Origin of the sequence: Arthrobacter sp. Leaf337, assembly GCF_001423745.1 — a bacterium.
Taxonomy (GTDB): Bacteria; Actinomycetota; Actinomycetes; order Actinomycetales; family Micrococcaceae; genus Arthrobacter.
On sequence record NZ_LMPC01000007.1, the window covers coordinates 56,430 to 112,559 of the forward strand.

General features: G+C 66.5%; 52 protein-coding genes, 1 tRNA gene and 1 pseudogene (1 of these 54 cut by a window edge). 22 read left to right on the forward strand and 32 right to left on the reverse strand.

Annotated elements, in window-relative coordinates:
- Positions 1–156, reverse strand: partial view of a response regulator gene (locus ASF98_RS07400; protein WP_055799635.1) — the 5' portion only. The gene continues 519 nt to the left of window position 1, outside the view; 156 of the gene's 675 nt are visible here — the first part of the coding sequence; the start codon lies at positions 154–156; its stop codon lies off the left edge, out of view.
- Complete coding sequence (locus ASF98_RS07405; protein ID WP_055799639.1) at positions 153–1,811, reverse strand: sensor histidine kinase; 1,659 nt, start codon at positions 1,809–1,811, stop codon at positions 153–155. The genes ASF98_RS07400 and ASF98_RS07405 overlap by 4 nt, the downstream gene beginning before the upstream one ends.
- A 174-nt stretch (positions 1,812–1,985) precedes the next feature.
- On the opposite strand from ASF98_RS07405, the gene ASF98_RS07410 reads away from it, so the two are divergent.
- The 4 genes from ASF98_RS07410 to ASF98_RS07425 are packed head-to-tail and all read left to right on the forward strand — an operon-like array spanning position 1,986 to position 6,754.
- Positions 1,986–2,801, forward strand: a complete 816-nt coding sequence (locus ASF98_RS07410; protein ID WP_156372330.1) for a Tat pathway signal protein — start codon at positions 1,986–1,988, stop codon at positions 2,799–2,801.
- Between the two features lie 2 nt (positions 2,802–2,803).
- A complete protein-coding gene (locus tag ASF98_RS07415; RefSeq protein WP_055799642.1) occupies positions 2,804–4,024 on the forward strand; it encodes a glutathionylspermidine synthase family protein in 1,221 nt (406 codons plus the stop codon).
- The gene (locus ASF98_RS07420; protein ID WP_055799645.1) at positions 4,021–5,505 is read left to right on the forward strand and encodes an APC family permease; all 1,485 of its coding nucleotides are present in this window, start codon (positions 4,021–4,023) and stop codon (positions 5,503–5,505) included. Before ASF98_RS07415 ends, ASF98_RS07420 begins: the two co-directional genes overlap by 4 nt.
- 49 nt (positions 5,506–5,554) lie before the next feature.
- On the forward strand, positions 5,555–6,754 hold the full coding sequence (locus ASF98_RS07425; protein ID WP_055799648.1) for an acyl-CoA dehydrogenase family protein: 1,200 nt from the start codon (positions 5,555–5,557) through the stop codon (positions 6,752–6,754).
- 86 nt (positions 6,755–6,840) lie between these two features.
- Here the strand turns inward: ASF98_RS07425 and ASF98_RS07430 are convergent, their stop codons facing one another.
- From ASF98_RS07430 to ASF98_RS07460, 7 genes are all read right to left on the reverse strand, one after another.
- Positions 6,841–7,587 carry an SDR family oxidoreductase gene (locus ASF98_RS07430; protein ID WP_055799650.1) on the reverse strand — a complete coding sequence of 249 codons (747 nt, stop codon included), beginning with the start codon at positions 7,585–7,587 and terminating at the stop codon, positions 6,841–6,843.
- Positions 7,584–8,969: a glycosyltransferase 87 family protein gene (locus tag ASF98_RS07435; protein ID WP_235505682.1), complete on the reverse strand. Its 1,386-nt coding sequence runs from the start codon at positions 8,967–8,969 to the stop codon at positions 7,584–7,586. Before ASF98_RS07435 ends, ASF98_RS07430 begins: the two co-directional genes overlap by 4 nt.
- A gap of 218 nt (positions 8,970–9,187) precedes the next feature.
- A complete protein-coding gene (locus ASF98_RS07440; protein ID WP_055799654.1) occupies positions 9,188–10,552 on the reverse strand; it encodes an MFS transporter in 1,365 nt (454 codons plus the stop codon).
- Positions 10,549–11,079, reverse strand: a complete 531-nt coding sequence (locus ASF98_RS07445; RefSeq protein ID WP_055799657.1) for a winged helix-turn-helix transcriptional regulator — start codon at positions 11,077–11,079, stop codon at positions 10,549–10,551. Before ASF98_RS07445 ends, ASF98_RS07440 begins: the two co-directional genes overlap by 4 nt.
- Positions 11,080–11,145: 66 nt before the next feature.
- Positions 11,146–12,417: a glycosyltransferase 87 family protein gene (locus tag ASF98_RS07450; protein WP_055799659.1), complete on the reverse strand. Its 1,272-nt coding sequence runs from the start codon at positions 12,415–12,417 to the stop codon at positions 11,146–11,148.
- A 6-nt stretch (positions 12,418–12,423) separates the two neighbouring features.
- On the reverse strand, positions 12,424–13,611 hold the full coding sequence (locus ASF98_RS07455) for a cystathionine gamma-synthase (RefSeq protein WP_055799662.1): 1,188 nt from the start codon (positions 13,609–13,611) through the stop codon (positions 12,424–12,426).
- A gap of 85 nt (positions 13,612–13,696) precedes the next feature.
- Complete coding sequence (locus ASF98_RS07460; protein ID WP_055799667.1) at positions 13,697–15,082, reverse strand: cystathionine beta-synthase; 1,386 nt, start codon at positions 15,080–15,082, stop codon at positions 13,697–13,699.
- A gap of 75 nt (positions 15,083–15,157) precedes the next feature.
- Here ASF98_RS07460 and ASF98_RS07465 point away from each other — a divergent pair.
- Positions 15,158–15,457: pseudogene (locus ASF98_RS07465) on the forward strand (ArsB/NhaD family transporter); the annotation flags it as partial.
- Positions 15,458–15,489: 32 nt separating this feature from the next.
- On the opposite strand, the gene ASF98_RS07470 reads toward ASF98_RS07465, so the two are convergent.
- The gene (locus ASF98_RS07470) at positions 15,490–15,921 is read right to left on the reverse strand and encodes a VOC family protein (RefSeq protein WP_055799673.1); all 432 of its coding nucleotides are present in this window, start codon (positions 15,919–15,921) and stop codon (positions 15,490–15,492) included.
- A 185-nt stretch (positions 15,922–16,106) separates the two neighbouring features.
- Between ASF98_RS07470 and ASF98_RS07475 the strand changes: the two genes are divergently transcribed.
- Positions 16,107–17,087 (forward strand): DNA-3-methyladenine glycosylase family protein, encoded by a 981-nt coding sequence (locus ASF98_RS07475; RefSeq protein WP_055799674.1) that lies wholly within the window; start codon positions 16,107–16,109, stop codon positions 17,085–17,087.
- Positions 17,088–17,134: 47 nt separating this feature from the next.
- Here ASF98_RS07475 and ASF98_RS07480 read toward each other — a convergent pair whose 3' ends face one another.
- Positions 17,135–18,811 (reverse strand): AMP-binding protein, encoded by a 1,677-nt coding sequence (locus ASF98_RS07480; RefSeq protein ID WP_055799677.1) that lies wholly within the window; start codon positions 18,809–18,811, stop codon positions 17,135–17,137.
- Positions 18,812–18,924: 113 nt separating this feature from the next.
- On the opposite strand from ASF98_RS07480, the gene ASF98_RS07485 reads away from it, so the two are divergent.
- Complete coding sequence (locus ASF98_RS07485; protein ID WP_055799680.1) at positions 18,925–19,203, forward strand: putative quinol monooxygenase; 279 nt, start codon at positions 18,925–18,927, stop codon at positions 19,201–19,203.
- 136 nt (positions 19,204–19,339) lie between these two features.
- Here the strand turns inward: ASF98_RS07485 and trxA are convergent, their stop codons facing one another.
- Positions 19,340–19,753, reverse strand: coding sequence for a thioredoxin (gene trxA / locus ASF98_RS07490; protein ID WP_055799683.1), 414 nt, complete (start codon positions 19,751–19,753; stop codon positions 19,340–19,342).
- A gap of 94 nt (positions 19,754–19,847) precedes the next feature.
- The gene (locus ASF98_RS07495; RefSeq protein ID WP_055799686.1) at positions 19,848–20,393 is read right to left on the reverse strand and encodes an acyl-CoA thioesterase; all 546 of its coding nucleotides are present in this window, start codon (positions 20,391–20,393) and stop codon (positions 19,848–19,850) included.
- A gap of 60 nt (positions 20,394–20,453) precedes the next feature.
- Here ASF98_RS07495 and ASF98_RS07500 point away from each other — a divergent pair, with 60 nt between their 5' ends.
- On the forward strand, positions 20,454–21,194 hold the full coding sequence (locus ASF98_RS07500) for a potassium channel family protein (protein WP_055799689.1): 741 nt from the start codon (positions 20,454–20,456) through the stop codon (positions 21,192–21,194).
- 592 nt (positions 21,195–21,786) lie between these two features.
- Positions 21,787–22,758 carry a LysM peptidoglycan-binding domain-containing protein gene (locus ASF98_RS07505; RefSeq protein ID WP_055799692.1) on the forward strand — a complete coding sequence of 324 codons (972 nt, stop codon included), beginning with the start codon at positions 21,787–21,789 and terminating at the stop codon, positions 22,756–22,758.
- A gap of 146 nt (positions 22,759–22,904) precedes the next feature.
- Here ASF98_RS07505 and ASF98_RS07510 read toward each other — a convergent pair.
- Positions 22,905–22,986 (reverse strand) — tRNA-Tyr (locus tag ASF98_RS07510).
- Between the two features lie 162 nt (positions 22,987–23,148).
- A complete protein-coding gene (locus tag ASF98_RS07515; RefSeq protein ID WP_028269674.1) occupies positions 23,149–23,403 on the reverse strand; it encodes a hypothetical protein in 255 nt (84 codons plus the stop codon).
- A gap of 201 nt (positions 23,404–23,604) precedes the next feature.
- Here ASF98_RS07515 and ASF98_RS07520 point away from each other — a divergent pair, with 201 nt between their 5' ends.
- Positions 23,605–24,096, forward strand: a complete 492-nt coding sequence (locus tag ASF98_RS07520; RefSeq protein WP_003804256.1) for a YajQ family cyclic di-GMP-binding protein — start codon at positions 23,605–23,607, stop codon at positions 24,094–24,096.
- Positions 24,097–24,296: 200 nt separating this feature from the next.
- Here ASF98_RS07520 and htpX read toward each other — a convergent pair whose 3' ends face one another.
- On the reverse strand, positions 24,297–25,166 hold the full coding sequence (gene htpX / locus ASF98_RS07525; RefSeq protein ID WP_055799696.1) for a zinc metalloprotease HtpX: 870 nt from the start codon (positions 25,164–25,166) through the stop codon (positions 24,297–24,299).
- Positions 25,167–25,238: 72 nt separating this feature from the next.
- Entirely contained in the window at positions 25,239–26,510 is a 1,272-nt protein-coding gene (locus tag ASF98_RS07530) for an MFS transporter (protein WP_055799698.1), read from the reverse strand.
- 185 nt (positions 26,511–26,695) lie between these two features.
- On the opposite strand from ASF98_RS07530, the gene ASF98_RS07535 reads away from it, so the two are divergent.
- The 4 genes from ASF98_RS07535 to ASF98_RS07550 all read left to right on the forward strand — a co-directional run bounded on the left by ASF98_RS07535 (position 26,696) and on the right by ASF98_RS07550 (position 30,332).
- Complete coding sequence (locus ASF98_RS07535) at positions 26,696–27,463, forward strand: hypothetical protein (protein ID WP_055799701.1); 768 nt, start codon at positions 26,696–26,698, stop codon at positions 27,461–27,463.
- Positions 27,464–27,493: 30 nt separating this feature from the next.
- A complete protein-coding gene (locus ASF98_RS07540) occupies positions 27,494–27,961 on the forward strand; it encodes a Fur family transcriptional regulator (RefSeq protein WP_028269678.1) in 468 nt (155 codons plus the stop codon).
- Positions 27,962–27,987: 26 nt separating this feature from the next.
- Entirely contained in the window at positions 27,988–29,487 is a 1,500-nt protein-coding gene (locus ASF98_RS07545) for a catalase (protein WP_055799704.1), read from the forward strand.
- A gap of 209 nt (positions 29,488–29,696) precedes the next feature.
- Positions 29,697–30,332: a DUF2461 domain-containing protein gene (locus ASF98_RS07550; protein WP_055799707.1), complete on the forward strand. Its 636-nt coding sequence runs from the start codon at positions 29,697–29,699 to the stop codon at positions 30,330–30,332.
- Positions 30,333–30,347: 15 nt separating this feature from the next.
- Here the strand turns inward: ASF98_RS07550 and ASF98_RS07555 are convergent, their stop codons facing one another.
- The 8 genes from ASF98_RS07555 to ASF98_RS07590 all read right to left on the reverse strand — a co-directional run bounded on the left by ASF98_RS07555 (position 30,348) and on the right by ASF98_RS07590 (position 40,046).
- The gene (locus ASF98_RS07555) at positions 30,348–30,953 is read right to left on the reverse strand and encodes a TetR/AcrR family transcriptional regulator (protein ID WP_055799710.1); all 606 of its coding nucleotides are present in this window, start codon (positions 30,951–30,953) and stop codon (positions 30,348–30,350) included.
- Between the two features lie 64 nt (positions 30,954–31,017).
- A complete protein-coding gene (locus ASF98_RS07560; protein WP_055799712.1) occupies positions 31,018–32,586 on the reverse strand; it encodes an amino acid permease in 1,569 nt (522 codons plus the stop codon).
- A gap of 188 nt (positions 32,587–32,774) precedes the next feature.
- The gene (locus tag ASF98_RS07565) at positions 32,775–33,182 is read right to left on the reverse strand and encodes a DUF779 domain-containing protein (RefSeq protein ID WP_055799714.1); all 408 of its coding nucleotides are present in this window, start codon (positions 33,180–33,182) and stop codon (positions 32,775–32,777) included.
- A complete protein-coding gene (gene adhP, locus ASF98_RS07570; RefSeq protein WP_200939323.1) occupies positions 33,182–34,204 on the reverse strand; it encodes an alcohol dehydrogenase AdhP in 1,023 nt (340 codons plus the stop codon). The genes ASF98_RS07565 and adhP overlap by 1 nt, the downstream gene beginning before the upstream one ends.
- 136 nt (positions 34,205–34,340) lie before the next feature.
- On the reverse strand, positions 34,341–35,864 hold the full coding sequence (gene exaC, locus ASF98_RS07575; protein ID WP_055799718.1) for an acetaldehyde dehydrogenase ExaC: 1,524 nt from the start codon (positions 35,862–35,864) through the stop codon (positions 34,341–34,343).
- Positions 35,865–35,987: 123 nt separating this feature from the next.
- Positions 35,988–37,391 (reverse strand): helix-turn-helix domain-containing protein, encoded by a 1,404-nt coding sequence (locus ASF98_RS07580; RefSeq protein WP_055799720.1) that lies wholly within the window; start codon positions 37,389–37,391, stop codon positions 35,988–35,990.
- Between the two features lie 121 nt (positions 37,392–37,512).
- Entirely contained in the window at positions 37,513–38,967 is a 1,455-nt protein-coding gene (locus tag ASF98_RS07585) for an FAD-dependent oxidoreductase (protein WP_055799722.1), read from the reverse strand.
- A 68-nt stretch (positions 38,968–39,035) separates the two neighbouring features.
- The gene (locus ASF98_RS07590) at positions 39,036–40,046 is read right to left on the reverse strand and encodes a DNA topoisomerase IB (RefSeq protein ID WP_055799724.1); all 1,011 of its coding nucleotides are present in this window, start codon (positions 40,044–40,046) and stop codon (positions 39,036–39,038) included.
- Between the two features lie 258 nt (positions 40,047–40,304).
- Between ASF98_RS07590 and rarD the strand changes: the two genes are divergently transcribed.
- On the forward strand, positions 40,305–41,237 hold the full coding sequence (gene rarD / locus ASF98_RS07595; protein WP_200939324.1) for an EamA family transporter RarD: 933 nt from the start codon (positions 40,305–40,307) through the stop codon (positions 41,235–41,237).
- 69 nt (positions 41,238–41,306) lie between these two features.
- Here rarD and ASF98_RS07600 read toward each other — a convergent pair whose 3' ends face one another.
- The 3 genes from ASF98_RS07600 to ASF98_RS07610 all read right to left on the reverse strand — a co-directional run bounded on the left by ASF98_RS07600 (position 41,307) and on the right by ASF98_RS07610 (position 45,235).
- A complete protein-coding gene (locus ASF98_RS07600; protein ID WP_055799729.1) occupies positions 41,307–42,176 on the reverse strand; it encodes a universal stress protein in 870 nt (289 codons plus the stop codon).
- 199 nt (positions 42,177–42,375) lie between these two features.
- Positions 42,376–43,746: a 4-aminobutyrate--2-oxoglutarate transaminase gene (gabT, locus tag ASF98_RS07605; protein WP_055799730.1), complete on the reverse strand. Its 1,371-nt coding sequence runs from the start codon at positions 43,744–43,746 to the stop codon at positions 42,376–42,378.
- 58 nt (positions 43,747–43,804) lie between these two features.
- Positions 43,805–45,235: a gamma-aminobutyraldehyde dehydrogenase gene (locus ASF98_RS07610; RefSeq protein WP_055799785.1), complete on the reverse strand. Its 1,431-nt coding sequence runs from the start codon at positions 45,233–45,235 to the stop codon at positions 43,805–43,807.
- Between the two features lie 167 nt (positions 45,236–45,402).
- Here ASF98_RS07610 and ASF98_RS07615 point away from each other — a divergent pair, with 167 nt between their 5' ends.
- The 6 genes from ASF98_RS07615 (at position 45,403) to ASF98_RS07640 (ending at position 51,297) form a co-directional block, all read left to right on the forward strand.
- A complete protein-coding gene (locus ASF98_RS07615) occupies positions 45,403–46,845 on the forward strand; it encodes a PucR family transcriptional regulator (protein ID WP_055799733.1) in 1,443 nt (480 codons plus the stop codon).
- Positions 46,846–46,924: 79 nt separating this feature from the next.
- Positions 46,925–48,157 carry an MFS transporter gene (locus ASF98_RS07620; protein WP_055799736.1) on the forward strand — a complete coding sequence of 411 codons (1,233 nt, stop codon included), beginning with the start codon at positions 46,925–46,927 and terminating at the stop codon, positions 48,155–48,157.
- The gene (locus tag ASF98_RS07625; protein WP_055799740.1) at positions 48,154–48,834 is read left to right on the forward strand and encodes a FadR/GntR family transcriptional regulator; all 681 of its coding nucleotides are present in this window, start codon (positions 48,154–48,156) and stop codon (positions 48,832–48,834) included. The genes ASF98_RS07620 and ASF98_RS07625 overlap by 4 nt, the downstream gene beginning before the upstream one ends.
- A 103-nt stretch (positions 48,835–48,937) precedes the next feature.
- Positions 48,938–50,104, forward strand: a complete 1,167-nt coding sequence (locus ASF98_RS07630) for an AI-2E family transporter (RefSeq protein WP_055799743.1) — start codon at positions 48,938–48,940, stop codon at positions 50,102–50,104.
- A 54-nt stretch (positions 50,105–50,158) separates the two neighbouring features.
- Positions 50,159–50,467, forward strand: a complete 309-nt coding sequence (locus ASF98_RS07635; protein ID WP_156372331.1) for a hypothetical protein — start codon at positions 50,159–50,161, stop codon at positions 50,465–50,467.
- Between the two features lie 2 nt (positions 50,468–50,469).
- Positions 50,470–51,297 (forward strand): DUF1206 domain-containing protein, encoded by an 828-nt coding sequence (locus tag ASF98_RS07640; RefSeq protein ID WP_055799746.1) that lies wholly within the window; start codon positions 50,470–50,472, stop codon positions 51,295–51,297.
- Between the two features lie 92 nt (positions 51,298–51,389).
- On the opposite strand, the gene ASF98_RS07645 is transcribed toward ASF98_RS07640, so the two are convergent.
- The 3 genes from ASF98_RS07645 to ASF98_RS07655 all read right to left on the reverse strand — a co-directional run bounded on the left by ASF98_RS07645 (position 51,390) and on the right by ASF98_RS07655 (position 54,942).
- Positions 51,390–52,853, reverse strand: coding sequence for an FAD-dependent oxidoreductase (locus tag ASF98_RS07645; RefSeq protein ID WP_055799747.1), 1,464 nt, complete (start codon positions 52,851–52,853; stop codon positions 51,390–51,392).
- A gap of 104 nt (positions 52,854–52,957) precedes the next feature.
- Positions 52,958–54,214, reverse strand: a complete 1,257-nt coding sequence (gene cobA / locus ASF98_RS07650; RefSeq protein ID WP_055799750.1) for a uroporphyrinogen-III C-methyltransferase — start codon at positions 54,212–54,214, stop codon at positions 52,958–52,960.
- Between the two features lie 113 nt (positions 54,215–54,327).
- Positions 54,328–54,942, reverse strand: coding sequence for a TetR/AcrR family transcriptional regulator (locus ASF98_RS07655; protein ID WP_055799754.1), 615 nt, complete (start codon positions 54,940–54,942; stop codon positions 54,328–54,330).
- A gap of 75 nt (positions 54,943–55,017) precedes the next feature.
- Between ASF98_RS07655 and ASF98_RS07660 the strand changes: the two genes are divergently transcribed.
- Positions 55,018–55,515, forward strand: a complete 498-nt coding sequence (locus ASF98_RS07660) for a cupin domain-containing protein (RefSeq protein WP_055799757.1) — start codon at positions 55,018–55,020, stop codon at positions 55,513–55,515.
- A gap of 18 nt (positions 55,516–55,533) precedes the next feature.
- On the opposite strand, the gene ASF98_RS07665 is transcribed toward ASF98_RS07660, so the two are convergent.
- Positions 55,534–55,992, reverse strand: coding sequence for an SRPBCC family protein (locus ASF98_RS07665; RefSeq protein WP_055799790.1), 459 nt, complete (start codon positions 55,990–55,992; stop codon positions 55,534–55,536).
- Between the last annotated feature and the right edge of the window lie 138 nt (positions 55,993–56,130).

Sequence of the window (56,130 nt, forward strand, 5' to 3'; positions counted from 1 at the left end):
GTCCAGGACCACGATGTCCACCGGGTGCTGGGCGGCCAGTTTCAGTCCGTCCGCGCCGAGGCCCGCGGTGATGGCCTGGTAGCCGTGGGCGCGGAGGTTGATCTGCATGGCCCGGGCCAGCTGGGCTTCGTCTTCGATGATCAGTACCAGGGTCACGGCATCGGACCTTCCCACAGCGGCAGGGTGACCACCATGGTCAGCCCGCCGCCCGGCGTCGGCTCCGCTGCCAGGGTTCCTCCCATGGCTTCGCTGAAGCCGTTGGCAACAGCAAGGCCCAGTCCGATCCCCACGGTGCGGCCACTGCCGGTGCGCTGGTAATCGTTGAGCCGCTGGAACGGCTGGAACATGTCCATGACTGCCGCCGGGGCCACCCCTGAGCCGTGGTCCACCACGCGGAACTCGCTGGCCGGCCTGCCGCCCAGCGCGATCCCCTCCCCCGCACGGGCTGTCAGCACCACATCGGCCTCCGGCGCGTATTTGAGCGCGTTCTCCACCAGGTTCGCCACCACGCGCTCCAACATCCCGGCGTCGGCCTCCACACGAGGGAGGTTGGGCGGCAGTTCCACCCGGATCCGTGCCGCGGGCAGCCCCCTCAGCGCATCCGGCAGGACGTCCGCCCAGCCCAGTCCGCGCAGGAGCGGGTTGACCGAATCAGCCGTAATCCTGGACATGTCCAGCAGGTTGCCGATCAGGTGGTCCAGACGGTCGGCCGAGTCCTCGATGGTGGCGAGCAGCTCGCGTTCGTCTTCCGGGGAAAACTTCACATCCTCTTGGCGGAGGCTGCTGACCGCCAGCTTGATTCCGGCCAGCGGGGTGCGGAGGTCGTGGCTGACGGCCCGAAGGATGGACGTGCGCATCTTGTTGCCCTCGGACAGCCGCTGGTTGTCCTCCATGCTCGCCACGAGCTGCCGCCGTTCCAGGATGGCCACCAGAAACGCCCCGAAGGCGGCCAGCATCCGCTGGTGCTGGCCGGTAAAGGGGTGACCGGCCGGCGGCCCGCCGTTGATCAGCAGCGTGTAACGGGAATCGACGACGACGGCGTGGTGGGCGGCCGCGCGGGTCACCGGCGGGGTGGTCCCGGCGCTGGCAAGCACTGTCCCGCCGGCGTTGCTGTCCGTCCCTCGTCCAGGACCGCGGCCGACGGCGGATTCCGCTCCGCGGGCGCCGCCCGGGGTACGGGAGCCACCCGGGGTGCTTCCCGCCACGAGGGTGACGGCATCCACTCCCAACCGGCTGCGGACCTTCTCGAGGAACGTCTCCAGGCTGCCGTCGGAACTGAGGATCCGCAGCGAGAGCTCGCTCAGTGCCGTGGCTTCGGCCCCGGAACGCGCGGCTTCCTGCGCCCGGCGGCTCGCCAGTCCCACGGCAAGGGCCACACTGCAGGCCACCGCCAGGAACACCAGGAGGGTGAACAGGGTGGAGGGATCGGCAATGGACAGCGAACCCACCGGATCGGCGGAGAAGTAATTGAGGAGCGTTGTGCCCAGGACCGCCGCCACGACGGCGGGCCAGAATCCCCCGATCGCAGCCACCGCCACGGCGGCCGCAAGGTGGAGCAGCATGATGATGGCGAAGTTCCGATATCCCGCGAGCGTCACCAGGACTTCCACGGCAGGCGGCAGCACCGCCGCAAGCACCATGCCGACGAGGAAACGGCTCCGCCCGATTCCCTGGAGCGCTGAGCGCGCCCTCCCGGAACCTGCCGTCCCCGAACGTACTGTCCGCGCACGTGCTGTCCGCGCACCTGGCGTCCCGGACCCGCCAGGGCCGGATCGGGCGGCGCCACCGCGGGCGGATTCAACTGCTGCCATGGCTCCATCTTGGCATGGGCAGCTCTCCCCCGTTTTCCGTTAACAGCGCCTCGGTCCAGGCACTAGGCTGACTTCAGGATTTACACAGCTGTGTCTTGCCGGGACGGCCTTCCCGCACGTGTTTCTACGCCCGTGGCCGGTCACAGATTCAGCATGGACAACCGAGGGGGACCCATGGAACCGCAGGACCCGAACCAGGATCCTTCAAAGGATCCAAAGAAGGATCCGAAGAACACCCGTTCCGGTCAACAGGGCGGCACGCCGGAAGGGACCCCCGGTCCGGAAGGCTCCACGCCAGGCTGGATGACCGCGCCCGGGGATTTCACGCCGCGGCCGCACGATCCCGCCATCGGGCAACTACCGCCCTGGCAGGTGCCAAAACCAGAGCTTCGGCCGGAACTGCTCAACGATTCCGCGGCGGGCGGCCGGACTGCCGAAGCCGGGACGCCGGACGCCGGGAAAAAGGCCGGGCGGCGGCAAAAGGGCGCGGCTGCAGGGCAGGGTCCCGTGTCAGGACCGGGTATGCCCGGAGCGCCGGGCACCGGTCCGGGCCCTGTGATCGACCCCTTCGAACACGAACGCGAGCGGGAAGCAGCGGCACGTAAGAAGCGCTCGCAACGCCGTACCGTCGTCGTCGGCCTCGGCGTCACTGCCCTGCTGGCAGGCACCATCACCGCCATTGTGGCCAGCAACGAGGCGGAGGCCGACTACGCGCAGGTCTGCTTCAACGACGAAACCGGCGAGCGCGTGGATGACGCCCAGTGCGACAACAGCAGCAGCGCCGGCCGGAGCTCCGCCATCTACGCCTGGTACTTCTACTCCCGGGGCTCCAGCGTCCCGGCCGTCGGGCAGAACCGCTCGCAGTACCCCAGCTTCACGAAGACCGCTCCGCAGGGGGCGAAAACGTCCAAGGGCTACAGCACCAAGGGCGGCACGGTCAGCAGGGGCGGCTTCGGCAGCAGCTCCAAGGGCGGAAGTACGGGAGGCTAGGCATGAAGAGACTGAGTGCAACCCCCAGGCCCGACTGGAAACAGAAGATCGAGGAACAGGGGCTCGTCTTTTCCACCACCACCATGCCGGACGGCAAGAAGATCGAGTACTGGAACGAATCGGCCTACTACGAATTCACCATGGACGAGGTGGAAACCCTCGAAAAGACGGCCGAGGATATGCACCTGATGTGCCTTGAGGCGGCCAAGTACCTTGCCACCGGAGCCATGGGCAACATCGGGATCGGACCGCAGGCGCTGGAGCTGGCCGCTGAATCCCTGCAGGCCGGGGACATGGACATCTACGGCCGGTTCGATTTCGTCTACGACGGTCACGGCGGCCCGGCCAAGATGCTGGAGTACAACGCGGACACCCCCACCGGGCTGATCGAGGCTTCGGTGGCGCAGTGGTTCTGGCTGCAGGACGTGTTCCCGGAGAAGGACCAGTGGAACGGCATCCATGAAGCCCTGATCCGGCAGTGGAAGAAGCTGCAGTACCGCACCGGCATGAGCACCCTGCACATCGCCCATTCCGAAGCGGAGCAGTCCGGCGAGGACTGGATGACGGCGGCCTACATGCGCGACGTCGCGGGCCAGGGCGGCTGGACCACCATCGGCATCAACATGTCCGACATCGGCTGGGACCCCAACCTGAACCGCTTTGTGGACCTGGACAACTTCATGATCAGCACCATCTTCAAGCTGTATCCGTGGGAGCTGATGATGAAGGAGCCCTTCGGCCAGCGGCTGCTCCAGCGTGCCCACAATCCGCGCTGGGTGGAGCCGGCGTGGAAGATGCTGCTGTCCAACAAGGCGCTCCTGGCAGCGCTGTGGCACCTGTACCCGGAGCACCCGAACCTCCTCCCGGCGTATCTGAACGAGCCCGGACCGCTGAAGGAATGGGTGGCGAAGCCCCTGCACGGCCGCGAGGGGGACAACATCAAGATCCACGCGGCCGGCATCAACTTGGAGCAGCCGGGCGGCTACGGGCGCGAAGGCTGGTGCTACCAGCAGTTCCACTCGCTGCCCGATTTCGACGGCAACCACCCCGTCCTGGGGCTGTGGGTGGTGGATGGCGAGTCCGTGGGCTGCGGCATCCGCGAATCCGACGGCCCCATCACCGATTACTTCTGCCGGTTCGTCCCCAACACGATCGACGCCCCGGCCCCTCTTTCAGTCCAGGCCGCCTCGGCCTCCTCCAGCAAAGCAGGTATCGCACTATGAGCACAGGGAACTCGACGGCGGGAGTTCCGTCCAAGGGGCTGCGTGCCGGCATCTTGGACCTGGGCGACTCCGTCATGCTGGGCCTGGCTTCCACCGCTCCTGTCTATTCGCTGGCGGCCACGCTGGGCCTGATCGTCGCAGTGAACGGCAATTACACGCCGCTGATCCTGCTCCTGGGCTTTGTGCCGGTGCTCTTCATCGCCTACGCCTTCCGGGAACTGAACAGCGCCATGCCGGACTGCGGCACCACGTTCATCTGGGCCCGCCGGACGTTCGGCCCGTGGGCTGGCTGGCTGGGCGGCTGGGGCGTTGCCTTGGCCGGCATCGTGGTGCTCGCCAACCTGGCCCAGGTGGCCGGGCAGTACCTGTGGCTGCTGATCGGCGACGGTTCGCTGGCGGAAAACGACCTGCTGGTGACGGCCACGGGCGTAGTGTTCATCATTTTCATGACACTGGTGAACTACCGCGGCATCCGGCTTGGCGAGCACGTCCAGCGGGTCTTGACGTACGTGCAGTATGTCTCGCTGGGCATATTTGCCCTGGCCATCGTGTTCCGGATCGCGGGCGGGGCGCCGGAGGGCCAGGCGTTCGACATCGAGTGGTTCAACCCAGCAGGCGCCTTCGCCGACCCCGGCGCAGTGGTGCACGGCGCCCTCCTGGCACTCTTCATCTACTGGGGCTGGGACACCTGCCTGGCCGTGAACGAAGAAACCGAGAATCCGGCGACGACGCCCGGCCGCGGCGCCGTCATCTCGGCCTTCGTCCTCATGGCGATCTACGTCTCGGTGGCGCTGCTGGTGATGATGTATGCCACGGTGGGCACGGACGGCATCGGCCTGGGCAACGCCGAGAACCAGGACGACGTCTTCCTCGCAATGAAGGACGTAGTGCTGGGCCCCTGGGGCTGGCTGATCGTGGTGGCGGTACTGGCGTCGGTGCTGTCCTCGACCCAGACCACCATCCTGCCCACCGCCCGCGGCACGCTGTCCATGGGCGTCCACGGCGCCCTGCCGGCCAAGTTCGGCGAGGTCCACCCGCGCAACCAGACGCCGGGGTTCTCCACGCAGGTGATGGGGGCTGCCGCCGTCGTGTATTACGTGGCCATGAGCTTCCTCAGCCAGAACCTCCTCTCCGACTCGATCAGCGCCATCAGCCTGTTCATCGCGTTCTACTACGCACTGACCGGCTTCGCGTGCTTCTGGTTCTTCCGCGGGACGCTGCGCGATTCCGCCCGCAACCTGTGGTTCCGGGGCCTCCTGCCGCTGCTTGGCGCCCTGATGCTGACCGCCGCGTTCTTCATCTCCGCCGTCCAGATGTGGGATCCTTCGTACGGCGACACGGAGATCTTCGGCGTGGGCGGTGCCTTCGTCAGCGGCGTGGTGCTGCTGGCCTTGGGCGTCGTGCTGGCCGTGGTGTGCCGCTTCGCCCCTGCCACCCGGGACTACTTCCTGGCGAAGCGGCCGGCGCCCAGCAGACTCTAGCCGCAGCGGGATGAAGCCTCGCGAAAGGCGGAAGCCGTAGGATGCTCCAATGAGCAACGCCGCTGACCTGCCCTCTGTTTCGGACACCTCCGATGTCCTCGCCCTGGACGCCCTGCTGACCGCTGAAGAACTGGCGGTCCGTGAGCGGATCCGCGATTTCACGGAGCAACGGATCAAGCCGGACATTGCCCGCTGGTACGACGACGCCGTCTTTCCGCTCGACCTTGCCCCCGAACTGGGCGAGCTGGGCGTGCTCGGCATGCATCTGCAGGGTTACCGCTGCCCGGGCCGCTCCGCCGTCGAGTACGGTCTGGCCGCCATGGAGCTGGAGGCCGGGGACTCCGGGATCCGCACCTTCGTCTCGGTCCAGGGATCCCTTGCCATGACGGCCATCCACCGCTGGGGGTCAGAGGACCAGAAGCAGGAATGGCTCCCCCGGATGGCAGCCGGCGAGGTGATCGGCTGCTTCGCCCTGACCGAACCTTCGGCGGGCTCGGATCCTTCCTCAATGACCACCGTCGCACGCCGCGACGGTTCCGGGGACGACGCCGGCTGGGTGCTCGACGGCGCCAAGCGCTGGATCGGGCTCGCGTCCGTTGCCGGCGTGATGGTGGTCTGGGCCATGACCGACGACGGCGTCCGCGGCTTCCTGGTCCCGGCCGGAACACCCGGGGTCACCGCGACGCCGATCGGCCGGAAGCTTTCGATGCGCGCCTCGATCCAGTGCGATGTGATGTTCGACGGCGTGCGGCTGGGACCCGAGGCCCTGCTGCCGGGTGCCCGCGGCCTCAGCGGCCCCTTCACCTGCCTTAACGAAGCGCGGTACGGGATTGCCTGGGGTGCGATGGGGGCTGCCCGCGATTCCTACGAAGCCGCGCTCAAGTACTCGCAGGACCGGCTCCAGTTCGGCAGGCCGCTGGCCGGCTACCAGCTCACCCAGGAGAAGCTGGTGAACATGCTCGTGGAGATCCAGAAAGGCACCCTGCTGGCACTCCACCTGGGCCGGCTGAAGGACGCCGGCACGCTGAAGCCGGAACAGATCTCCCTCGGCAAGCTAAACAATGTCCGCGAGGCGTTGGCCATTGCCCGGGAGGCCCGCTCCATCCTGGGAGGCAACGGGATCACGCTGGACTACTCGCCGCTGCGGCACGCCGCCAACCTCGAGTCGGTGCGGACCTACGAGGGTACGGACGAGGTCCACACGCTGATCCTGGGCCAGCACATCACCGGCATCGGCGCCTTCCGCTAGGTCTCTCCCAACTGGCTCGCAGTTAACGTCGCGAAAAGCGCGTTTGACGACGTTAACTGCGAGCCAGTTGGGCTGACGCGGGGAACCTAGGCCGAGAAGCCGCCGTCGGACTTGATCAGCTGCCCGGACACCCAGCGGCCCTGGGGCGAGAGCAGGAACGCCACCGTTCCCGCCACATCCGCAGGGGTTCCGAGCCGCCCGCCGGGCTGGCGCCGCGTGAGGTCCTCGCGTACCTGTTGGTCCATCCAGCCGGTGTCCACCGGGCCGGGATTCAGCACGTTTGCCGTGATGCCCAGCGGGCCCAGCTCCCGTGCCGCGGCAATGACGGTCCGGTCCAGCGCGCCCTTGGATGCGCCGTACGGCAGGTTGAACGCTGTGTGGTCACTGGTCAGCGCCACGATCGCGCCCCCGTCGTGCGCCGCCTGCCGGGCGAAGGCGGCGATCAGCTGCCAGCTGGCCCGGGTGTTCACGGCGAAGTGCCGTTCCCAGCTTGCCAGGGTGGTGTCCAGGATGCCTGAGTCCACGGACTCGGCGTGGCTGAGCACCAGCCCCTGCAATGTACCGGCTTGCTCTGCCACTGACTCCATGAGCCGGTCCACGGCCTGTGGATCCTCCAGGTCCGCCGGGAGCGCAAGGACGCGGGCGCCGGTTGCTTCCAGCTCCGCTGCGAGGCGTTCGACGTCGTCCGGCTGGACTCCCCAGGGCATCCGGGAGTCGTAGTCGTGCCAGTACGTCAGCACCAGGTCCCAGCCGTCGGCGGCCAGGTGCCTGGCGATGCCGGCACCGATTCCGGCCAGGCGGCCGACGCCTGTGACCATTGCCGTCCGGTTCATGCAGGCACGTCAGCCAGCGAGCCACGCCGGAGCACCACGAGCCAGCAGGCCAGGATGGCCACCGCGCAGAAGACGCCGGCGCTGGAGGCCATCAGCCAGGGCTCGGGCACCTGGAAGTCCAGGTTCTCCGCGCCCAGGGCCTCGCCGATGCTTTTGGGCGAGAAGAAGAACACGATAATGGATGCCCCGAGCACGCCGCCCATGACCCAGCGGGTTGCCCGATGGCGGTACGGTGTCTCGCGGAGGGTCCATGCGAAGGCCGGAAGCACGGCTGCCATCCAGACCCAGTGGTGGGACCAGGAGACAGGGCTGATGAGGAGCATGGTGAGGGCCGTCGCGGAAATGGCCACCACGCGGGCGCCCTGCTCGCTGGCAACCTTGATAACCATGGCGCCCATGCCCGTCACCAGAATGCTCAGCAGCAGCCAGGGGACGGTGACGCCGGCTTCGGGAACACCGAAATGCAGCAGCGCGCCCTTGATGGAGAGGTTGTCCACATAGCCCGCCCCGCCGATCCTGGACGTGTCCGGGAGGATTTCCAGCCAGAACGTGATCGATTCCGCCGGGCGGACCAGCCAGCCCAGCAGCACGGTGAACGCGAACCCGCCGGCCATGTTGAAAAGTCCGCGCCAGTCCTTGCGCACCAGGAAGTACAGCCCGAAGACCAGGGGTGTCAGCTTGATGCCGGCGGCCATGCCCACGAGGAAGCCGCGGCCCGGAAGACCCTGGTTCCAGCGCTGGTTCCCGGCCAGGAGGTCCGCGGCCATGAGCCCCATGAGCAGGATGTTGATCTGGCCGAACGCCAGTGTCTCGCGCCAGGGGCCCAGGTTGATGACGGCGAGCAGCAGGATGACGGCGCCCCACCGGTTGCGGGTTGCCTTGAACCCGGCGCCCCCGAAGGTGCTGCGCCAGTCCTGCTTGGCGCTCCAGTACCGCACACCGCGCACGGCGACCCACACTGCCACGGCCACGCCGGCGGCGTTGAAGAGCATCAGGGCGGATTCCTCCGGCAGCCTGGCCAGCAGGCCGAACAGCAGCGCGGCGAACGGCGGGTACGTGAACGGCAGTTCCGGGCCTCCGGCCCAGCCCACAGTCCTGCTGTACAGGTTCGACGGCGCCTGGCCGGCTTCGTTGAGGATCTTGCCGCCGTGCCAGTAAACGCTGAAGTCCAGGCCCTGCTCACCCCAGGCATCAAGCCTTGAGGACATAAAGACGGCTGTAGCCAGGATGGCCAGCAACGTCACCAGCTCGCCGGAGATGCCCAGCGCCAGCCGGCCGCGGTACCTGGCCCCGGCAGTTCTGGGTGCGGCAGTCATCGGTGCGGCGGTCCTCAGCGCGGTGGTTCCCTTGCCGGCGTCGTTTTCGGCGTCGAGCAGTGCCATCCCGTGTCCCCAAACGTTTGTTCCTGCAGAGCGGCGCCACTGTAGGCGCGTTAGCGCGTATCGCGATGTTGTGCCGGCTGACTCGCGCCGGATCAGGCGCGTCCTCCCCACATCCTACTGATGCAGCGGGCCCGTCCCCTGTTACGCAACCCCGGCGTGGCACGGGCACTCGGCCCTCAGCTGTCAGCGCCCAGTACTCAGCGTCCGGCGGTTGGCACTCAGCGCTCAGCGGTCCTGGCCTCAACCAGGACCGGTTCCCGCGCAGCGGCGTCCTTGCGGATGGTGGCGCTGATGACGGCGGCAATGGTGCACATGGCAGCTGCGCCGAACCAGGCGTAGGTGTACTGGCCGGTCGCGTCGCGGATGGCGCCGGCGGCCAGAGCGGCGGCGGCAGCGCCGAGCTGATGGGCGGCGAACACCCACCCGAACACCACACTGCCGTCGGCGCCGAAGACCTGGCGGCAGATGGCGGCGGTGGGCGGAACGGTGGCCACCCAGTCCAGTCCGTAGATCACCACGAACACGATCATGCTGGGCTGGACCGTGGCGCTCAGCAGCAGCGGCAGCACCAGCAGCCCGATGCCGCGGAACTGGTAGTACACCGCCAGCAGGATCCGCGGGTTGAAGCGGTCCGTCAGCCAGCCGGAGGCGATGGTGCCCACAATGTCGAAGATGCCGACGACGGCGAGCAGGCCCGCCGCCGTGGTTTCCGCCATGCCGTGGTCGTGCGCGGAGGGGATGAAGTGGGTGCCGATGAGCCCGTTAGTGGTGGCACCGCAGATCGCGAAGCCGGCCACCAGTGCCCAGAACGTCCGGACCTTGCTGGCGCGTTTGAGCACCTGGAGTGCCCGGATTGCCGCATTCCCGGCGGGTGCTGCAGCATCCCCGGGCACGGTTTTACCGGGCGCGGGTTCAGGCGCCTGTTCCGGGACGGCGTCGGCGCCGTAGGGCAGCACGCCGGCGTCGGCGGGTGAGTTCTTGAGGAATTTGAGCACCAGCGGCACCACCGCGAGGGCGCCGGCTGCGATGAGCAGGGATGCCTGCCGCCAGCCGGGGTCCTGGGCAAGCATGGCGATGAAGGGCAGGAAGACCAGCTGCCCCGCGGCGCTGCCGGCCGTCAGGATGCCGATCACCAGGCCGCGGCTCGTGCTGAACCAGGTGTTGGCGATGGTGGCGGCGAAGACCAGTGCCATGGACCCCGTGCCCAGTCCGATCAGCAGCCCCCAGGTCAGCAGGATCTGCCACGACTGGTTCACCAGCACGGTCAACGCACTGCCGGCGCCGATCAGCACGAGGGCCACCGAGGTCACCGCCCGGATGCCGAACCGTTCCATGAGCGCCGCGGCGAACGGCGCGGTGAGGCCGAACAGCACCAGGTTGATGCTGACGGCAGCGGACAGAACCGTGGTGGACCAGCCGAACTCGTTCTGCAGCGGCACCATCAGGACGCCGGGGGCGGCCCGGAAGCCGGCAGCGCCCACCAGTGCCAGGAACGCAACGGCGGCCACAATCCACGCGGGGTGCAGCTTTCTGCGCGTCCGTTTGGTGGGCGCGGGCTGCAGGGCGGTCTCGGGGGCGTTCATGCTGCGGGTCCGTTCTGTGAAAATGCGTCGCGGGAGGGAGCCGGGGCGGTGGCCAGCCGGACCGGCTCCGGTGTGCGGGTGAGGCTGTGCCAGCTGGTGTTTTCGGCAGTGAGCCGCTCACCGCAGGCGGTGCAGCTGTCCGCGGAGGTCGTGCGCTGACCGCACGTTGTGTGGATGACAAACATGTGCGCCTGTTCGGACGGCGCCGGGAGGTGCTTTTCGGCCCAGATCACGACGGCGTTGAGCACCGGCAGTGCGTCCTCACCCTTCTCGGTGAGCACGTATTCCTGCCTGGTGCGGCCGCCGTCGTCGTACGGTTTCCGCTCCAGCAGCCCGGCGTCCACCAGACCCGCAAGGCGTTTGGTGAGCACGGAATCGGCCACCATCAGCCGATTCTTCATCGCATCGAAGCGGCCGTTGCCGAAGAAGACCTCGCGGAGCACCAGCATGCTCCAGGGGTCGCCAAGGATGTCCAGGCCGCGCGCCATGGCGCAGCTGCGTTGGGACCAGTCGGAACGGAGTGCCATGCAGGCAACCGTAGCTGACTTTCTTCAAGAAAGCTAGCATTTCCTGAGGCCCACCGGGCTCCGGGGTTACGGGCGGAGCGCGGCCCTCGAGGGGTGGTACGCGAGGGCCCAGTAGGCGAGCATGGCGATGCCGCACACCACGCCCAGGCTGGACACGGTGAGCTGCCACTGCGTCTGCGGGTCCTTGCCCCATTCGGCTGCTCCGGCCCAGACGGCCAGGTTCTTTGGCGTCATGTAGAAGGCGATGGTGGAGAAGACCACGATGACCCAGCCGGCCGTACGCATCCTGCCGTTTCGTGACGGCACGCGGTGCATCGCGAAGACCATGCTGGGCAATGCAACAGCAACCCAGACCCAGTGGTGCGACCAGGAAACCGGGCTGATCAACAGCATCAGGACGGCGGTGGCGGACACTGCGATGAAGTTCTCGTCAGCGTCCACCGCCCATTTGATGACCAGGGCGGCGAGAACCACCAGCGCCAGCGAGAGGCCCAGCCACGCCAGGTTGGTCAGTGACGAGTCCGGCATGCCGACGTGCAGGAGCAGCCCCTTGACGGACAGGTTGTCCACGTAGCCGGGACCGCCGATCCGTCCGGTGTCCGGCAGGATCTTGGTCCAGAAGGTCAGCGAGGCATTCGGCAGCACCGCCCAGGACAGCGCAATGGAACCGAAGAAGCCGGCGGCCATCCAGCCCAGCGCCTTGAAATCGCGGCGGACCAGGAAGTACAGGCCGAACGCGAGCGGGGTGAGCTTCACTCCGGCGGCCAGACCGATCAGCAGGCCTGCGGGCCAGCGGATTTCGCCCGCACGCGACTTCCCGTACAACGCGAAATCAGCCAGGATCACGCCCATCAGGATGATGTTGATCTGGCCGAAGACAAACGTGTCCCGCCATGGCCCCAGGAGCAGGATCGCCCCGGTTCCCAACAAGGCGGTGGTCCTGAAGCGGTAGTCGGCGAAGGCCGCGCGCCACGTCGTCATGCCGAAGTAGTGCCGGGCCAGCCAGCCGGCCACCACCGCGGCGCCGGCCAGGGCGGCACCGATGAAGAGCAGGCTGCTCGCGCCGAAGTCCATGGTGGCCAGGGCGGCAAAGAGCAGGGCAGCGAACGGCGGGTACGTAAACGGCAGGCCGTCCCGCGGCGCGTAGAGCTCGTTGACGCCGCCTTCACCCGTTGCCAGCACGCGGCCGCCGCCGTAGTAGTAGACCTCGAAGTCGTTCATGAACGGCTTGTAGTCCGTGTACAGGAACCACACTGCAAAGGCCAGGATCAGGGCACCCGCCGCCGTCGCGAGCCAGCCGCGGGTGGTGGGCGATACGGCCCGAAGCGAGATGGTCACCGGCGGCTAGCTGCCCGTCCCGATGAAGGTGAAGGCGTGCTCAAGGTCCGCGATGAGGTCCTCGACGTCCTCGATGCCGCAGGAGAGCCGGATCAGGTTGACCGGAACAGCCAGCTCGGTTCCCTTGACGGAGGCATGCGTCATTTCGGAGGGGTAGTTCATGAGCGATTCGATGCCGCCGAGGGATTCGGCCAGGGTGAAGACCGAGGTGTTCTCCGCGACCGTGCGGGCCGCGGCTTCGCCGCCCTTGAACTGCACGGAGATCATGCCGCCGAACTTCTTCATCTGCTTCTTCGCGAGCTCGTGGCCCGGGTGCGAGGGCAGGCCCGGGTAGAGCACGGCCTCCACTTCGGGGCGCTCCAGCAGCCACTCGGCCACCGCCTGGGCGTTGTCGCTGTGCCGGTCCATCCGGACACCGAGGGTCTTGAGCCCGCGGGTGGTGAGGAAGGCGTCCATGGGGCCGGAAACCGCGCCAACGGCGAACTGGACGAAGCCGATCTTCTCGGCAAGCCCGGCGTCGTTGACCACGATCGCACCGCCGACGACGTCGGAGTGGCCGCCGATGTATTTGGTGGTGGAGTGCACCACGATGTCGGCACCGAGCGCCAGCGGGGTCTGCAGGTAGGGAGAAGCGAAGGTGTTGTCCACCACCAGGAGGGCCCCGGCGTCGTGCGCCAGCTTGGCCAGGGCAGCGATGTCGGTGATCTTCATCATCGGGTTGGACGGAGTCTCCACCCACACGAGGCGGGTCTTGCCGCCGTCTGTTCCGCCCGCGGCAACGGCCGTGGCGACGGCGTCGAGGTCCGCCATGTCCACGGGCGTGTTGCCGATTCCCCATTCACCCAGCACACGGCTGATCAGGCGGTAGGTTCCGCCGTAGGCGTCGTTGCCCAGCACGATGTGGTCCCCGGGGCGGGTGAGGGCACGGATGAGGGAGTCCTCCGCGGCCAGGCCGGAGCTGAAGGAGTACGCGTGCGAGCCGCCTTCGAGCGCGGCCAACTGCTCCTGCAGCGCGTCGCGGGTGGGGTTTCCGCCGCGGCCGTATTCATAGCCGTCACGGAGCCCGCCGATTCCGTCCTGGGCATACGTGGAACTGAAGTGCAGCGGGGGCACGACAGCGCCGGTCCGCGGCTCGAAGGCCTGGCCGGCGTGGACGGCGCGGGTGTTGAAACCTTGGTTTTCAGAAACAGACATTGAAGGTCCTTTCATACGGTGATCGAGCCCGCATCCGGAGCCCGAACTTGTCGATCCGGGTTTCGACAGGCTCAAGCACCGGAAGTTAGTTACTGAGGTAGGCGAGCAGGTCGTGGCGGGTCAGGATGCCCACGGGGGCGCCGACGAAGGTGACCATCACGGTGTCGACGTCGGAGAGCAGTTCGCGGGCGGCGGAGATGGTCTCCAGGGACCCGATCACGGGCAGTCGCTCCCCCATGTGTTCGGAGATCTTGTCGGTCAGCTTCGCCTCGCCGCGGAACAGCTTGGAGGTGAGGCTCCGCTCGTCCACGGCGCCCAGCACTTCGCCCATGACCACCGGCGGCTCCTGGGACAGGACCGGGATGTGGGAGACGCCGAACTCATTCATGATGTTGATGACATCGCGGACGGTTTCGTTAGGGTGGATGTGCACCAGCGCCGGAAGTTCACCGGTCTTCGACTTGAGCACCTCGCCGACAGAGGCCTCTTCGCCGCCGGACAGGAAACCGTAGGAGCGCATCCACTGGTCGTTGAAGATCTTGGCCAGGTAGCCGCGGCCCGAGTCGGGCAGGATCACCACCACCACGGCGTCCTCGGGCAGGTCCTTGGCCACCTGGAGTGCGGCCACCACGGCCATGCCCGAGGAGCCACCCACCAGTAGGCCCTCTTCGCGGGCCAGCCTGCGGGTCATCTCGAAGGACTCGGCGTCGCTGACGGCAATCACGTCGTCCGGGACGGCCTTGTCGTAGTTCGCCGGCCACATGTCCTCGCCGACGCCCTCCACGAAGTAGGGGCGGCCGGTGCCGCCGGAGTAAACCGAGCCTTCGGGGTCGGCGCCGATGATCCGGACGCGTCCGCCGTCGGCCTCGGGACGGTTGGCGGACACCTCCTTGAGGTAGCGGCCCGTTCCGGTGATGGTGCCGCCGGTCCCGGCGCCGATCACGCAGTGCGTGACCCGGCCGTCGGTGTCGCGCCAGATTTCGGGCCCGGTGGTCTCGTAGTGGCTGCCGGGCGCGGCGGGGTTGGAGAACTGGTCCGGCTTGTAGGCGCCGGGGATTTCGGTGACGAGTCGGTCCGACACGCTGTAATAGCTTTGCGGGCTGTCCGGGGCGACGGCGGTCGGCGTCACAACCACTTCGGCACCGTAGGCCTGCAGGACGGCGCGCTTGTCCTCGCCCACCTTGTCCGGCACGACGAAGACGCACCGGTAGCCCTTCTGCTGTGCCACGAGGGCCAGGCCAACACCGGTGTTTCCGGACGTGGGTTCAACAATGGTTCCGCCGGGGAGCAGTTTGCCGTCCCGTTCCGCCTCTTCGATCATCTTCGCCGCGATCCGGTCCTTGATGGACCCGCCCGGGTTCAGGTATTCCACCTTGGCCAGGACGGTGGCTTGGATGCCGTCGGTGACGTGGTTGAGCTTGACGAGAGGCGTGTTGCCGATGAGGTCCAGGACGGACTGGGCGTACTTCATAGGTACAAAGTTACCGTCTCGGGACCGCTGCACCCGCTTTGGCAGCGAGGGTGGGACGATCGGGCCGTGCATCACCTGCAGCTGGCCGGACTGGGCGCGGGCGCCGCCGACGCAGCCAACAACCTCCCCGCCTACCTGGTCCTGGAACCGGTGGCGGGATCGCCCGTGAGGCTGGCGGCCCTGCTCATCGGCGTAAACCTTGGTCCGCTGGTCAGTCCGTGGGCGTCCCTGGCCACGTTGCTCTGGCACGAACGGCTCCGTGCGCTGAACGTCCGGATCAAATGGGGCGGATTCGCGCTCGCAGGCCTGGCAGCCGTGGCGCTGACCGTTCCCTTGGCTGTCGTGGCGCTGTGGGTGGTCTCAGGGATGCACTGAGGGGGATGCAGTGAGGGGGATGCGCTGAGGCGCTACGCTCCGATGTCGTTCGCTGCGGCGTCGGAGCTGGCGGCAGGGTTGGAGCCGGGTTCGGCGTTCTGCCACAGGCCGACGATGTTGCCTTCGCTGTCTTTGAAATACGCGTTCCATCCCATGCCTGGAACCTCCATTTTGGCCCGGTGGACCGCACCGCCCAGGGCGGCAATTTTCTCTAAGGCCGCGTCAATGTCCTCGACGTCAACAGTGACAACCGGGGCGGTCAAGTCCCCGCGCCTGAACAGACCGCCGTTGATGGATCCGGGAACAGTGGGCATGCCCGTTTCGTCCATCGGCGTGGTCATCGCCAGGCTGTATTCCATTTCGGGCATGACCTGAAATTCCCACCCGAAAGCGGATGTGTAGAAGTCCCGTGCGCGGTTTTCGTCGTCCGCGGGGATCTCGAAGTGCACCACTCCTCCGGCCACTGTTCTCACCTGGCATTCCACAGTCCGGCCCTACAGGGCCCGGCGCGGGCGGTCCGCGCCACAACTGGAGTCTAGGCCCGGGCATGCCAGACGGGCAGGGCCGTTTGGCCTTGCCCGTTTCCGGCACTGCTGTTTCCGGCACTGCTGTTTCCGGCACTGTCAGCCCAGCGTGGGACGATTGTTAAATGACCATCGCAGACGTCCCCGCCGGCCTGGCCGCCGCGGCGGACGCCTCGCTGCGGTGGCATCCCGGCGGCCCGTTCAGCCTGCTGCAGTCCCTCGGAACCTTGATGCGCGGCAACGGTGATCCCGCTTTTGCGTCGGGGCCGGACGGGCTCTGGATGGCGTTCACGACGCCGGGCGGCCCGGTGACGCTGCGTCTCGCCGTTTCCGGGGACCCCCGCGAACCGGCAGTCGACATTCAGTCGTGGGGACCGGGTTCGGAGGAGGCCGTGGCCGCCGCCCCGCGGCTGCTGGGCAGCGGGGACGACTGGTCCGCTTTTGACCACCCGGAGTTCCACGCCACGCTCCCCCGGATGGTGGTGGAGGCCCGACGCCGGAACCTGGCGCTGCGACTCCCTGCCACCGGCCGGATGATTGACTCGCTGGTGCCCACCATTCTTGAGCAGAAGGTCACGGTCATCGAAGCGCGCCGGGGTTACCGCTACCTGGTGTACCGCTTCGGCACCGCGGCACCCGGCGCGGGCACGGCCGCACCGGCGGGGCTGCGGCTTCAGCCCACCCCGGAGCAGTGGCTGCGCGTCCCGTCGTGGGAGTGGCACAAGGCCGGCGTGGGACCGCAGCGTTCGGCAACGGTCATGCGGGCGCTGCGTTCCGCCGTCGCCCTTGAACGTCTGGCGAAGGTGCCGGCCGCGGAAGCAGCGGCCAAGATGCAGACCATTCCCGGCATCGGCAGCTGGACCACGGCGGAGGTGGTGCAGAGAACCCATGGCTGCCCGGACTCCATCGCGGTGGGCGACTACCACCTCGCGGCCTACGTGGGGGCCGCGCTGACCGGGCGGAGGACTGACGACGCCGGCATGCTGCGGCTGTTGGCCCCGTGGCAGGGACACCGGCAGCGGGTGGTGCGGATGATCGGCCTCAGCGGCTTCCGGAAACCCACGTTCGGCCCCCGCATGACCATCCAGGACCACCGCCGGCACTAGCTATAGTGCGCAGGCTGAGTGCGAACGGACACTTGCGGCCCCATTGATCACAGCCCCAGCCGTGCCACGGCCTCGTGCCTCATCTCCACCTTGCGGATCTTCCCGGAAACGGTCATCGGGAAGCTGTCCCGGACCTCCACGTAGCGCGGGATCTTGTAGTGGGCCAGCCTCCCCCGGCAGAACTCGGCGACGGCGGGCGCGTCCAGCGGCTCCGCGCCGGGCTTGAGGATGACGCAGGCCATGAGTTCCTCGCCGTACTTGGCATCGGGGACGCCGATCACCTGCACATCCTGGATCGATGGGTGGGTGTAGAGGAATTCCTCGATCTCGCGCGGGTAGATGTTTTCGCCGCCGCGGATCACCATGTCCTTGATCCTGCCCTCGATCACCACGTACCCGGCCGCGTCCATGCGGGCCAGGTCGCCGGTGTGCATCCAGCCGTCCGCGTCGATGGCCTCGGCGGTCTTGTCCGGCTGGTTCCAGTACCCCTTCATCACGGCGTAGCCGCGGGTGCACAGCTCGCCGATCTCGCCTCGCTCCAGCACGCTGCCCGTCACCGGGTCCACCACCTGGCTCTCAAGCTGCGGCATGGTCCGGCCGACGGTCTCCGTGCGCTGCTGCATGGTGTCCCCCACACGGGTCATGGTGGACACCGGGGACGTTTCCGTCATGCCGTAGCAGATGGCCACATCCTTCATGTTCATCTCCGTGATGACCCGGTTCATCACCTCAATCGGACAGAGTGACCCGGCCATGACGCCGGTGCGGAGCGTGGACAGGTCGTACGAGGCGAAGTCCGGCAGCGCCAGCTCGGCGATGAACATGGTGGGCACGCCGTACAGGGACGTCCCGCCGAAGTCCTGGACCGCTTCCAGCGCGGCCGCCGGAGTGAAGGAGCGTCCCGGAATGATGGTGGCTGCGCCGTGGCTCAGGGCATTCAGGTTCCCGATCACCATCCCGAAGCAGTGGTAGAAGGGCACCGGAACCACCACCCGGTCATGCTCCGTATAGCCCAGCAGCTCACCGATGGAATAGCCGTTGTTCAGGATGTTGCGGTGCGTCAGGGTGGCGCCTTTGGGGAACCCGGTGGTGCCCGACGTGTACTGCAGGTTGATGGGGTCGTCCGGGTCCAGCCCCGCCAGGCGGGCCTTCAGGACGGAATGCCCGACGTCGTCGGCCCGCTTGAGCAGCTCGGCATACGTCATTTCCGCATCGGTTTCAGGATCGCCGGCCTGCAGCTGGGGCTGGCCGCCGTCGGGCAGGAAGACGAGTTCCTTCAGTTCCGGGCATTCGGCGAGGGCCTGCCGGGCCATTCCGGTATAGTCGCTGGCCCGGTCCGACGGCGCTGCCACGAGCATCCTCATGCCGCTCTGCCTGACCACGAACTCCAGTTCATGGCTGCGGTACGCCGGGTTCACGTTCACCAGGATCGCCCCGATCTTGGCCGTGGCGTACTGCAGGATGGTCCACTCCGCGCAGTTGGGGCTCCAGATGCCGATCCGCTCCCCCGCTGTGACACCCCGGGCGAGCAGTGCGCGGGCCAGCCTGTCGACGTCGTCGTTCAGTTTGGTGTAACTCCAGCGGCGGGCATCGGCGCCGGGGACGGGAGCCGCCTCAATCAGGGCGTCGTGGAACGGAAAACCGGCCACGATCCGCTCGAAGTTCTGGCCGATGGTCTCGTCAAGCAGCGGGACGTCAGTGTCCCCGGCTGTATAAGCGCGCATGTTGGCACGCTACCAACAGACCACCAGTAAAAGAAGCGTAGGAGAAGCATAAAGCTAGGAAGCCCTACAAAATATTTCGGGACGGCAGGCGATGGCCCGGTAGGGTAAAACGCATGAGTGCACCGATTGACCTGAAGGCAACGTTCATCCCCAACGACGGCGAATTCTTCCGCGTGAAGCTCGCCCTCGAAATCGCGATCGACGAAGTGGTGAATGAGCCCGGCTGCCTCCGTTACGAACTGACGGAGGCCACCGAGGAAAAGCTCGTGCTGACTGAGCAGTGGGCCTCGGAGGAGGACCTGGAGAAGCATTCCAAGGGCACCGCCGTCCAGGACCTCAACGAGTCGCTGAGCGCCCTGCTGGCCGAACCTGTCCAGCTCGAACGGCTATAGCCCGCCGCCGATCAGAACCACTTTCCGAGCAAAACAACGCGGGGCCCCTTCGCCGGCATGAACCTGGATTCATCGGCTGAAGCGGCCCCGCGTTGGAGTTTAAGGCTCTGTGCAGCGGATTTGTGCAGCGGGGCCTTTAGGCCTCGGGAATCTGGGCGCCGTCCTGCTTGCCGGCAGCCGCGGCCGCCTCAGCCTGCGACCGTGCCACGTGGGCGTGGACTTCTTCCATGTCCAGTGCCTTGACGGCGTCAACCACCTGTTCCAGCTGCTGGGCGTTCAGCGCGCCGGGCTGCGAGAACACCAGCACCTTTTCGCGGAAGGCCATCAGCGTGGGGATGGACGTGATCCCTGCCTCGGCGGCCAGCTGCTGTTCGGCTTCGGTGTCCACCTTGGTGAAGACGACGTCCGGGTGCTTCTCGGAAACTGCGGAATACGTGGGTCCAAACTGCTTGCAGGGACCACACCATTCGGCCCAGAAATCAACGAGGACGATGTCGTTGTTCTCGACGGTTGATGCGAACTGTTCACCTGTAATGTCTACGGTAGCCATGGGTCAACGGTACGCGAGGCGTCCGGCGATGTCCCGATCGTTTCGCTCATGGCACACCTCTTGCCGCGTGACGGTTGCTGCACAGTGCCTGGTCTCAGTGCCAGAAGTGGGGCGCCTCGCGGCGGGAACCGGGCAGCGCGTTGGTTTCGCGCCACTCGTGAATCCACTCCGGCAGTTCGAGCCCGGCCGGCGGCTCGCCGAACTCCCGGAGAATCTCCTCCTGGCTCACCGGCCTCCCCTTGCTGACCAGCCGCGTGGCAATGTATGCGCGGGCGTAGATCTCCCCGTCCGCCACCATGCGCTGCTCGAAGTAGATGGCCTTGGCATCCAGCCCGATGATGCGGGTTTCGATGGTGTATTGCTGCCAAAGCTGCAGGGACTTTCGGAAGGCGATGGTCTCCCCGGCGGCCACGGGCGACCAACCCCGCCGTCGCATCTTCTGCCAGGTCCCGCTCCGCGCCATGAGGTCAAAACGGCCCAGATCCATCAGCGAGAAGTACATCCCGTTGTTGACGTGCATGGCGATGTCGATGTCCGTGGGCAGTACCCGTAGTTGCAGCGACGAGCTGCCCCAGATACTCAGGGGCGGCCTGCGGGAGGAAGTGAAGAGGAGCAGGAGCGTTCGCAAAAGGAGGTGCATGCCACCATGTTACCCGCGAGTAACATCAGGGCCAAGAGCACCCGCGCTTAGGATTTCACCATGACGCAGCAACGCTACAGGGACATCGCAGAGTGGCCCCTGATGGGAACAGCACTCGTTTTCCTGACAGCCTATGCCTGGCAGGTGATCGGACACATCGAAGGGCGGCAGGCCGACTTCCTTGAAGGCGTCATGTGGATCACTTGGGCTGTCTTCGTTGCCGACTATGCCGCCAACCTGTGGCTCGCGGACAACAGGAAGCGCTGGTTCATCCTCACCCTGCACGAACTGCTGATCGTTGCCCTGCCGTTTTTCCGGCCGCTCCGGCTGCTCCGGCTGGTCACCCTGCTCTCCGTTCTGCACCGGACGGTGGGCGAGACCCTTCGTGGCCGGGTGGTCACGTACGTGGGCGGATCCGCTGTACTGCTGGTGTTCGTGGGCGCGCTGGCCGTCCTCGACGTCGAACAAAACGCCCCTGACGCCAAGATCCTCACGTTCGGGGACGCCGCCTGGTGGGCCATCACCACCATCACCACAGTCGGCTACGGAGACCTCTTTCCTGTCACCCCGATTGGCCGGATGGTCGCCGCGGCCCTGATGATGAGCGGCATCGCAGTGCTGGGTGTGGTCACGGCCTCCATTGCATCTTGGCTGGTGCAGAGGGTCGAGGAAAACACGGAAGCGGCTGTGGAATCGGCCGAACTTCCGGTCCGCGCGGACGTCCGGGAACTGCTCGTGGAAGTGGCTGCCCTGCGCCAGGAATTGGCGGAACTGCGCCGCGAACGCCAGAACGAGACATAATTCCCCGGCAGGCCATGTGAATTCCAGAAAGGCAGTCATCGGACACCTGGAACCGATGACTGCCTTTTTCATGCAATTAATCAACTCGGGTGAATTAGATAAACGCTCAAGATTCCCTCAATATTCTGGATTAGCCCCGGGCGAACTAATTAACCAGCCCGGCCCGCACGCACGTAGGCGCGGCACCTGCGGGCTCTGGATAGCGGGGCAGTAAAGGGATACTCACCCCGGAGCGAGTAGCCAACCGCGCCTTTGCGAGTGTTCCCGCCGTCGAATAACGAAGCCGTTAGGTATCCAGCGCACAGGCGCGGGTGCCGCGCACGAATAGTCGGGTAATTCCCACTCGTGCAGTGATTACACCCCATTCATAGACTCAATATTCCTAGGGAAAGCAGCATTCCGGAATTACACATGGCCACTAAGTGGGCATGGGTCTAATCATTCGGCTTCCGAAATTACTCATCATTTCGGTAGGTCACTTCATGCGCCTCCATGCACCGGCCGCACTTCACCGCGGCCTGCTCCCGGCGCACCGCCACCCTGGGGCCCGCTGTCCTGTTGACCCCAAGGTATTGACTCTCGGGGGGAACCGATGGATCAAAACGAGCTTTACTCCGGGGGCAGAGCACCTGCCCCAGCCACTACAAAAAGTAGCGCCACAACCGCCAGGCTGAGGACACTGTTGGCCGCGGGAGCCATTGTCACCGCAGTTGCGGTGACGGCCGTCGGCTACTCCGCCGCAGCGCAGACGTCCCGCGTCAGCGACGCCCAGGCAGTAACAGCACCCGCGCCAGAAGCAGACAAATCCGCAGACAGGCCGGCGACAGCAGGTGCGGGGACGCCGGAGGCGGCCGTCGCTGCCGTCCCGGAAGCCGTTGCGCCGCCAGCCCCGGCCGCCGAACCGGCACCTGCCCCGGAACCGGCTCCTGCCCCGGCTCCGGCTCCTGCCCCGGCTCCGGCTCCTGCTCCGGCTCCGGCTCCGGAAGAGTCCAACCTGTACACCGTGGTGGCCGGCGACACCGTGGGGGCGATCGCAGCCCGCTTCGGCGTCGATATGAACGCCATGCTGGCGGCCAACGGCCTGGGCGTGTACTCGCCGATCGTGCCCGGACAGGTGCTGAAGCTGACGGGACCCGCCATCGCCGCGCCGGCTCCCGCGGCAGCTCCGGCACCGACACCGGCACCGGCGGAGGCACCAGCGCCAGCCCCCGCTCCGGCACCGGCACCGGCTCCTGCCGTCCGCACGATCTATGTGGCGGGTGCCGGCGGCCAGTCCATGGTGGACGCCTGCATCGGCCCCATCCATTTCACACCGACCGATGCCTACGCCCTTTTCATCACGGAGCACGACTTCTGCGGCGGGTGGGCACGGTTCTCGGGGATCGGAGTGGGCGAGACTGTCAGCATTCCGGGCTACGGGACCTACACGGTAGTCGGACGCGGACAGGTGCCGAATCCGGGCACCACCAACAATGTCTCGGCGATCTTCGGCGGCTTCCCGCGGGTCATCCTGCAGACCTGCATCCCGGGAACCAATCAGATGCTGGTGATTGGCCTCAACTAAGGGTCCTAGGCTTGTCCGCGGTTCCGAACCTTCAAGGCCAGGAGCCGCGGACAAGACTCTGCCGGAAGGCGATCCTGACCCTAAGATCCTGACCCTTAAACAGAAAAGTCTCCGGAACCTGGTGGTTCCGGAGACTTTTCCTTGGGTGGCAGATGAGGGATTCGAACCCCCGTAGGCGTTGCCAGCTGATTTACAGTCAGCCCCCTTTGGCCGCTCGGGTAATCTGCCGAACTTCAAAAGAAGATCACTCGCGGCTTCTATGTTCAGAACGGCTGTTTCCAGTCCGTTTCGCTTCCAGTAACCGCGGGCAAGACAACTTTACAGAACTTCTGCCGAAGAATCGAATCGAGCCCCGAAGGACCCCGAATACCCCGGAATTCCGCCAAAAAATCAGGCTTCACCAAGAATGCGTCCGGCCAGTTTCGCTTCGAACTTCGCCGCTTGCTCCTCGGTGATCTGGTTCAGCTGCACCGCCCGCATCAGATCCGAGTGGACACCGTCCAGCCGGGAAGAAGCATCTGCAACGGGGCTCAGGATGATCGAGGCGGCCACCGCGGCGGCTGCGACGGAGGTGGCTGCGGTGGCGAGGGTGGTGGCGGCCGCAGCAGTCGAGCGAGTGACGTAGCGGACGGCTTTCTGGTGCATGTGCGTTCCTTCCGGGGCAATTCTTCCAACCCCTCCAACTCTGGGGGCCAAGACTTCGTTCCCGCCATGTGTCCGCTATGAGGAAACTGTGAACCGGGCGGAGCGGACCCGGGCCTTCACTTGGACGCCATCCGTACTAGGCTGGAATGCAGACAGCACCGCCCCTGAAGGGGCATCCAGGCGATCAGCAGGAGGACAGTTATGGCAGGCGAATCCACATTCGACGTCGTCAGCAAGGTAGACAAGCAGGAAGTTGCCAACGCGCTGAACCAGGCACAGAAGGAACTGGCCCAGCGCTACGACTTCAAGGGCGTTGGCGCGGAAGTCGATTTCAGCGGTGAAAAGATCCTGATGAAGGCGAACTCGGAGGAGCGCGTCCTCGCCGTCCTGGACGTTCTGCAGTCCAAGCTCATCCGCCGCGGGATCTCCCTGAAGTCGCTGGACACCGGCGAACCCTATGCATCCGGCAAGGAGTACCGGCTGGAGGCCTCCATCAAGGAGGGCATCGCCCAGGACCTCGCCAAGAAGATCAACAAGCTGATCCGCGACGAGGCCCCGAAGTCCGTCAAGTCCCAGATCCAGGGCGACGAGCTCCGCGTCACTTCCAAGTCGCGCGACGATCTCCAGGCCACCATGGCCCTCCTGAAGGACTTTGACGAGGCCGACCTGCAGTTCGTCAACTTCCGCAGCTAGCGTTCCCGCCGCCGTTTTCGACGCGCAAAAATCCTGACGCTACGCAAGAAGGCCGGCGACCCCCGTATTCGGGAGTCGCCGGCATTTTTGCGTAGCGAGGGGCTTTTTGCGTGTCGCCGGTCAGTTTGCGTGTCGCCGGCCTTTTTGCGCGTCGAGGGCGTTCTTGCGTGTCGCCGGAGGAAAAGTACGACGGCGGCAGCTCAGCCGAGCGGTCCGCGCGCCATCAGTTCGAGTCGGGCGATGCGGTCCTGCATCGCCGGATGCGTTGCGAACATCCGAGCCACGCCGCCGCCACGGAACGGGTTGGCGATCATCAGGTGCGAGGTGTTCACCAGCTTCTGGTCCGGCGGGAGCGGCACCATCTGTACGCCCTGATGAATCTTGCGGAGGGCTGAGGCGAGCGCCAGCGGATCGCCGGTCAGCGCGGAACCGTCCTCGTCGGCGTCGTACTCCCTGGTCCGGGATATAGCCGACTGGATCACCATCGCCGCGAGTGGGGCAAGCAGTGCCATGGCGAGCATGGCGAGCGGGTTTGAATTGCGCCGGTCACCGCCGCCGAAGAACAGCAGCATCTGCCCCACCGAGGTGATCACCCCGGCCACGGCCGCAGCCACGGACGAGGTGAGAATGTCGCGGTTGTAGACATGCATGAGTTCGTGGCCCAGCACCCCGCGAAGCTCCCGGGTGCTCAGAAGGCGCAGGATCCCTTCGGTGCAGCAGACCGCGGCGTTCTGCGGGTTCCGTCCGGTGGCAAAGGCATTCGGCGCCGGCGTGGGCGAGACGAAGATCCGCGGCATGGGCTGGTTGGCCTTAGCGGAGAGCTCACGGACAATCTGGTAAAGCTGGGGAGCCTGCTCCTCGGTGACGGGGTAGGCCTGCATGGACCGGAGGGCGATCTTGTCGCTGTTCCAGTAACCGTATGCCGTGGTGCCTACGCCCACCAGCGCCATGATCCAGATGGGGGTGGTGCTCCGCATGCTGCTGCCGATCACGGCGCCCAGCCCCAGCAGCACCGCCCAGAGAACCCCGAACAGCCCCGCGGTCTTCAGTCCGTTGTGGTGATTATGCACTGTGCCTCCTTGCCGAAGATACTGCCCTCACGAAAGTACTGCCCTCACGGAGTTAGTGCCGGGGCGGCGCCGCTACGGAACAGGATTCCGCGCGTCGTACTTCAGGAAACCCGACTGCCAGCGTGCCACCGCCCACGCCACGGCGATGCACAACAGGCCGCCCAGCAGCAAAACCCAACCTTCACTCAAAAGTTTAGTGCCGCCGCCGGCCAGCATGTCGCCGATCCTCGGACCGCCTGCCACCACCACCACAAACACGCCCTGGAGCCGCCCGCGCAGGTGGTCCGGCGTCGCCGCTTGGAGGATGGTGGTGCGGAAGACGGCGCTCACGGAATCCGAAATGCCGGCCAGGGCGCAGCAGAGCGCGGCGGGCAGCAGCCACCACGTCACGCCGTCCTCCCCGGAGCGCCCGGCCAGGACCACCACCAGCCCGAAACCGGCAATGGACGCACCCCAGCCCATAACGGACCACACCACCGCGCTTCCCTGCCGCCGGATGCCGCCCAGCGGCCCGGAAAACAGCCCGGCCAGGAACGCACCCACGGCCGTGGAAGCGAGGAGCACGCCCACGGTGGCCTCGCCGCCGCCGATCATCACCGCGCCGATGGCCGGCATCAGGGCCCTCGGCTGCGCGAAGATCATGGCCACGAGGTCGATCACGAACGTCATCCGCAGGTTCGGGCGGGTGCCCAGGAATCGGAAACCCTCGACGACGGAACGCAGCCCGGCGCGGTGCGCCTCCTTGCCCGGCGGCATCGGCGGAAGCTTCAGCAGGGCCCAGAAGGCAAACACAAAGCTCACCACGTCCAGTGTGTAGGTCCAGCCGAAGCCGACCCACGCCACCAGCACACCGGCCAGGAGCGGACCGGCCGTCATGGCCAGGCCGAAGCTGATCATGCTCAAGGCGTTGGCCGCCGGCAGCAGTTCCTTGCGGACCAGCATCGGGATGATGGCGCTGCGGGCCGGCTGGTTGATGGCCTGCGCTCCGCTCTGCACGGCCACCAGCACGTACAGCAGCCACACGTTCCCCACCTCCAGCCAGGCCTGTGCCGCCAACGCGGCCGTGGTCAGCCACAGCACGCTCGTTGCCAGGAGGGCCACCCTGCGGCGGTCGTGGGCATCGGCGATGGAGCCGCCCAGCAGTCCTCCCAGCACCAGGGGAACCAGCGCGAAAATACTCAGGAGCCCCACGTAGAGGCTGTCCTGGGTCAGCCGGTACACCTCCAGGCTCACCGCAACCAGGGTCAGCTGGCTGCCGAGGTTGGAGACGGCGGATCCGAGCCAGAGCCTGCGGAAGTCGGGGCTTTCGCGCAGCGGGGTGAGGTCAGCCAGAAGTTTTGCCACTGGGCAACTCTAGCCGCGCACGCCGGTGGAACCGGGGCACCCTGCGGTGGACTGCCGTGCGGGGTCCGGGCCGCGGTGGGGGCTGCCGAGCCGCGGCCGGGCAGCCGGCCCCGAAGGTTCACCTTGGCCTTGATAGTCTCGGGGATAACCCCGGGCGGGGAATCACAACGGTGGAGGGAGTGCGCATGCAGTTGTCCAGACGGCTGCTTTTCGGCTCGTCGGTCTGGGAGGTCACCCGGCCGCGCACTCCGCTGACCTCCGGCCACCTGATGATCCGCCTCAGCGATCCGGCAACGGCCCTGGACCACCGTTCGGCCGCCGACTGGCTGCGTTGCCACAACGCTGCCCGCAGAGCACTGGCCGACGTCCTGGGGGCTGATACCTGCACCCTGCTCTTCGCGCACCGCTGGCATGCGCTCGGTGCCTCCATCGGCGAACCGGCTGCGGAATCTTCCACCCCCACGTTCCACCTTTTCGGTCGCTGGGACGGCGAACCGGTCACCCCGGCGGAACAGCTCTCCCTGCCGGCGCAGCGCAGGAAGCCTGCGTCGGACCGGGACCTGGACAAGTACGACGCCGGCCTGCGCACCGCGTTGCTGAACGCGGCAGGCCCGGCGGTACGCCCGGAAGCTGGCCCGGAATCCGGTGCGCCGCTGCCCGCCATCCGCGCCTGGCCGCCGTCGACCCCGGCAGGGTCCCACCACACGGTCCTGTCCCCCGAGCGGCCCCTCGGGTCCGTGGAGGATGTGGCCCCGGGGGAACTAATGGCCCTGGCCGCGGCTTTGGAGGCCCTGGCGCTCCGTCAGGCCGTCACCGGCCTGAGCTGCATCGTGCCGGACACTGCCGTCACAGGCCGCCTGGAACTGCACGCGCTGGGCCGCTCCGCCGGTGAAGCCGTCAACCCATTTGAAATGTTGCTGCATTCTCCGGAGATTAGCCCCGCCTTATTGTGATTTAGTCATAATAAGTGCTTGAATGGGGCTATGACAGTTCACGAGGCCGGCCAGGATGCATGGGCAGCTGCCCTGCGCGCCCACGGCCGCCGGGTGACCAAACAGCGGCTGGCGGTCCTCACCGCCGTCGAACACCACCCTCACTCGCCGGCTGAAAGCATCCTTGCCGCCGCGCGTGAGGAGCTGCCCGAGATGACCGCACAATCCGTATATGTGGTCCTTGGAGACCTCACGGACCTGCATATGCTGCGCCGGTTCGAACCACCCCATTCCCCTGCGCTGTACGAGACGCGGGTGGGCGACAACCACCACCACGCCATCTGCATCAGTTGCGGGCGGGTGGAGGACGTGGACTGCGCCGTGGGCCATGCGCCCTGCCTCACGCCGCACTGGGACGAAAACTCCGAGCCGATGACCATCCAGATCGCTGACGTTATGTACCAGGGCATCTGCCAGGACTGCCAGCGCACCCAAAAGCTACCCGCCGAACGAAACTAAGCAAGAAAACCAACCAAAGGAGAAAGATGACCTTGAACATCTCTGCGCCCGCTGTGTCCACCACACAGTCCGGTGCTCCCGTCACTTCCGATGCACACTCGAAGGCTGTCGGCGCTGACGGCGCCATCATCCTGACCGACCACTACCTGATCGAGAAGCTCGCACAGTTCAACCGCGAGCGCGTCCCGGAGCGTGTAGTGCACGCCAAGGGCGGCGGAGCGTTCGGTAAGTTCACCACGTCGGAGGACGTCTCCAAGTACACCAAGGCCGCGTTCCTGCAGCCGGGCGTCGAGACCGAAATGCTGATCCGTTTCTCCTCGGTCGCCGGCGAGAACGGCTCCCCCGACACCTGGCGCGATCCCCGCGGCTTCGCCGTCAAGTTCTACACCTCCGAGGGCAACTACGACCTCGTGGGCAACAACACCCCGGTATTCTTCATCCGCGACGGCATCAAGTTCCCGGACTTCATCCACTCGCAGAAGCGCCTCCCGGGCACCCACCTGCGCGATGCCGACATGCAGTGGGACTTCTGGACCCTGTCCCCGGAGTCCGCACACCAGGTCACGTGGCTCATGGGCGACCGCGGCCTGCCGGCTTCCTGGCGCGAAATGCAGGGCTACGGCTCGCACACCTACCAGTGGATCAACGCCGAGGGTGAGCGCTTCTGGGTCAAGTACCACTTCAAGTCCAACCAGGGCGTCAAGACCATCACCGGCGACCGCGCCGAAGAGCTGGCCGGTTCGGATGCGGACTTCTACATCCGCGACCTCCAGGAGAACATTGCCGCCGGCAACTTCCCCTCCTGGGACCTGCACGTCCAGGTCATGCCTTACGAGGACGCCAAGACCTACCGCTTCAACCCGTTCGACCTCACCAAGGTGTGGCCGCACTCGGATTACCCGCTGATCAAGGTGGGCACCATGGAGCTGAACCGGAACCCGGAGAACTACTTCGCGCAGATCGAGCAGGCCACCTTCGCGCCGTCGAACTTCGTGCCGGGTATCGCCGCTTCGCCGGACAAGATGCTGCAGGCCCGCATCTTCTCCTACGCTGACGCGCACCGCTACCGCGTGGGCACCAACCACGCCCAGATCCCGGTGAACCAGCCTAAGAACCAGGTCAACAACTACAGCCAAGACGGCGCCGGGCGTTACCACTTCAATGCCCCCTCCGTTCCGGTTTACGCCCCGAACTCGGTTGGCGGCCCCGCTGCCGTTGAGCCCGCAGTTGCAGGCGGCGGCTGGGAGAACGACGGCGAGCTGACGCTCTCCGCACACTCCCTGCACGCCGAGGACGGCGACTTCGGCCAGGCCGGCACGCTGTACCGCGAAGTGTTCGACGACGGCGCCAAGGCCCGTCTGCTGGACACCATCACCGGTGCGGTGGGCGGCGTCAAGACGCCCGAGATCAAGGAACGCGCCATCCAGTACTGGACCAACGTTGACGCCGACCTCGGCGCCAAGCTGCGCGCCAACCTGGGCGCCGGCCAGACCGAATCCGACGCCGAGGCAGCCAACAAGCTGTAGCCTCGTTGTTCTGCGGCGCCCCCGGCGCCGCTGACTGCGATTCACAAGGACACCCCGCTGCGGAGCATCCGCGGCGGGGTGTTCTGCGTTTGCCGTTTGCGGCTCTTCCCCGCCGTTTGGCTCTTACCCACTGTTTTCCCGCATGCCGTTTTCCACATACGGGCCCCCGGCCACTGGCCCGGCCGGCGACGCCGCCCTAGGCTCCCTACATGAACACATTCGCCGGTATCCCCGCCGCTGCCTTCGGCTTTTATGCCGAACTTGAGCAGAACAACAACCGGGAGTGGTGGCTGGAGCACAAGCCCGGCTACGAAACGCTCGTCCGGGAACCGCTGACTGCCCTGCTGGCCGAACTGGAGCCGAGGTTCGGGCCCGCGAAGATCTTCCGCCCCAACCGGGATGTCCGGTTCTCGCCGGACAAGTCCCCGTACAAGACGGCCCAGGGGGCCCTCGCGTCCTTCCAGGAAGGCGTGGGCTACTACGTGCAGATCAGCGCCGACGGCCTCCTGGTGGGCGGCGGCTGCCATTCGAGCTCACCGGCCCAGCTTGCCCGCTTCCGGAATTCGGTGGACGCGACCGGAACGGGCGAATCCTTGGAGCAGATCGTCCGTAGGGTCGCCGAGGCCGGCTTTACTGTCGAAGGGGAACGGCTCAAGACCGTGCCGCGGGGCTTCCCGCGTGAACATCCCCGGGCGGAGCTCCTCAAATACAAGTCGCTCTCCGCCGGCCGGGTGCTGGGTGAACCGGACTGGCTGTCCACGCCTGCAGCCGCTGAGGAAATTGGCCGGCTCTGGGACGAACTGCGGCCCCTCGTTGAATGGATGGGCCGCCACGCAGCACCCTAGGCCCGCGCTTAAAGCTCAGAAGTGCTGGCCGTCGGTGGCCAGGCGGTGCTCAAGGTTCGAGAAGAAGACGGCCACCATCAGTTCGAAGGCCTTTGTTGCTTCCTCGGGCTGGTTCATCACCACAAAGTCGAACTGCAGGCCGTAGAAGGTGGACGTGAAGAGTCGGGCGTCAGTGTCCGCGTACTCGGGGCGGATGCCCTGCACCACCAGCCAGTCGCGCGCTTTGTCGTGAAGCATGCGGAAGTGGTCCTGCGCTGTTCCGCGGGGCGAGGCCGCCACGACGTCCTGCGCGGTGGCCTCAAATTCCAGCCTGGCCAGGTGGCGGTTCCGCTGGGCCATGGTCCACTGCCAGGATTCCATCAGGAAAGACCGCCAGGCGTCCCTGTCAATGTCGCGCACGTCCGTGGTGCGCATGCTGTCCAGCCGGGATTCGATGGAGCGGATGATCTCGTTGACCAGCTGTTCCCGGTTGCCGAAGTGGTAGACCAGAACGTAGGAGCTGATGCCCAGGCCCTCTGCGAGGCTCCGGAACGTGAGCTCGGCCAGGGTCTTGTCCATCAGGTAGTCCTGGATGGCGGACAGCAGCTCCGCCTTGCGCTCGGGTTTAACAGCTCTGGCCATGACTCCATCTTATGGAGTCATGGCCAGAGCGAATTCCGCGGGAGTCCGCAGGACGGGCGTGAGATCAGTTACGCGTGAGCGCGTCCTCGTCCTCCGGCGTTGCCTTCGGGGCGGCGTTCGGGGCGGCCTTCGGAGCGCCGTTGACGGCAGCCTTGGCTTCCGCGAACTTCTCATTCAGCCGGGAGTGCCGCTGGCCGTAGGAGAAGTAGATCGCCACGCCGATGACCAGCCAGATGGCGAAGAAGATCCACGTCTCGACTGCCAGGTTGGTCATCAGGTAGAGGCACAGGAGTGCGGACACTACCGGGAGGACCTTGCCGAACGGCACGCGGAAAGCCGGCTTCAGGTCCGGGCGCTTCTTCCGCAGGACCAGGATGCCCAGGCTCACCATCACAAAGGCGGACAGCGTGCCGATGTTGATCATTTCCTCGAGCAGGTCCACGTTGGTCAGGCCTGCCACGACGGCCACAGCCGCGCCGCAGATGATCTGGAGGCGGACCGGCGTCGCACGGATGGTGCTGGTCTTGGACAGCGAACGCGGCAGCAGGCCGTCGCGGCTCATGGCCAGGACCACGCGGGACAGGCCCATCAGCAGCACCATGATCACCGTGGTGAGGCCCACGAGGGAGCCGAACGCGATGACCTTGGCGGCGTCGGTGTTGCCCACGGCTTCGAAGGCGGTGGTCAGTGTGGGGTTCTTGGCCTCGGCCAGCTGCGTGTAGGACACCATGCCGGTCAGGGCGAGCGACACCAGGATGTAGAGGACAGTGACGATCGCCAGGCCGCCGAAGATGCCGCGCGGCAGGGTCTTCTGCGGGTTCTTGACCTCTTCGGCCGAGGTTGCCACGACGTCGAATCCGATGAAGGCGAAGAAGACGAGCGCCGCGCCGGCGAAGATGCCCAGGGTGCCGTACTGTGCCGGAACTGCTCCGGTCAGGAACCCGAAGAAGGACTGCTTGAGCACGTCGGCGGTGCCCGAGGCGGCCGTGGGTTCGGAGGCCGGAACGAACGGCGAGTAGTTCTCGACCTTCACGTAGGTGAAGCCGACCACGATGACGAACAGCACGACGGCGATCTTGATCAGGGTGAAGATGTTGCCAACGCGGGCGGACAGCTTTGTCCCCAGCACCAGCAGGACGGTGAAGACTGCCACGATCAGGAAGGCACCCCAGTAGAGGTCGATGCCGCCGAGCGAGATGGCGGGCGGAATGTCCACGCCCATGAGCGCGAAGACCTTGCTGAGGTAGATGCCCCAGTACTTGGCGATCACGGCCGCGGCGGTGAAGAGTTCCAGGATGAGGTTCCAGCCGATGAGCCAGGCCAGCAGCTCGCCCATGGTGGCGTACGTGAAGACGTAGGCGGAACCGGCCACCGGGATGGCCGTGGCAAACTCGGCGTAGCACATGATGGCCAGCGCACAGGTGACCGCGGCAATGGCGAAGGAAACCGTCACGGCGGGGCCGGCGAAGTTCGCGGCGGCCTTGGCTCCGACGGAGAAGATCCCGGCACCAACTGCGACGGCGACGCCCATGATCATGAGGTCCCACGTGCTCAGGGAACGCTTCAGCTTGCGTCCGGGTTCATCGGCGTCGGCGATCGACTGCTCGATGGATTTCGTCCGGAAAAGGTTCATAGGAAAGTCCACAATCTCGATAGCTTGCTGGAAACAGACTTATCAAGAGTAGTGTCCATCCAGTGGACGGTCACATTTATCCCAGATAGTGAGACGCCAAAGAGCGCGAACGAACAGTTGGGGCCCCTCGGGAGAGGGGCCCCAACTGTTCGTTCGCGCTCCGTTTGGGCGCTGTTTGGGAGGGCAGCTCAGGACGGCCAGTCCATCAGCTTTGACCGGATCAGGAACCGCTTCCCTTCCGGCGCCTCAACCGAGAACCCGCTCCCCCGGCCCTGCACCACGTCCACGGTCAGGTGGGTGTGGCTCCAGTAGTTGAACTGCTCCTTGGACATCCAGAACTCAAGGGGCTGCGGCTCCACGCCGTCGGCGATGTCGAACAGCCCCAGGAGGACGTCCGCGCCGGCGGTGATGAACTCCCCGGCCGGATAACACATGGGCGAGGATCCGTCACAGCAACCGCCGGACTGGTGGAACATCAGAGGCCCGTGTTGGATCCAGAGTTTCCTGAGCAGCTCCACCGCTTCGGCGGTGAGCGCCACCCGGGAGATGTCCTCCCCGGGTAGCGTCACTGCGGCATGAAGCCTCGCCTCCGACATCAGTACTTGATGACGACGCGGCCGTCGATCTTGGCGTGCTTCATCTCGTCAAGAACGGCGTTGACTTCGGAAAGCTCCCGGGTGGACACGGTGGGGTGGATCTTGCCCTCTGCGTAGAACTCGAGTGCTTCCTCGAGGTCCTGCCGGGTACCCACGATGGAGCCCCGGACCGTCAGGCCCTTGAGCACGATCTCAAAGATCGGCGCAGGGAAGTCGCCCGGCGGCAGCCCGTTGAACACGATGGTTCCGCCACGGCGCGCCATCCCGATCGCCTGCCCGAATGCTGACGGGTGCACAGCAGTGACCAGGACTCCATGGCAACCTCCGGTTTCACGTTGGATGACTTCGGCGGGATCGTCGTGCAGCGCGTTCACGGTGAGTTCCGCGCCGTGCTTCTTGGCCAGGGCCAGTTTGTCGTCCGCAATGTCCACGGCGGCGACCCGCAAACCCATCGCCACGGCGTACTGGACGGCGATGTGCCCGAGCCCGCCGATGCCGGAAATGGTGACCCACTGACCCGGCCTGGCCTCGGTCATTTTCAGCCCCTTATAGACGGTGACGCCAGCGCAGAGCACCGGTGCCACCTCCACGGGGTCCGAACCCGCGGGAATCCTGGCGGCAAAGCGGCTGTCCACCAGCATGTACTGCCCGAACGAGCCGTCAACGCTGTAACCGGCGTTCTTCTGCGCTTCACACAACGTCTCCCAGCCGGTGCGGCAGTACTGGCAGTCACCGCAGGCGGACCAGAGCCAGGCGTTGCCCACGAGGTCTCCGACAGCCAAATCAGTGACGCCTTCACCCAAGGCAACAACTTCGCCTACGCCTTCGTGGCCGGGGATGAACGGCGGTGAGGGCTTGACCGGCCAGTCGCCCTCGGCTGCGTGAAGGTCCGTGTGGCAGACACCCGTGGTGATGACCTTGACCAGCGCCTCACCGCGCCCCGGGGTGGGAATGGGGAGGGTCTGGATCTGAAGATCCTTGCCGAATTCAGTTACTACGGCTGCTTGCATTGTCGTCGTCATTGGCGAAATCCTTGCGTCGTTAAAGCATTGCTTTTGAGGGGGCGGTAAAGGGTCGTGCTGCCTTCCTGAGGGGTGGCCAGGTGGTGCGGGCGGGGACGGATGCGTACAATCCGTCCCCGCCCGGGCTCAGAGCGGCCTAGAAGAAGCCGAGCTTGTTTTCGTTGTAGCTGACCAGGAGGTTCTTGGTCTGCTGGTAGTGGTCCAGCATCATGGAGTGGTTTTCACGTCCGATGCCGGAGGACTTGTATCCGCCGAACGCGGCGCCGGCCGGGTAGGCGTGGTAGTTGTTGACCCAGACACGGCCCGCCTGGATTTCGCGGCCGGCTCGGTACGCAACGTTGCCGTTGCGGGACCAGACACCGGCGCCCAGGCCGTAGAGCGTGTCGTTGGCAATGTCCATGGCGTCGCTGTAGTCGCTGAAGCGGGTCACGGAGACCACCGGGCCGAAGATCTCCTCCTGGAAAATCCGCATCTTGTTGTTGCCTTCGAAGACGGTCGGCTGGACGTAATAGCCGCCGGCCAGATCGCCTTCCAGCTGGGCGCGGGCGCCACCGGTGAGCACCTTGGCACCTTCCTGCTTGCCGATGTCGATGTAGGAGAGGATCTTTTCCAGCTGGTCGTTGGAGGCCTGTGCGCCCACCTGGGTTTCGGTGTCCAGCGGATTGCCTTGAATCATCTTCTCCACACGGGCCACGGCGTCGGCCATGAAGGAGTCGTAGATGTCTTCTTGGACCAGGGCGCGGGAGGGGCAGGTGCAGACTTCGCCCTGGTTGAAGGCGAACAGCGCGAAGCCTTCCTGTGCCTTGTCATAGAACGCGTCGTCGGACTCGGCAACGTCGTTGAAGAAGATGTTCGGGCTCTTGCCGCCGAGCTCCAGGGTGACCGGGATCAGGTTCTGGCTGGCGTACTGGCTGATCAGCCGGCCAGTGGACGTCTCGCCGGTGAAGGCGATCTTGCGGATCCGGGGGCTGGAGGCGAGGGGCTTGCCGGCCTCGACGCCGAAGCCGTTGACCACGTTGAGCACGCCGGCAGGCAGCAGATCGCCGATGAGTTCCATCAGGACCAGGATCGAGGAGGGCGTCTGCTCTGCGGGCTTAAGGACCACGGCGTTGCCGGCGGCCAGTGCCGGGGCGAGCTTCCAGACGGCCATGAGGATGGGGAAGTTCCACGGGATGATCTGGCCTACGACGCCGAGGGGCTCGTGGTAGTGGTAGGCGGTGGTGTCGTCGTCGAGCTGTGACAGACGGCCTTCCTGGGCCCGGACTGCGGAGGCGAAGTAGCGGAAGTGGTCGGCGGCCAGCGGAATGTCCGCGTTGAGGGTTTCGCGGATCGGCTTGCCGTTGTCCCAGGACTCGGCGACGGCGAGCATCTCGAGGTTCTCGTCGATGCGGTCCGCGATCTTGTTCAGGATGGCTGCGCGCTCGGCGACGGAGGTCTTGCCCCAGGAGGGCGCGATCTTGTGTGCGGCGTCCAGTGCCAGTTCGATGTCCTCGGCCGTGCCGCGGGCCACCTCGCAGAATGCCTTGCCGGTGACCGGGGTGATGTTCTCGAAGTACTGACCCTTGACGGGGGCAACCCACTCGCCGCCGATCCAGTTCTCATAGCGGTCCTTGAACGTGACCTTCGAACCTTCGGTACCGGGCTGTGCGTAGACAGTCATTGCTAGCTCCTTTGCTGTGCAAGATGATTAGCGGCCAGTACTGCGGCCGCCGTTGCATTCAGCGTAGGAGCGGGGAGGTTGCAGTCAGGTTGCAACCCAAGTGACGCGGCTCACGTTGGGAGGTCAGGCGCTGAGTTCAGTTTCCAGCCGTTCAAGATCGGCGACGAGGGCGGCCCGCTTGGGCGAGCGCGGCGGCAGGAGCTTCAGCGCGGCGATGCGGACGCCGACGTCGTCCTTTGCTTCCGGCAGTTCCGCGTACTTCAGCAGCGCATCAGCGCTGCCGTCGGTGAGCACCGCTTCGCGCAGCAGCGAGGATACGCGGTCCCTGAGTTCGACGATGCCCGGCGCTTCCGAGCGGGGCAGCACGGCGCCGCGGTAGATCTCCAGGGCGATGCGGTGCGCCCCGCGCTGCAGGCAGTTGAGGACCTGGCCGGAATCCGGCATCAGGTCCATCGGCAGCCGATAGGGTCGGGACCCGGGGACGGCCTCCGGGCTGAGCTGCTGCAGGACCTTGCGCAGGCGCACCATCTCGGGGCGGAGCGTCATGGAGGTGCCCTCGCCCGGGTACAACAGGGTGCAGAGTTCCTCCGCGCTGAGACCGTCCGGATGGACGCTGAGAAGTGCCAGGATTTCGCTGTGCCGGGCCGAGAGCGCCACGGTGCGGCCCTCAATGCTGAGCAGTGCCTGGTCCCGGCCCAGGATCTGGAGGCTGTTGCGGTAGAGGCTGCCGGTACCCGCGGCGGACGCAGTGCGCCCCGCGGCAGCCGCGGACCGCCGTCGGGCAGGTGCGGCCTGGCGGGCGGCCGCCAGCTGGAGGCGCTCCACACGCAACTGGGCCTGGGCTGCCGCAACGGTGGCTTCGACCAGTGAGAGCGTATGCGGTGCCACGGCGGATTCGGTGCCGGTGATGTCCACGACCCCCAGCAGCGCGCCGGAGTCCGGGTCGTGGAACGGCACGGCCGTACAGCTCCACGGGTGGACGGAGCGCTTGTAGTGCTCGGCGCCGGAAATCTGGATGCTGCGGCCCAGCGCCAGGGCTGTGCCCGGGGCGCTGGTGCCCACGCTGGCCTCGGACCAGTCGGCGCCGGCCACGAACATCATGCCCTCGGCCCGGCGCTGCGTCACGGCGTCGCCCTCCACCCAGAGGAGCCGGCCCACCTCATCACCCACGGCTACCAGCAGGCCGCTGTCGTGGCTGGGCAGGACCAGGAGCCTATGGATGACGGGCATGATGGTGGCCAGGGGATGCTGCCGGCGGTATTCCTCGAGCTCTTCCTGGTCCATGGCCAGCGGCGCTTCGGGGTTGTCCGGATTCGCGCGGAACTGGACTGATCGCTGCCAGGATTCCTCCACGAGGCTTCGCAGTCCGGGCACGCGAACGTTATTGGCCTGACCGGAGTTGCCGGCACTCAGCGGACCGGGTCCGGCCAGCAGTTCGTGACCAGCGAGAGCATGCCGCTGCAGCAGTGCCGCAGCGTCAACGCTGTCCGCGCTGCCAGGTACGGCCGGCTGCATTGTTTTCCTCATTGGACTCCCCTGCCGGCACAACAGTGTGCCAGGCGTGACGGCATGCCGAAGTGGCTTGGTCCGGCCAGTCTAGTTCCCGCCCGGCGCCGCCGCCACCGGTCCGTTGGTCCACCGAAGCGGGTCAGTCCTCAGCGCTGCGGGAGATGCGGATCATTTCCTCGCGCGGCACAACCTTCACCCGTTCACGCACGACGCCGGTATCCGCCTGCGCCTCCGTCCATGCCTTCCCGAGGGCTGCTTCGTGCGCGTCGAGCCTGTTCCAGCCTTCCCAGGTGGTGTATTCCACGCCGCGCTCCTCAAGCAGGGCGATGATGGCGTGCGGGTCCGGGTTCTGCGCCGGCGGCAGGGTCAGCCGGTCCTCGAGCAGGCAGCCGATCGTCTCCAGGGCATCGCCCTTGGTGTGCCCGATGAGGCCGACGGGACCGCGCTTGATCCAGCCGGTGGCGTAGATCCCCGGGACGGGGTTGCCGGCAGCGTCCAGGACGCGGCCGCCCTCGTTGGGGATCACGCCTGCTTTGGCGTCGTATTCCAGTTCGTCCAGCGGCGATCCGTGGTAGCCGATGGCCCGGTAGACAGCCTGGACGGGGTAGTCGATGTACTCTCCGGTGCCTTTGACGTTGCCTGTGCCGTCCAGCTGCATCCGCTCAAACTTGATCCCCGCAACCTTGCCGTTGCCCGCGGCGTTACCCGCGGCGTCGTAGATCTCGACCGGGCTGTGCAGGAAGTGCAGGTGGAGCCGGCGGGAGGAGGGCACTTCGGCTTCGGCGTGCTCTTCAACCAGCCAGTTGGTCATGGTGTTCACCATGGTCTTGGTCTGGTTGTTGGTGCGGATGGCTTCCTCGGAGGCTTCGTCGAACTCAAAGTCCTCGGGGTACAGCACGATGTCAACGTCCTTGGCGTGGCTCAGTTCGCGCAGCTCCAGCGGGGTGAACTTCACCTGGGCCGGGCCGCGGCGGCCGAAGACGTGGACGTCCGTGACCGGGGAGTTCTTCAGCGTCCGGTAGACGTTGTCCGGGATTTCCGTGGACAGCAGCTCATCGGCGTGCTTCACCAGCATGCGGGCCACGTCCAGGGCGACGTTGCCGTTGCCGATGACCGCGATTTCCTTGGCGTCCAGCGGCCAGTCACGGGACACGTCGGGGTGGCCGTCGTACCAGGAGACGAAGTCGGCGCCCCCGTAGGAGCCCTCGAGCTCGACGCCGGGAATGTTCAGGTCCGCGTCCTTGATGGCGCCAGTGGAGAAAATCACGGCGTCGTAAAAAGCGCGGAAATCATGGAGTTTCAGGTCGCGGCCATACGTCACGTTGCCGAGGAAGCGGATGTCGCCCCGGTCCAGCACCTTGTGGAGCGCGTTGACGATGCCCTTGATGCGCGGGTGGTCCGGAGCCACGCCGTAGCGGATCAGGCCGTACGGTGCAGGGTAGGCCTCGAAGAGGTCGATGCTGACTTCAAAGTCGCCGTCCTTGACCTCATTGGACTTGGTCAGGATGTCCGCAGCGTAGACGCCTGCCGGTCCGGCGCCGACGATCGCGACGCGGAGCGGACGTTTGGGGGTGGTTTCGGCCGAATTGGACACCGGGAGCCCTTCCAGAACTGAGAGACTGCGCCAGGTCACTTAGCGCACAATTCCCCCATTCTAAGTGGTCAGCCCGCTTTCCCCGGGGAGTTATTGAGGGATACGACGTCGCCCTCCTGGTACAGCAGGGCGCGCAGTTCGGATTCGGCCGAGCCCGTCCGGCGCGGGTCGATGGTCTCCCCCGCGGAAAAATGATCCAGCAGGCGCGGATCCACATAGCTTTTGCGGGCGATCGACGGCGTGTTCCCCAGCACCGCCGCGGCGTCCTGCATCGCCAGGCTGATGGCCCGCTTCTTCGCCGCCACCGTCGCCTGCGGCCCGGACCGGGCGAGACTGACCGCCGCCGCCACCGTGCCTCGAAGGGTACGGAAATCCTTGGCGGTGAAGTCCGCGCCGGTGCGTTCCTTCACGTATTCATTGATGTCAGCACTGCCCACCGGATGCCAGCTGCGCCCGTTCTTGTACGCCAGGAGCCTGGCGTTACCACCGCGGCGCTTGAGCGAACGGACCAGGGCGGCGAGGTCGGCGTCGTCGATCTCCGAGTCCCAGGTCTTGCCGCTCTTGGCGGGGAAGCTGAGCTGGAGGGCCTCCTGCTTCACTTTCACGTGCGCGCACAGCAGGGTGGCCAGGCCGTGGCTGCCGTTCTCGTTGGTGTACCGCTCGGATCCGACCCGCAGCGATCCGCTGTCCAGCATCCTGAAGGCACCCGCCAGGACCCGTTCGCGGGAGAATCCCTCGCTGCGGAGGTCCATGGTGACCAGCCTGCGTGCCCCGGGGAGGGATTCGGCGAGCTGAAGGGCCCGGTCGAACTTGAGCCGGTCCTTCTTTTCACGCCAGGCCGGGTGGTAGATGTACTGGCGGCGGCCCACCGCGTCCAGTCCGGTGGCCTGGATGTGGCCGTTGTCGTAGGGCGCAATCCACACATCGGTCCACGCCGGCGGGATGCCGATGCTCTCCAGCCGCTCCCGGACAGGCCCTGGGGGCAGCGTGGAACCGTCCAGGTCGCGGTAGGTGAAGCCGGTGCCTGCGGCCAGCCGCCGGTAGCCCCTGCCCGAGGCGTTGCTGTGGCGGAGCCTCACCGGAGCGCCCGCTCAGAATGCGCGTTCATATTGGTAAGCCTACTGAGTACCGCAAGCCCCTGGGGTGCCGTTCCCGCAGTACCGGCATTGTGTTGGCGGAATACCGCCGGCGGAGGTGGTGTTATTGATCGTGTGCCTACACCCGACGGAACCGCCACCCCTATTGCCATGACCGCACCGGGCAGCCCTGTTTCCGCTGCCGCGTCCCACAGTGCTTCCGGCGGACAGTCGGCACGCCCCGGCGTCGCGCTTAAGGCCGTGGACAAGGACACGACGGCGGGTGTCCTCTTCGGGATCGGCGCGTACGGACTCTGGGGGCTGCTGCCCCTCTACTTCTTCGTGCTGCAGCCCGCAGGTGCGGTGGAAATCGTGGCCAACCGGGTGGTGTGGTCGCTGGTGTTCTGCACGATGCTGGTGACGGTCACCCGTTCCTGGGGCGTCCTGGCGGCAGCGTTCCGGAACCGGACCGTCCTAGGCACGTTGTCCATCGCCGCGGCCCTCATCGCCGTCAACTGGCTGACCTACACGTACGGTGTGACCACCGGCCAGGCCGTGGAGGCGTCCCTGGGCTACTTCATCAACCCCCTCGTCTCCGTCCTGCTGGGCGTGTTCGTACTCAAGGAAAAGCTGCGTCCGCTCCAGTGGGCCGCCGTCGGGATCGGGTTCATCGCCGTGGTGGTCCTGACGATTTCGTACGGGAAACTCCCGTGGATCGCGCTGACGCTGGCGGTGAGCTTCGGGCTCTATGGCTTCGTAAAGAAGCGGATCGGTCCCAAGGCGGACGCCATCACCAGCCTGACGATGGAGACGGTGGTGCTCACTCCCCTGGCGGCCGCCACGATGATCTTCCTCGCCGTCAGCGGCACCAACACGCTCGGAACCCAGGGCTCCGCGCACTTCTGGCTCCTGGTTTCCTCGGGCGTGATCACGGCCGTGCCGCTGCTGTTCTTCGGAGCCTCTGCCCGCCGCCTGCCCATGACCACCATCGGGCTGCTGCAGTACTTCGCGCCCGTGCTCCAGTTCATCGTTGCCCTGGTGGTGTTCAAGGAGGCCATGACCCTGGACCGCTGGATCGGCTTCGGCGTGGTGTGGCTGGCTCTGCTGGTGCTGACCGTGGACATGCTGGCCGCGACGCGCCGGAACTCCGTGGCCCGGAAGCGTGCGCTGCGGGAAGCGCGAACGGGCAGATAAGGCCCTGTATTCCGCTTTTTGGGGGCATTATCTGCCCGTTCGCGCTCTGCCCGTTCGCGCTCTAGTGGGTCAGGGCGCCATGGCGGTGTCCATCCGCTCGTACTCGCGCGGGATGACCACCATGGGCACCGGCAGCGCGCGGAGCACCTTGTTGGCCGTGCTTCCAATGAACAGCTTGTTCTTCTCGGCCAGGCGCGAGGAACCCACAATCAGAATCTCGCCGTCGTCCCATTCGAGGTCGTCGATGCATTCCTCGATGGTGCGGCCGTGGGCAACTTCCACCGTGACTTTGTGCCCGTCAGGAAGACGGCGCGACGCTTCGGTGAGCACGGTGTTCGCGTGGATGTGCGCCGCGTTGACCACTTCGCCCGGGTCCCCTTCGGCGTCGAGTTCCACCAGGGAGACCATCCGCAGCGGCACGCTCCGGCGTCCCGCCGCCCCGATGGCGACGTCGATCGCGGCTTCCGCGCCGGCGCGCTGGCCGACGGCGAGGGTCAGCCGGGTGATCGCCTCGGTCCGGCGGTAGCCGCGCGGGGCCAGCGCGACGGGCACGGGCGATGCATGCAGGAGGCCGCTGGCCACGCTGCCCACGGTGTGGCGCTTGAACAGGCCGTTGCTCGCCGCCCCAACCACAATAAGTGCGGCGTCATTGTCAACGGCGGCCTCGATCAGTCCCGCGGCGAACGAGTCCGCGTGGCGCGCATGGAACTCCACAGGGACGTCGTCGGGGACGAGGCTGAGCCCTTCGCGCTGCGCGTCCTGCACTGCCTTCTCGTTGGCGAGGACATGGCCGCTCGCCACGTCCTGGGCAACATGCAGCCCTTTGTCCACCACAAAGACCAGATCCAGCTGCGCGCCCTGCGCCCGGGCCAATGCGGTGGCCAGGGCAACGGCATCCGCGCCGCGCTCGTTTGGTGTGTAGCCGACTACGTATCGCATGGGTGAAACCCCTCTTTGGGTCTGGGGCAGAATCCAGCCTCGCTCGGGGTTCCCGGGCGACGTCGGCCGGTCTGCGTTCCTGCAGTGGTACTGCTGACTCTAGCCCACACGGGCACCAATCAGGTGGGACATTCTCCAGCGGAAAACACGGAGAGCCGCGGACGGTCTGTCCGCGGCTCTCCGGTTGTAATGAGGGTGGTTAGGCGTGCGCCTTGATGGCGGCGGCCAGCACCTCGAGGCCGTCCAGCAGCAGCTCGTCGCCGATGACCAGCGGCGGCAGCAGCCGGATGACGTTGCCGTACGTGCCGCAGGTGAGGATGATGACGCCTTCCTTCAGGCAGGCGGCTGCAACGGCCTTGGTCAGCTCCGGATTCGGTTCCTTGGAGCCGGCCTGCACGAGCTCGATGGCCAGCATGGCGCCGCGTCCGCGGATGTCGCCGATCACGGATTTCTCCGAAGCGGCAAGCTCGGCCTGCAGTTCGCGGAGGCGGCCGGTGGCCAGTTCCTCGATGTGCTTGGCGCGGCCGTTGAGGTCGTATTCCTCCATGGAGCCGATGGACGCGAGGGCAGCGGCGCAGGCAACCGGGTTGCCGCCGTAGGTGCCGCCGAGGCCGCCCGGGTGGACGGCGTCGAGCAGGTCTGCCCGGCCGGTGATCGCGGAGAGCGGCATGCCGCCGGCGATGCCCTTGGCCATGGTGATGATGTCCGGGACTACACCTTCGTGGTTGACGGCGAACCATTCACCCGTGCGGCAGAAGCCGGACTGGACCTCGTCGGCAATGAAGACGATGCCCTTTTCCTTGGCCCAGGCGGCCAGTGCCGGCAGGAAGCCGTCGGCCGGGACGATGAAGCCGCCCTCGCCCTGGATCGGTTCGATGATGATCGCGGCCACGGACTCGCCGCCGATCTGCTTCTCGATCATGGTGATGGCGCGCTTGGCGGCCTCTGCACCGGTGATTGAGGGGTTTTCCTCGCGGAACGGGTAGCTCATGGGCATGCGGTAGACCTCGGGCGCGAACGGGCCGAAGTTGGTCTTGTACGGCATGGCCTTGGCGGTCAAGGCCATGGTCAGGTTGGTGCGGCCGTGGTAGGCGTGGTCAAAGGCGACGACGGCGTCACGGCCGGTGGCCAGGCGGGCCACCTTGACGGCGTTTTCCACGGCTTCGGCACCGGAGTTGAACAGTACCGTGCGCTTTTCGTGGTCGCCGGGGGTGAGCCGGTTAAGCTGCTCGGCGACGGCCACGTAGCCTTCGTACGGGGTGACCATGAAGCAGGTGTGGGTGAAGTGCTCGACGGCTTCCTTCACGGCGCCGACGACGGCGGGATCGGACGCGCCGACGCTGGTCACGGCGATGCCGGAGCCAAGGTCGACGAAGGAGTTGCCGTCGACGTCGTGGATGATCCCGCCATCGGCATCCGCGACGTAGACGGGGACGCTGGAGGCGACGCCGGCTGCCACGACAGCCTTGCGGCGTTCGGTCAGCGCGATGGACTTGGGGCCCGGGAAGTCGGCCTGGACGCGGCGTTTCTGCTCGAGACGGAAGGTGATGTCATGGGCGGTTGCAGTCATGGGAATGCCTTTCTGGAAAATCGTGGAGTGAGTGAAGCGTCGGAGTTATGCGTTTTCTTTATGCATCCAGTGCACTCATCACGTGCTTGATGCGCGTGTAGTCCTCGACGCCGTACATGGAAAGGTCCTTGCCGTAGCCGGACTGCTTGAAGCCGCCGTGCGGCATTTCGGCGGTCAGCAGGATGTGGGTGTTGATCCACACCGCGCCGAAATCCAGGTCGCGGCTGACGCGCATGGCGGTGCCGTGGTCGGTGGTCCAGACGCTGGACGCCAGGGCGTAGTCGACGTCGTTCGCCAGCTCCACGGCCTCGGCCTCGGAGCTGAACGTCTGGACGGTGATGACCGGTCCGAAGGTTTCCTTCTGGACGATGTCGTCGGTCTGCTTGGCGCCGGTGATGATGGTGGGTTCGAAGAAGAAGCCCTTGTCCCCTGCCCGGTGGCCGCCGGTGACAATCTTGCAGTTCGCGGGCAGGTGCTCCACAACCGACGTCACGGCGTTGAAGTGGTTCACGTTGTTGAGCGGGCCGAAGTAGTTGTCTTCGTCGTTCTGCGAGCCGGTGTGAAGGGTCTTGGTGTGTTCCACCATGGCTGCCACGACGTCGTCGTGAACGGAGTCTTCCACCAGGACGCGGGTGATGGCGGTGCAGTCCTGGCCGGCGTTGAAGAAGGCGAACTCGGCGATGGCCGCGGCGCTCTTCTTGATGTCGGCGTCCTTGAAGACGATGGCCGGGGCCTTGCCGCCGAGCTCCAGGTGCGCGCGCTTGAGTCCCTTGGCAGCACCGGAGGCCACGGCGATGCCGGCCCGGACGGAGCCGGTGATGGAGACAAGGCCGGGGACCTTGTGCTCCACCATCATGGCGCCGGTTTCACCGGTGCCAAGCACCACGTTGAGGACGCCGGCCGGGAAGATCTCCCCGGCAAGGCGGGCGAGGACCAGGGTGGACTCGGGGGTGGTGTCCGAGGGCTTGAGCACCACGGTATTCCCGGCGGCGAGCGCGGGGCCGATCTTCCAGATGGCCATCAGGAACGGGTAGTTCCAGGGGGCCACCTGGGCCACGACGCCGATGGGTTCACGGCGCACGTAGGAGGTGTGGCCTTCGAAGTACTCGCCGGCTGACTTGCCTTCGAGGATGCGGGCGGCGCCGGCGAAGAAGCGCAGCTGGTCGGCGCCGGCGGCGACTTCCTCCGACGCGATCAGCGAACGCACCTGGCCGGTGTTGCGGTGCTGGGCTTCGACGAGTTCATCGCTGTTGGCCTCGACGGCGTCGGCAAGCTTGAGGAGCATCAGCTGCCGCTGGGCCGGGGTGACGTGCTTCCAGGTCTTGAAGGCATCCTTGGCAGCCGTCATGGCGGCGTCGACGTCGGCCTGCACGGAGATGGGCGATTTCGCCACCACCTCACCGTTGGTGGGATTCACGATGTCCAGCAGACCGGTGCCGGCGGGCGTGACGAATTCGCCGTTGATGAAGTTCTGCAAGGTTTGGACCACGGTGTTCAACCTCTTTCATGCTGGTTTCTGTAACCGGTTCTGCGACCGGCCCAGTGTTGCGACTGCTCATGAGCCTATGCCAGGGCCGGTACGCAGGGAATAGCCACCTGCACACCATCCCCGGAATCCTTTAGTGCGGTTGCCCAGCGCGCAGCTATCCTGAATCCATGGCAATTTCCCTCGCCGCCCTGCTGGGCGTCCAGTCGCTCAAGCTCGTCAAATCCGGCCTCGCCGAGACGACGTGGCACCAGGACATCCACTGGGTCGCCGTCACCGAGCAGGAGGACCCGCAGCGCTTCCTCAATGGCGGCGAGCTGGTGCTCACCACCGGGATGCGGCTGAAGTCCGCCCCGGACCAGCGCCGCTTTGTGCGGCAGGTGCAGCGGGCGGGTGCGGTGGGGATCGGTTTCGGGATCGGGCTGACGCACGACGCCGTTCCGCCGGCGCTGATTGCAGAGGCCAACCGCTGGGGCCTTCCCGTGGTGGAGGTCCCCTACGAGACACCGTTCATTGCGATCACCAAGCTGGTGGCGGATGCCCAGTCGGCGGACCACTACGCGAAACTGGAACGGCTCATCGCGGGACACCAAATCCTGGCCCGCGCCCTGCTGACCGGCGGCGGCCTCTCCGAGCTGCTCAAGAACCTCGGCTCCATGCTGCGCACGGATATTGTCCTGACCCAGTTCACTGCGCAGCTGTACAACAGCGTTCCCGGCAACCCCGCCCCCACGGCCGACACGTGGGCGTCCTACCCCATCCCCACCGGCCGGCGCGACGCGTGCACCCTCTGGGTCCGGCAGCCGTTCGAGGACTCCGGCATCGTCGGTTATGCCCAGAACCTCATCAGCGTCGAGTTGAACAACATGGTCAAGCAGCGGCAGGCCCAGCGGGCGCTGTCCGGCCAGGTCCTGGAGGACGTGATCCACGGGACCCTGGAATCCAGCGAGGCGGCCCGGCGGCTTGCCGGCATCGGCATCAACAGCACCCGCAAGAGCGTGGTCCTCCTCGCCGAGTCCGCGGCGCATCCCAAGCAGCTGGTGAGCTCCTCGATGCCGCGGCCGCTGGAGCACGGCGTGACCGCCGTCGTCGGGAAGGACCTGATCGTCGTTGTCCAGGACGACGGCAGCGGGGCCGCCGCCCTGGCGAAGAGCCTCAGCGACCATCTGGCCGAGGCCGGCATCCACGCCACGATCGGCATCGGCGGCGCCTACACCAAACCCAACGGGGTGCGCTGGAGCTACTTCGAGGCGCGCGACGCGGCCAGCCACGGCCTACCCGTCAACGAGCCCGAGCGCCTCAGCCTCACGTCGCTGCTCCTGGCCAGCGAGGACGTGCCGCTGGCGGACATGGCGAACGAGTCCCTCAACCCGCTGCGGAACTTCGACGCCCTGCACGGGGCCGAGCTGATGGCCACGCTGGAAAGCTACCTGAACAACAACGGCTCGGTGGCCGCCGTCGCTGAAGCACTGACGCTGCACCGCAACACCGTGCGGTACAGGCTGGCACAGATCACCGAGCTGACCGGCTACGATCCCGCGCAGACCCAGGACCGCGTGCAGCTGTGGCTGGCCCTGGCGGTCCAGCGGCTGAACCAGCGCCAGCAGCGGTAGGCGGCGGCGTCGTTTAGCCTTCCGGAGATGTTTGCCACATCTTTACAAACATCAAACGTCTAACGTCTAATGTTTAAGTATGGCAACCACGACGACGGCGGCACCGCCCGGAACTGACACCCCGACTGCCGAGCGGGCAACGGCAGCCCGGCCCCGCGCCGTCGTCGTCTTCGGAATCGTTGCCTTTGTGCTGATCGGACTCAACCTCCGCGCCGGCATCACCGGGGCCTCGGCCCTCCTCCATGACCTCCAGGAGGTCCTGGGCTACGGTGCGTTCATTGCCGCCGTCATCCCCTCGGTTCCCACCCTGTGCTTTGCGGTGGCCGGGGCGGCCACGTCCTGGCTGACGCGCCGGATGGGGGTGGAAAAAGCCATCCTGCTGGCCCTGGGAATGCTGGCCGCCGGCCTTCTGGTGCGCGGTATCCCGTCCACGGGCATGCTGCTGGCCGGAACGGTGGTGGGGATGTCCGGGCTCGCTGTCTGCAACGTGGCCATGCCGTCCTTCATCCGCGAGCACTACGCGGACCGCACCTCCCTCATGACGGCCCTCTACACGGTCACCATGACCACGGGCGCCACCGTCACGGCCGTGATGGTGGTCCCGGTGGCCCAGCTCCTGGGTTCGGCGTCGGCGGGACTTGGCTCCATCGGACTGCTCTCCGTGGCCGCTTTCCTTGGCTTTCTCCCGGTGGCACTCCACGCACACCGGAACGCCGCCCCCGGCCGGGGCACCAGCATTTCCCCGTGGCCGCTGATTCGTACCCGCAAGGGCGCCCTGCTCACCGCCATCTTCACCCTCCAGGCGCTGCTCGCCTATGCGGTGCTGAGCTGGTTCCCGTACATGCTCACCACCACCGGGCTGACCGCGACGGACAGCGGCCTGATGTACGGCCTGATGCAGCTGGTCTCCGTTCCGGCGGGCATGGTGCTCCTGGCCATCGGCTCCCGTCCGCGGATGCTCCGCCCGGCGTTCTACCTGGCAAGCGTCACCATGCTCCTGGGCATTACTGCCCTGATGCTGCTGCCTGCCGCGCTGGCCGCTGTTCCGGCCGCGCTGCTGGGGTTCGGCCTGGGCATCTTCCCGCTGGTCATGGTGATGATCAGCAGGAGCGGCCGGTCGACGGCGGAAACCACCGCCATGTCCACGCTGGCGCAGTCGGTGGGGTATCTGCTGGCCACAGTGGGCCCGTTCGGCATGGGCCTGCTGCACAGCGCTACCGGCGGCTGGACCGTACCGTTGGTTCTGCTGCTGGCCATCGCCCTTACCCAGATCGTGGTGGGGCACCTCCTGACGGCAAGGACCAAGCCATGACTCTTACCGCTTCGCACCGGCCTGTTTTGGCCGATGAGGTTACGGACAAGCTCCGCGAGATGATCCATTCCGGCGAATGGCAGCTGCAGCAGAAGATCCCCGCGGAGCCCGAGCTGATGGCCCGGCTGGGTGTGTCCCGGGGCACCCTGCGAGAGGCCATCAAGGCGCTGGCCCACAGCGGGATGCTGGAGGTCCGCCGCGGTGACGGCACCTACGTCCGGGCCACCAGCGAGATCTCCGGCGCGGCTCAGCGCATGTACAAGGACCACACCCAGGAGCACATCCTCGAGGTCCGGGTGGGCCTGGACACCCAGGCGGCCCGGCTGGCCGCCCGCAACGCACAACCTGAACACATTGCCGCCATGAAAGCGCTGCTGGCGGAGCGCCGTGACGCCTGGAACGCCGAGGACTACCCCGTTTGGGCCCGCGCCGACTGGGATTTCCATGTGCTGGTGGCGCAGGCTTCAGGGAATCCGCTGCTGCATGAGCTGTACGTCAGCTTTGGCGGCGTGTTCCATGCCGACCTGCTTCGGCAGCAGCGCCGCAGCGGCTTCAACGGTCTCCCCGACGAAGGGCACGGCGAGCTGGTGGATGCCATCGAGGCACACAATGAAGCAGCTGCCGTGGACAGCGTCAACCGGAACCTGAACTCCTGCGCGGAGTGGCTCGGCGTGTAGCCGGGGCCATAACTCAGTAGGCTTAGCTATTTGGGGAGTTCTCATCCCGGCCTCGGCCGGTCCGGGCGTCCCGTTTCTGCACGCTGACGAATTGGAGTACCCCTTGGCCAGATCAGTCGACATCACGGTGGACGGCAAGCGCCCGGACCCCTGGGCAGACGGCCTGGGCAGGGTGGGAGTCCGCTCGGCCCAGATCCTGCTGGTCCTCACCGTTGTGGTGGTGTCCGTCTTCGCGCTGCTGCAGATCCGGTTCCTGGTCATTCCGGTGCTGATCGCCCTGATCCTGGCGGCCGCCATCATGCCGTTCGTCAATCTCCTGAAGCGCCGGGGCCTGCCCGCCTCCGCGGCCACTGCAGTGGCCTTCGTGGCCTTGCTCGCCGTGCTGGCCGGCGTCACCACCGTCATTGTCGCCTCCATCCGCAGCCAATGGGGAGACCTCGCAAGCCAGGCATCCTCGGGCCTGGACGAACTGCAGTCGTTCCTGCTCAACGGCCCCATCCCGGTGGACGGGGAGCAGATTGAACAGGCCCGGGCGGCCATCGTGGAATTCGCCGCCAGCAGCCAGGTCCGCTCCGGAGCCATCACCGGGCTGTCCGTCATCACCGAGTTCCTCGCCGGGGCCAGCCTCATGGTGGTGATCCTTTTCTTCTTCCTCAAGGACGGGGCCGCGATCTGGAACTTCTTCCTGCGGCCTTACACCGGCGCCCGCGAGGCCAAGCTGCGCCGATCGGGCGCACGCACCATTCAGGTTCTGGGCGACTACGTGCGCGGGACAGCCATTGTTGCCCTGGTGGACACGGTGGCCATCGGCACGGCACTGCTGGTCCTGGGGGTCCCGCTGGCCATCCCGCTGGCAATCATCGTCTTCATCGGCGCTTTCGTCCCGATCGTGGGAGCCACCGTGGCAGGCATCCTCGCGGCGCTGGTGGCACTCGTAGCCAACGGACCCGTAGTGGCGCTGATTGTGGTGATCGTGGTGATCGCCGTCAACCAGCTTGAAGGCAATCTGCTTCAACCCGTGGTGATGGGCAAGTCCCTGCAGCTGCACGCCCTGGTCATCCTGCTGGCTTTGACGGCGGGGACCATCCTCGCCGGCATCATCGGAGCCGTGCTGTCCGTCCCGCTGGCCGCCGTGATCTGGGCGATCGCCCAGGTGTGGACCACCGACGCCGCAGAACCGGAACCGGCGGGGTCGGCAGAGGCCGGGGAATCCGCGGACCCGGCTGACGCGAGCCCGGACCTCGCTGCCGCGGACGCCAGCCGGTCCTAGCAGCACCATGGACAGATAATAAGCACCCTTATCAATATCTTGGTAGGGTGAGGCATGCGTAAAATCAGCACCATGAACGGAACCGGAACTCTCTTTGGCTGGGCCTTCGGCGACTCTGCACGGTCCGGCGACCAGTCGTACCTCGACGAACTGCGCCGGGAAGCTCTCGCCAACGCCAGCCAGGACGCCAAGTCGCGGGGCTTCGGCGTCGAGGAGGGCACCGAAAGCTACACGGTCATCAACCCGGCCGAAACCCTCGCGGACGTCCACACCGCACCGGACCAGCTCATCGTCCGCTGCACCGTAAAACTCACCGGCCCGGGCGCCGAAAACATCCACGCCGAAGGCCCCATGAACGGCTAGCAATGTCGGATGAAGACACGGCCCTCGGAGAAGCCGCCAACGCGGCCGAGGCGGTGTCCAATACCAGGGTGCTGGACATCGTCGCACGTTCCGGGTTCGCCGTAATGGCCCTGCTCCACATTGTGATCGGTGCTATCGCCATCGCTTTGGCGTTCGGCCAGCCGGGGCAGGCCGAACCGACGGGAGCCATCGAACAGCTCGCAGCGAATCCGTGGGGGCCCGGCGTGATGTGGGCCGGGCTGATCGGCTGCGCGGGCCTGTCTTTGTGGCAACTGAGCGAAGCCACCCTCCGCGCCCGCCACCTGCCTGCGGGCCAGCGGCTCGGCAAGCTCATCTCCTCCGGGTTCCTGGCGGTGGCCTACGGCAGTGTGGGGCTCAGTTTTGCAGGGTTCGCGGTCGGCCTGCGCGGCGACTCGGGCGATTCCACCAGGGACTTCAGCACCGCCCTGGTCCAGGGACCTCTGGGTGTGTCGGCACTCATCGCGCTGGGCCTGACGGTCATCGGCGTCGGAATCTATTTCATCGTCAAGGGCGTCCGGAAACAGTTCAAGGAGGAACTGCATCACTTCGAAGGCACCCGGCGCGGACGCATGGTCAGCGCACTCGGCGTGGCCGGCCACGTGGCCAAAGGCATCGCCCTGATCCTTGCAGGCCTACTGTTCGTGGTGGCAGCCGCCACCAACCGGCCGGGCGAATCCACCGGGCTGGACGGCAGCCTCAAGGCGCTGCGGGACCATCCGGCGGGGCCGTTCCTCCTGATGGCCATTGCCGCGGGACTCATCAGCTACGGATTGTTCGCCCTTGTCCGGGCGAGATTTGGCCGGATGTAGCCGGATATAAAAAGAGCGAACAGGCAGCTAATGACGTCAACCGTGCGGTTTGCGGTCATTAGCTGCCTGTTCGCGCTGGAGAAAGGTTCGGGCTAGACCTGCGCGGCCACTCCGTCGCGTGAGATGGAAACCATGTCCTCGCGGGGCACAACCTTGACCCGCTCGCGGGCAACCTCGACGCCGTGCGATCCGGTCTCGGTGGCCTTCTCGCCGAGGGCGCGCTCGTGTGCGTCCAGAGCCAGCCAGCCTTCCCAGCTGGTGTACTGCACGCCGCGGCTCTCCAGCAGTTCGACGACGGCTTCCGGAGCCGGCGCGGCTGCCAGCGGCAGGTTCGCCCGGTCTTCCAGTAGGTACGTGACGGTCTCGAGGGCGTCGCCCTTGGTGTGACCGATGAGGCCGACGGGGCCGCGCTTGATCCAGCCGGTGGCGTAGATGCCCGGCACGTGGGTGCCGGCAGCGTCCAGCACGCGGCCGCCGTCGTTCGGGACAACACCCTTCTTGTGGTCGAACTCGACCTCCGGCAGGGCGGAACCGAAGTAGCCGATGGCGCGGTATACGGCCTGGACCGGGTAGTCCACGAACTCGCCGGTGCCGCGGGCGTTGCCCGTGCCGTCCAGCTCGGTGCGCTCAAACTTGATGCCGGCAACGCGGCCGGGGGTCTCGGCGTCGTCGTATACCTCAACCGGGCTGTGCAGGAAGTGCAGGTGCAGGCGGCGGGAGGCCGTGAGCTCGGAGAGCTCTTCCGGCTGCTCGGCGATCCAGTTGGTGAGGGTGCCAACCATGGTCTTGGTCTGGTTGTTGCTCTGGACCTGGCGGTCTGATTCCTCGTCGAACTCGAAGTCCTCCGGGTACAGGATGATGTCTACGTCCTTGGAGTGGGCCAGTTCGCGCAGTTCCAGCGGGGTGAACTTCACCTGGGCGGGGCCGCGGCGGCCGAAGACGTGTACGTCAGTGACCGGGGAGGACTTGAGGCCGGCGTAGACGTTGTCCGGGATTTCGGAGACCAGGAGGTCGTCGGCGTGCTTGGAGAGCATGCGGGCCACGTCCAGGGCCACGTTGCCGTTGCCGATCACGGCGATTTCCTTGGCGTCCAGCGGCCATTCGCGGGACACGTCGGGGTGGCCGTCGTACCAGGAGACGAAGTCGGCGCCGCCGTAGGAGCCGTCGAGTTCGATGCCGGGGATGTTCAGGTCCGCGTCCTTGATGGCGCCGGTGGCGAAGATGACGGCGTCGTAGTGGGTGCGGAGGTCCTCGATGGAGAGGTCCGTGCCGTAGTCAACGTTGCCGAAGAAGCGGATGTCGCCGCGGTCCAGGACCTTGTGCAGGGCGTTGACGATGCCCTTGATGCGCGGGTGGTCGGGCGCCACGCCGTAGCGGATCAGGCCATAGGGCGCCGGGTAGCGGTCAAAGAGGTCGATGCTCACGGTCAGCTCGCCGCTCTTGACGGCTTCGCTCTTGGTGAGGATGTCGGCGGCGTACACGCCGGCAGGGCCGGAACCCACGACGGCGACCCGGAGCGGGCGGGCGGCAGAACCTACGGTGGTGCTATTTGACACGGCTGTGTTCCTTTTTCTGTCACGGCCCAACTGACTCGCACTTAACGTCGTGAAAACGGCTTTTGGGAGCGTTAACTGCGAGCTAGTTGGGAAGGGGCTTCGGGCTACTTGGTCAGTACGCGGGGGCGGTTCGGGGTGGTGGTGCTGTAGTCGGCGGTCTTGAAGTGCGACGGCGCGAACGGGCTGACGCGGACAACGTCACCGATCACGATCACCGCGGGATTTGCGACGCCGGCGGCCTCGGCCTGGTCAGCGATGGAACCGACAGTGCCGATGGTCACGCGCTGGTTGGGCAAATAGCCATTCTCAACGATGCCAACTGGAGTGTCCTGAGGCAAACCGGCAGCCATCAGGGCGGCGGCGGATTCGCGGAGCTGGCCCACTCCCATGAGCAGCACGATGGTGTGGTCGGACCGGGCCGGGACCTCGGAAAGCTCCTCGTGGCCGGTGACCACGCTGAAGCCCTTGGCCAAGCCGCGGTGCGTCACGGGAATGCCGGCCGCCGCGGGGACGGAGATCGCCGAGGTCACGCCGGAGACCACCTCAACCTCGACGCCGTGCTGGCGGCAGAATTCCGCTTCCTCGCCGCCGCGGCCCAAAACGTAGGGGTCGCCGCCCTTGAGCCGGACCACGCGGTGGCCCTTGAGCGCCTCTTCCACGAGGATCCGGTTGATCCCCGCCTGCGGCACGGGATGGTGGCCGGGGGTCTTGCCCACCTCTATGACGCGGACATCGGAGGCGAGTTCGTTCAGGAGCTCGCGGGGGCCCAGGCGGTCCGCCACCACGACGTCGGCCTGGCCAAGGAGCCGGCGACCGCGGACGGTGATGAGCCCGGTGTCGCCGGGACCGCCGCCCACAAGGGCCACGCTTCCCCGGTGGGCGCGCTGCCGGCGGAGCGGGAGGTCACCGGTTTCCAGCGCGGTGGCAACGGCGTCGCGGAGGGCCATGGCGCGGCGTGGGTCTCCCCCGGCGTTCACGGCGATCTGCACGTCGTCAACGACGGCGACGGCGGGGGTCCAGGCAGCGGAGGCTTCGTGGTCGGAGGCGTTGACGCACCAGACTCGCTGCGCCTCGGCGTCGGCCGAAACCTGGGCGTCCACTGCGGAATCGCCGGTAGCTGTCTGGACGAACCAGACGCCGTCGACGTCGGACGTGCGGTAGGGGCGCTGCTCCCAGGTGAGGAGGCCGGCGTCGGCCAGTTCCTCAAGTCCTGCGGAGGCAACGGGGGCAACCACGGTCACCCGGGCACCGGCGTCGAGCAGGCCCTTCGCGCGGCGGGTGGCCACCGGGCCGCCGCCCACCACCAGTACCGGGCGGCCCAGCAGGCGCAGTGCCGTGGGGTAGATGTCCTGAATTGCCATGGATCAACGGTAGGGCCGCGTCACATACCGGAACAACGGCGCGGAAACACCAGTTCACGTAAGGTAACGCTGCGTCACATTGCCGGCACGCTCATTCGGCGGGCGGCGCCTTCTCAGGCGGCGGGCGGCGGTCCCTGCGTCCGTGCCTGGTTCAGCAGGGCGTTGGCCGTCCACCGCATCGAGGCAACGGCAGCGTCCCTGCTCAGGCCGCCCACATCGGTCAGCCACACCAGCGACTCGATCCCGATGGCACTGCGGATCGCCAGAACCAGCCGATGGATCTCCGCTTCGGACAGCTCCGGCTGCAACGGGGCGAGCGCCTCGGCGATCCACGCGATGGCGCGGCCCTGGCGCAGCGGCAGGCCCCGCTCCTGGCCGTCCGCGGGTTCCAGCGAGAGCCGCAGCATGGTCCGCTGCTGCGCCTCGGTTTCGATGATCATTCCGGTGAACTCACGCACTACGGCATCCAGCCGCTCGGCCACATCCTCCGGGGGATTGTCCGGCAGCATCGATGTCCGTGCAGTCTCCGGATGGGCCGCGGCCAGCAGCTCCCGCTGGCCCGGGAAGTAGCGGTAGGCAGTACTGCGGGCGACACCGGCCACCAGCGCGGCCTCATCCACCGTGGGCGTTGCACCGGACGCGACGAGCTGGCGCGCGGCAGCAACCAGGCCTTCAAGGGTGCGGCGCTTCTGACCGGTGCGCCCGACGTCGGCATAAGGTCTTGACATGTCCTTCATGGTACCTGAGTCTTGTTATGGGACATCAGTCCCATAAGTCTTCCCACCAGCATAGAGGCGACCACCATGGAGACGAAGAAAGTTGCATCCGCCGTAGTACTGCAACCCGGCGAGGGAGCCCGCCGCTGGTTCTTCGGCGGCGGGGTACAGACCTGGAAAGCCACGGAAGAAGACACAGCCGGCGCGTTCCTGCTCTTCGAGGATGAAATGGCCCTCAACAAGGTCACTCCGCTCCACACGCATCCCGACTCGGACGAGACGATGTACATCCTGGCCGGCGAGATCCTGATGAACATGGACGGCACCGAGCACCGGGTCGCCGCGGGCGGGGTAACCATCGCGCCGAGGGGTGTTCCGCATGCGTTCAAAGTCACCCAGGAGGGGACCCGCGTGCTCTGCCTGCACACGCCTGGCGGCGCCCAGGCCTTCTACTTTGGCGCCAGCGAGCCGATTGGCGCTGACGAAGACGGTGCGCAGGTAGTGGACTTTGACTGGATCCGCGAATCCGGGCGTGTGAACGGCGGCATTGAGATCATCGGGCCGCCGCCGTTTCCCGGAACGTAGGTTTTCCGGACGGGTGACCTAGCGCGGCGGCGGAACGAGGCCGGCGAGGTAGAGCCCGCGCACCGCGATCAGCCGTTCCAGGTACCGGCGCAGCACCAGCTTCTCCACGATCCGGCCCAGCGGGCCGAAGGGCGCCGTGAATTCCACGCGGTCCGTCATGATGCATCCGGTGTCCGTCGCTTCGAACTCGTGGACGTGGCGGAAGGCCGTGAACGGGCCTCGGACCTGCTCGTCCACAAACCTTGTCGGGAACTCCAGCGAGGTGATGCGGCTGGTCATGCGTATCGGCAGGCCGAAGTGCCGCGCGCGCCACGTGACCTCCTGCCCGGCGCCGATCAGGCCCGACGTCACCCCCGCCACGGCCCGCTCCCCCGCGTCCGCCTGTGATTCGAGGTGCGCGTCGATGCTGCGCGCGAGGTCAAACAACTGTTCCCGGGGCAGGGCGGATTCGGTGCGGCACACGAAGCTGACGGTCATGGCGCCAGTCTGCCAGACTCCCCCGCCCGGCGAAGCGCCGTCGCCGCCGTCGTGGGGCCGGGGCACCTCATTCAGACAAAACAGCAGAGCCCGACGGCGGGACTCGCCGTCGGGCTCTGCTCTTTGGTTCTGTTCGGG

Excerpts from the sequence above, each read along its gene's own strand:
- ASF98_RS07405 (WP_055799639.1), bottom strand. The coding sequence starts at position 1,811 with ATGGCAGCAGTTGAATCCGCCCGCGGTGGCGCCGCCCGATCCGGCCCT.
- cobA (WP_055799750.1), bottom strand. The coding sequence starts at position 54,214 with ATGGCAATTCAGGACATCTACCCCACGGCACTGCGCCTGCTGGGCCGC.
- ASF98_RS07535 (WP_055799701.1), top strand. The coding sequence starts at position 26,696 with ATGCAGTTGTCCAGACGGCTGCTTTTCGGCTCGTCGGTCTGGGAGGTC.
- ASF98_RS07640 (WP_055799746.1), top strand. The coding sequence starts at position 50,470 with ATGTCGGATGAAGACACGGCCCTCGGAGAAGCCGCCAACGCGGCCGAG.
- ASF98_RS07540 (WP_028269678.1), top strand. The coding sequence starts at position 27,494 with ATGACAGTTCACGAGGCCGGCCAGGATGCATGGGCAGCTGCCCTGCGC.
- ASF98_RS07560 (WP_055799712.1), bottom strand. The coding sequence starts at position 32,586 with ATGAACCTTTTCCGGACGAAATCCATCGAGCAGTCGATCGCCGACGCC.
- ASF98_RS07655 (WP_055799754.1), bottom strand. The coding sequence starts at position 54,942 with ATGTCAAGACCTTATGCCGACGTCGGGCGCACCGGTCAGAAGCGCCGC.
- exaC (WP_055799718.1), bottom strand. The coding sequence starts at position 35,864 with ATGACTGTCTACGCACAGCCCGGTACCGAAGGTTCGAAGGTCACGTTC.
- ASF98_RS07460 (WP_055799667.1), bottom strand. The coding sequence starts at position 15,082 with ATGAAGTACGCCCAGTCCGTCCTGGACCTCATCGGCAACACGCCTCTC.
- ASF98_RS07545 (WP_055799704.1), top strand. The coding sequence starts at position 27,988 with ATGACCTTGAACATCTCTGCGCCCGCTGTGTCCACCACACAGTCCGGT.
- ASF98_RS07600 (WP_055799729.1), bottom strand. The coding sequence starts at position 42,176 with ATGCGATACGTAGTCGGCTACACACCAAACGAGCGCGGCGCGGATGCC.
- ASF98_RS07505 (WP_055799692.1), top strand. The coding sequence starts at position 21,787 with ATGGATCAAAACGAGCTTTACTCCGGGGGCAGAGCACCTGCCCCAGCC.
- ASF98_RS07615 (WP_055799733.1), top strand. The coding sequence starts at position 45,403 with ATGGCAATTTCCCTCGCCGCCCTGCTGGGCGTCCAGTCGCTCAAGCTC.
- ASF98_RS07420 (WP_055799645.1), top strand. The coding sequence starts at position 4,021 with ATGAGCACAGGGAACTCGACGGCGGGAGTTCCGTCCAAGGGGCTGCGT.
- ASF98_RS07565 (WP_055799714.1), bottom strand. The coding sequence starts at position 33,182 with ATGTCGGAGGCGAGGCTTCATGCCGCAGTGACGCTACCCGGGGAGGAC.
- ASF98_RS07500 (WP_055799689.1), top strand. The coding sequence starts at position 20,454 with ATGACGCAGCAACGCTACAGGGACATCGCAGAGTGGCCCCTGATGGGA.
- ASF98_RS07635 (WP_156372331.1), top strand. The coding sequence starts at position 50,159 with ATGCGTAAAATCAGCACCATGAACGGAACCGGAACTCTCTTTGGCTGG.
- ASF98_RS07475 (WP_055799674.1), top strand. The coding sequence starts at position 16,107 with ATGACCATCGCAGACGTCCCCGCCGGCCTGGCCGCCGCGGCGGACGCC.
- gabT (WP_055799730.1), bottom strand. The coding sequence starts at position 43,746 with ATGACTGCAACCGCCCATGACATCACCTTCCGTCTCGAGCAGAAACGC.
- ASF98_RS07410 (WP_156372330.1), top strand. The coding sequence starts at position 1,986 with ATGGAACCGCAGGACCCGAACCAGGATCCTTCAAAGGATCCAAAGAAG.
- ASF98_RS07555 (WP_055799710.1), bottom strand. The coding sequence starts at position 30,953 with ATGGCCAGAGCTGTTAAACCCGAGCGCAAGGCGGAGCTGCTGTCCGCC.
- ASF98_RS07660 (WP_055799757.1), top strand. The coding sequence starts at position 55,018 with ATGGAGACGAAGAAAGTTGCATCCGCCGTAGTACTGCAACCCGGCGAG.
- adhP (WP_200939323.1), bottom strand. The coding sequence starts at position 34,204 with ATGACGACGACAATGCAAGCAGCCGTAGTAACTGAATTCGGCAAGGAT.
- ASF98_RS07435 (WP_235505682.1), bottom strand. The coding sequence starts at position 8,969 with ATGGCACTGCTCGACGCCGAAAACGACGCCGGCAAGGGAACCACCGCG.
- ASF98_RS07485 (WP_055799680.1), top strand. The coding sequence starts at position 18,925 with ATGAGTGCACCGATTGACCTGAAGGCAACGTTCATCCCCAACGACGGC.
- ASF98_RS07480 (WP_055799677.1), bottom strand. The coding sequence starts at position 18,811 with ATGCGCGCTTATACAGCCGGGGACACTGACGTCCCGCTGCTTGACGAG.
- ASF98_RS07455 (WP_055799662.1), bottom strand. The coding sequence starts at position 13,611 with ATGTCTGTTTCTGAAAACCAAGGTTTCAACACCCGCGCCGTCCACGCC.
- ASF98_RS07430 (WP_055799650.1), bottom strand. The coding sequence starts at position 7,587 with ATGAACCGGACGGCAATGGTCACAGGCGTCGGCCGCCTGGCCGGAATC.
- ASF98_RS07550 (WP_055799707.1), top strand. The coding sequence starts at position 29,697 with ATGAACACATTCGCCGGTATCCCCGCCGCTGCCTTCGGCTTTTATGCC.
- ASF98_RS07415 (WP_055799642.1), top strand. The coding sequence starts at position 2,804 with ATGAAGAGACTGAGTGCAACCCCCAGGCCCGACTGGAAACAGAAGATC.
- ASF98_RS07520 (WP_003804256.1), top strand. The coding sequence starts at position 23,605 with ATGGCAGGCGAATCCACATTCGACGTCGTCAGCAAGGTAGACAAGCAG.
- trxA (WP_055799683.1), bottom strand. The coding sequence starts at position 19,753 with ATGGCTACCGTAGACATTACAGGTGAACAGTTCGCATCAACCGTCGAG.
- ASF98_RS07580 (WP_055799720.1), bottom strand. The coding sequence starts at position 37,391 with ATGAGGAAAACAATGCAGCCGGCCGTACCTGGCAGCGCGGACAGCGTT.
- ASF98_RS07445 (WP_055799657.1), bottom strand. The coding sequence starts at position 11,079 with ATGGCACTCCGTTCCGACTGGTCCCAACGCAGCTGCGCCATGGCGCGC.
- ASF98_RS07665 (WP_055799790.1), bottom strand. The coding sequence starts at position 55,992 with ATGACCGTCAGCTTCGTGTGCCGCACCGAATCCGCCCTGCCCCGGGAA.
- ASF98_RS07515 (WP_028269674.1), bottom strand. The coding sequence starts at position 23,403 with ATGCACCAGAAAGCCGTCCGCTACGTCACTCGCTCGACTGCTGCGGCC.
- ASF98_RS07620 (WP_055799736.1), top strand. The coding sequence starts at position 46,925 with ATGGCAACCACGACGACGGCGGCACCGCCCGGAACTGACACCCCGACT.
- ASF98_RS07495 (WP_055799686.1), bottom strand. The coding sequence starts at position 20,393 with ATGCACCTCCTTTTGCGAACGCTCCTGCTCCTCTTCACTTCCTCCCGC.
- ASF98_RS07440 (WP_055799654.1), bottom strand. The coding sequence starts at position 10,552 with ATGAACGCCCCCGAGACCGCCCTGCAGCCCGCGCCCACCAAACGGACG.
- ASF98_RS07425 (WP_055799648.1), top strand. The coding sequence starts at position 5,555 with ATGAGCAACGCCGCTGACCTGCCCTCTGTTTCGGACACCTCCGATGTC.
- ASF98_RS07625 (WP_055799740.1), top strand. The coding sequence starts at position 48,154 with ATGACTCTTACCGCTTCGCACCGGCCTGTTTTGGCCGATGAGGTTACG.